The organism is Pseudomonas sp. GW823-FHT02C02 (genome assembly GCF_058797635.1).
In genome coordinates this window covers 229,368-287,038 of the sequence record NZ_JBXAJV010000001.1, presented here as the reverse complement: position 1 = coordinate 287,038, position 57,671 = coordinate 229,368, and the positions used below count along the sequence as shown (strand labels likewise).

At 59.2% G+C, this 57,671-nt stretch carries 45 protein-coding genes (2 of these 45 cut by a window edge); 30 read left to right on the top strand and 15 right to left on the bottom strand.

What is annotated here, in order from left to right; translation table 11 throughout:
- The 4 genes from AC1ROI_RS01230 to AC1ROI_RS01215 form a co-directional block, all read left to right on the top strand.
- A protein-coding gene (locus AC1ROI_RS01230; protein WP_010460449.1) for a CheR family methyltransferase crosses the window boundary here: on the top strand, positions 1–98 show its 3' end. It extends 736 nt beyond the left edge of the window; the window shows 98 of its 834 coding nt (coding positions 737–834); the start codon falls outside the window, past its left edge; its stop codon occupies positions 96–98.
- The gene (locus tag AC1ROI_RS01225; RefSeq protein WP_102593496.1) at positions 95–688 is read left to right on the top strand and encodes a chemotaxis protein CheB; all 594 of its coding nucleotides are present in this window, start codon (positions 95–97) and stop codon (positions 686–688) included. The genes AC1ROI_RS01230 and AC1ROI_RS01225 overlap by 4 nt, the downstream gene beginning before the upstream one ends.
- Entirely contained in the window at positions 682–1,863 is a 1,182-nt protein-coding gene (locus AC1ROI_RS01220; RefSeq protein ID WP_010460446.1) for a hybrid sensor histidine kinase/response regulator, read from the top strand. Before AC1ROI_RS01225 ends, AC1ROI_RS01220 begins: the two co-directional genes overlap by 7 nt.
- Positions 1,864–1,940: 77 nt before the next feature.
- The gene (locus AC1ROI_RS01215) at positions 1,941–2,318 is read left to right on the top strand and encodes a response regulator (protein WP_059405185.1); all 378 of its coding nucleotides are present in this window, start codon (positions 1,941–1,943) and stop codon (positions 2,316–2,318) included.
- Between the two features lie 30 nt (positions 2,319–2,348).
- Here the strand turns inward: AC1ROI_RS01215 and AC1ROI_RS01210 are convergent, their stop codons facing one another.
- From AC1ROI_RS01210 to AC1ROI_RS01200, 3 genes are all read right to left on the bottom strand, one after another.
- Entirely contained in the window at positions 2,349–4,001 is a 1,653-nt protein-coding gene (locus AC1ROI_RS01210; protein WP_186353662.1) for an ATP-binding protein, read from the bottom strand.
- 14 nt (positions 4,002–4,015) lie between these two features.
- Complete coding sequence (locus tag AC1ROI_RS01205; RefSeq protein WP_010460440.1) at positions 4,016–5,518, bottom strand: ATPase domain-containing protein; 1,503 nt, start codon at positions 5,516–5,518, stop codon at positions 4,016–4,018.
- Positions 5,519–5,644: 126 nt separating this feature from the next.
- Entirely contained in the window at positions 5,645–6,700 is a 1,056-nt protein-coding gene (locus AC1ROI_RS01200; RefSeq protein WP_010460438.1) for a tetratricopeptide repeat protein, read from the bottom strand.
- Between the two features lie 181 nt (positions 6,701–6,881).
- Between AC1ROI_RS01200 and AC1ROI_RS01195 the strand changes: the two genes are divergently transcribed.
- A complete protein-coding gene (locus tag AC1ROI_RS01195) occupies positions 6,882–7,010 on the top strand; it encodes a hypothetical protein (protein ID WP_256577972.1) in 129 nt (42 codons plus the stop codon).
- Positions 7,011–7,065: 55 nt separating this feature from the next.
- Here the strand turns inward: AC1ROI_RS01195 and AC1ROI_RS01190 are convergent, their stop codons facing one another.
- From AC1ROI_RS01190 to AC1ROI_RS01175, 4 genes are all read right to left on the bottom strand, one after another.
- Positions 7,066–8,487, bottom strand: a complete 1,422-nt coding sequence (locus AC1ROI_RS01190) for an efflux transporter outer membrane subunit (protein WP_010460436.1) — start codon at positions 8,485–8,487, stop codon at positions 7,066–7,068.
- Positions 8,484–11,666 (bottom strand): efflux RND transporter permease subunit, encoded by a 3,183-nt coding sequence (locus AC1ROI_RS01185; RefSeq protein ID WP_102593495.1) that lies wholly within the window; start codon positions 11,664–11,666, stop codon positions 8,484–8,486. The genes AC1ROI_RS01190 and AC1ROI_RS01185 overlap by 4 nt, the downstream gene beginning before the upstream one ends.
- Positions 11,667–11,681: 15 nt before the next feature.
- Positions 11,682–12,935 (bottom strand): multidrug efflux RND transporter periplasmic adaptor subunit MexE, encoded by a 1,254-nt coding sequence (gene mexE / locus AC1ROI_RS01180; RefSeq protein ID WP_102593494.1) that lies wholly within the window; start codon positions 12,933–12,935, stop codon positions 11,682–11,684.
- 311 nt (positions 12,936–13,246) lie between these two features.
- Positions 13,247–14,164 (bottom strand): LysR family transcriptional regulator, encoded by a 918-nt coding sequence (locus AC1ROI_RS01175; protein ID WP_008156370.1) that lies wholly within the window; start codon positions 14,162–14,164, stop codon positions 13,247–13,249.
- Positions 14,165–14,433: 269 nt separating this feature from the next.
- Between AC1ROI_RS01175 and AC1ROI_RS01170 the strand changes: the two genes are divergently transcribed.
- From AC1ROI_RS01170 to pgm, 4 genes are all read left to right on the top strand, one after another.
- Positions 14,434–15,456, top strand: a complete 1,023-nt coding sequence (locus tag AC1ROI_RS01170; protein ID WP_010460426.1) for a zinc-dependent alcohol dehydrogenase family protein — start codon at positions 14,434–14,436, stop codon at positions 15,454–15,456.
- Between the two features lie 560 nt (positions 15,457–16,016).
- Entirely contained in the window at positions 16,017–17,495 is a 1,479-nt protein-coding gene (locus AC1ROI_RS01165) for a hypothetical protein (protein ID WP_102593493.1), read from the top strand.
- 67 nt (positions 17,496–17,562) lie between these two features.
- Positions 17,563–18,963: an aminotransferase-like domain-containing protein gene (locus AC1ROI_RS01160; protein ID WP_102593492.1), complete on the top strand. Its 1,401-nt coding sequence runs from the start codon at positions 17,563–17,565 to the stop codon at positions 18,961–18,963.
- A gap of 120 nt (positions 18,964–19,083) precedes the next feature.
- Positions 19,084–20,730, top strand: a complete 1,647-nt coding sequence (pgm, locus tag AC1ROI_RS01155) for a phosphoglucomutase (alpha-D-glucose-1,6-bisphosphate-dependent) (RefSeq protein ID WP_102593491.1) — start codon at positions 19,084–19,086, stop codon at positions 20,728–20,730.
- Positions 20,731–20,917: 187 nt separating this feature from the next.
- Here the strand turns inward: pgm and AC1ROI_RS01150 are convergent, their stop codons facing one another.
- Positions 20,918–21,613 carry a pirin family protein gene (locus tag AC1ROI_RS01150; RefSeq protein ID WP_077747847.1) on the bottom strand — a complete coding sequence of 232 codons (696 nt, stop codon included), beginning with the start codon at positions 21,611–21,613 and terminating at the stop codon, positions 20,918–20,920.
- Between the two features lie 281 nt (positions 21,614–21,894).
- On the opposite strand from AC1ROI_RS01150, the gene AC1ROI_RS01145 reads away from it, so the two are divergent.
- On the top strand, positions 21,895–24,369 hold the full coding sequence (locus AC1ROI_RS01145) for a UvrD-helicase domain-containing protein (RefSeq protein ID WP_102593490.1): 2,475 nt from the start codon (positions 21,895–21,897) through the stop codon (positions 24,367–24,369).
- A gap of 57 nt (positions 24,370–24,426) precedes the next feature.
- On the opposite strand, the gene AC1ROI_RS01140 is transcribed toward AC1ROI_RS01145, so the two are convergent.
- Positions 24,427–24,702: a DUF1652 domain-containing protein gene (locus AC1ROI_RS01140; RefSeq protein WP_010460414.1), complete on the bottom strand. Its 276-nt coding sequence runs from the start codon at positions 24,700–24,702 to the stop codon at positions 24,427–24,429.
- 263 nt (positions 24,703–24,965) lie between these two features.
- Between AC1ROI_RS01140 and AC1ROI_RS01135 the strand changes: the two genes are divergently transcribed.
- From AC1ROI_RS01135 to AC1ROI_RS01065, 15 genes are all read left to right on the top strand, one after another.
- The gene (locus tag AC1ROI_RS01135) at positions 24,966–25,781 is read left to right on the top strand and encodes a helix-turn-helix domain-containing protein (protein WP_102593489.1); all 816 of its coding nucleotides are present in this window, start codon (positions 24,966–24,968) and stop codon (positions 25,779–25,781) included.
- A 50-nt stretch (positions 25,782–25,831) separates the two neighbouring features.
- Positions 25,832–27,238, top strand: coding sequence for an NAD(P)/FAD-dependent oxidoreductase (locus tag AC1ROI_RS01130; protein ID WP_102593488.1), 1,407 nt, complete (start codon positions 25,832–25,834; stop codon positions 27,236–27,238).
- Between the two features lie 43 nt (positions 27,239–27,281).
- Entirely contained in the window at positions 27,282–27,623 is a 342-nt protein-coding gene (locus AC1ROI_RS01125) for a cupin domain-containing protein (RefSeq protein ID WP_102593487.1), read from the top strand.
- A 59-nt stretch (positions 27,624–27,682) separates the two neighbouring features.
- On the top strand, positions 27,683–28,768 hold the full coding sequence (locus AC1ROI_RS01120; protein ID WP_102593486.1) for a polyamine ABC transporter substrate-binding protein: 1,086 nt from the start codon (positions 27,683–27,685) through the stop codon (positions 28,766–28,768).
- Between the two features lie 118 nt (positions 28,769–28,886).
- Positions 28,887–29,141 carry a hypothetical protein gene (locus tag AC1ROI_RS01115; RefSeq protein WP_102593485.1) on the top strand — a complete coding sequence of 85 codons (255 nt, stop codon included), beginning with the start codon at positions 28,887–28,889 and terminating at the stop codon, positions 29,139–29,141.
- 448 nt (positions 29,142–29,589) lie between these two features.
- Positions 29,590–31,047, top strand: a complete 1,458-nt coding sequence (locus AC1ROI_RS01110; protein WP_077747856.1) for a serralysin family metalloprotease — start codon at positions 29,590–29,592, stop codon at positions 31,045–31,047.
- Between the two features lie 74 nt (positions 31,048–31,121).
- Positions 31,122–31,547: an AprI/Inh family metalloprotease inhibitor gene (locus tag AC1ROI_RS01105; protein ID WP_077747857.1), complete on the top strand. Its 426-nt coding sequence runs from the start codon at positions 31,122–31,124 to the stop codon at positions 31,545–31,547.
- Between the two features lie 173 nt (positions 31,548–31,720).
- Positions 31,721–33,496 (top strand): type I secretion system permease/ATPase, encoded by a 1,776-nt coding sequence (locus AC1ROI_RS01100; protein ID WP_102593484.1) that lies wholly within the window; start codon positions 31,721–31,723, stop codon positions 33,494–33,496.
- Positions 33,493–34,842, top strand: a complete 1,350-nt coding sequence (locus AC1ROI_RS01095) for an HlyD family type I secretion periplasmic adaptor subunit (RefSeq protein WP_102593483.1) — start codon at positions 33,493–33,495, stop codon at positions 34,840–34,842. Before AC1ROI_RS01100 ends, AC1ROI_RS01095 begins: the two co-directional genes overlap by 4 nt.
- 2 nt (positions 34,843–34,844) lie before the next feature.
- Positions 34,845–36,212 (top strand): TolC family outer membrane protein, encoded by a 1,368-nt coding sequence (locus AC1ROI_RS01090; RefSeq protein WP_102593482.1) that lies wholly within the window; start codon positions 34,845–34,847, stop codon positions 36,210–36,212.
- A gap of 72 nt (positions 36,213–36,284) precedes the next feature.
- Complete coding sequence (eprS, locus tag AC1ROI_RS01085; protein ID WP_102593481.1) at positions 36,285–39,242, top strand: autotransporter serine peptidase EprS; 2,958 nt, start codon at positions 36,285–36,287, stop codon at positions 39,240–39,242.
- A 215-nt stretch (positions 39,243–39,457) separates the two neighbouring features.
- Positions 39,458–42,529: an autotransporter serine protease gene (locus AC1ROI_RS01080; RefSeq protein ID WP_102593480.1), complete on the top strand. Its 3,072-nt coding sequence runs from the start codon at positions 39,458–39,460 to the stop codon at positions 42,527–42,529.
- A 24-nt stretch (positions 42,530–42,553) separates the two neighbouring features.
- Positions 42,554–44,242: a polyurethane esterase gene (locus AC1ROI_RS01075; protein WP_102593479.1), complete on the top strand. Its 1,689-nt coding sequence runs from the start codon at positions 42,554–42,556 to the stop codon at positions 44,240–44,242.
- A gap of 96 nt (positions 44,243–44,338) precedes the next feature.
- Positions 44,339–46,192, top strand: a complete 1,854-nt coding sequence (locus tag AC1ROI_RS01070) for a polyurethane esterase (RefSeq protein ID WP_207255382.1) — start codon at positions 44,339–44,341, stop codon at positions 46,190–46,192.
- Between the two features lie 200 nt (positions 46,193–46,392).
- Positions 46,393–46,755 (top strand): hypothetical protein, encoded by a 363-nt coding sequence (locus tag AC1ROI_RS01065; protein ID WP_010460382.1) that lies wholly within the window; start codon positions 46,393–46,395, stop codon positions 46,753–46,755.
- A gap of 84 nt (positions 46,756–46,839) precedes the next feature.
- On the opposite strand, the gene AC1ROI_RS01060 is transcribed toward AC1ROI_RS01065, so the two are convergent.
- On the bottom strand, positions 46,840–47,064 hold the full coding sequence (locus AC1ROI_RS01060) for a YgdI/YgdR family lipoprotein (protein ID WP_010460381.1): 225 nt from the start codon (positions 47,062–47,064) through the stop codon (positions 46,840–46,842).
- 187 nt (positions 47,065–47,251) lie between these two features.
- Here AC1ROI_RS01060 and AC1ROI_RS01055 point away from each other — a divergent pair, with 187 nt between their 5' ends.
- The 3 genes from AC1ROI_RS01055 (at position 47,252) to AC1ROI_RS01045 (ending at position 52,205) form a co-directional block, all read left to right on the top strand.
- Positions 47,252–48,904, top strand: coding sequence for a VRR-NUC domain-containing protein (locus tag AC1ROI_RS01055; protein WP_102593664.1), 1,653 nt, complete (start codon positions 47,252–47,254; stop codon positions 48,902–48,904).
- Complete coding sequence (locus AC1ROI_RS01050; protein WP_102593713.1) at positions 48,901–51,180, top strand: ATP-dependent DNA helicase; 2,280 nt, start codon at positions 48,901–48,903, stop codon at positions 51,178–51,180. Before AC1ROI_RS01055 ends, AC1ROI_RS01050 begins: the two co-directional genes overlap by 4 nt.
- Positions 51,181–51,308: 128 nt before the next feature.
- Complete coding sequence (locus AC1ROI_RS01045) at positions 51,309–52,205, top strand: zeta toxin family protein (protein WP_102593665.1); 897 nt, start codon at positions 51,309–51,311, stop codon at positions 52,203–52,205.
- Here the strand turns inward: AC1ROI_RS01045 and AC1ROI_RS01040 are convergent.
- Positions 52,186–52,941, bottom strand: a complete 756-nt coding sequence (locus tag AC1ROI_RS01040) for a DJ-1/PfpI family protein (RefSeq protein ID WP_042932060.1) — start codon at positions 52,939–52,941, stop codon at positions 52,186–52,188. The genes AC1ROI_RS01045 and AC1ROI_RS01040 overlap by 20 nt on opposite strands.
- A 146-nt stretch (positions 52,942–53,087) precedes the next feature.
- On the opposite strand from AC1ROI_RS01040, the gene AC1ROI_RS01035 reads away from it, so the two are divergent.
- Positions 53,088–55,010 (top strand): hybrid sensor histidine kinase/response regulator, encoded by a 1,923-nt coding sequence (locus AC1ROI_RS01035; protein ID WP_010460371.1) that lies wholly within the window; start codon positions 53,088–53,090, stop codon positions 55,008–55,010.
- Positions 55,011–55,022: 12 nt separating this feature from the next.
- Here AC1ROI_RS01035 and AC1ROI_RS01030 read toward each other — a convergent pair whose 3' ends face one another.
- Entirely contained in the window at positions 55,023–55,256 is a 234-nt protein-coding gene (locus AC1ROI_RS01030; protein WP_010460369.1) for a hypothetical protein, read from the bottom strand.
- Positions 55,257–55,394: 138 nt separating this feature from the next.
- On the opposite strand from AC1ROI_RS01030, the gene AC1ROI_RS01025 reads away from it, so the two are divergent.
- Positions 55,395–55,931 carry a hypothetical protein gene (locus AC1ROI_RS01025; RefSeq protein ID WP_010460367.1) on the top strand — a complete coding sequence of 179 codons (537 nt, stop codon included), beginning with the start codon at positions 55,395–55,397 and terminating at the stop codon, positions 55,929–55,931.
- A gap of 54 nt (positions 55,932–55,985) precedes the next feature.
- Here the strand turns inward: AC1ROI_RS01025 and AC1ROI_RS01020 are convergent, their stop codons facing one another.
- The 3 genes from AC1ROI_RS01020 to AC1ROI_RS01010 form a co-directional block, all read right to left on the bottom strand.
- Positions 55,986–56,462 carry a PA2171 family ribosome-binding persister protein gene (locus AC1ROI_RS01020; RefSeq protein ID WP_010460365.1) on the bottom strand — a complete coding sequence of 159 codons (477 nt, stop codon included), beginning with the start codon at positions 56,460–56,462 and terminating at the stop codon, positions 55,986–55,988.
- A 382-nt stretch (positions 56,463–56,844) separates the two neighbouring features.
- Positions 56,845–57,141, bottom strand: coding sequence for a hypothetical protein (locus tag AC1ROI_RS01015; RefSeq protein WP_010460363.1), 297 nt, complete (start codon positions 57,139–57,141; stop codon positions 56,845–56,847).
- A 191-nt stretch (positions 57,142–57,332) separates the two neighbouring features.
- Positions 57,333–57,671: the 3' end of a cation:proton antiporter gene (locus AC1ROI_RS01010; protein ID WP_010460361.1), read on the bottom strand. 1,005 nt of this gene lie beyond the right edge of the window; the window shows 339 of its 1,344 coding nt (coding positions 1,006–1,344); the start codon falls outside the window, past its right edge; the stop codon is at positions 57,333–57,335.

Genomic DNA, 57,671 nt, shown 5'->3' with positions numbered 1-57,671 from the left:
TCCTGGTCCTGGGCAGTAAGGAAACCCCGGATTTTTCCGCCTTCGGCAACCAGTTTTCGCCCTTGGTCAAACAAGAACGGATTTACCGTAAATCATGAAAAATGCAGCGGATTTGCCTTCGATAGACGCTATCGTGATCGGCGCTTCGGCCGGTGGGGTGGAGGCATTGCTCAACATTCTCAGTCCGTTGCGTAAAGGTTTCATGCTGCCGATCATCGTAGTCCTGCACCTGCCCGACGAGCGCCGCAGCCAACTGGCCGAAGTCTTTGCCCGCCGGGTCTCCATGCCTGTCGAGGAAGCTGGCGACAAAATTGATGTGGCAGCCGGAACGTTGTATTTCGCCACTCCGGGCTATCACTTGTCAGTGGAGCAGGACCGCAGTTTTTCCCTGAGCCTTGAGGATCGCGTGCATTACTCGCGGCCTTCCATTGATTTTCTGTTCGAGTCGGCGGCCGATGTCTATGGCCCAGGCCTGGCGGCCGTGCTGCTGACTGGCGCGAACCGTGATGGCGCACACGGATTGGCGCGGGTCAAACGTTGTGGTGGCCTGACCATCGTGCAGGACCCGGACGAAGCCCAGGTCGCGACCATGCCTCGGGCGGCGCTGGATTTGCACTGCCCTGACCACATTCTCCCAATACGCGGCATCGGCCGTCTGCTTGTCGAGCTGGAACGAATAGCATGCTAAGTAACATCCAAGCCAAATTGCTGATTGTCGACGATCTGCCGGAGAACCTGCTGGCACTTGAGGCGCTGATCAAGCGTGAAGACCGCATGGTCTACAAAGCCTTGTCCGCCGACGAAGCCTTGTCGTTGCTGCTGCAACACGAATTCGCCATGGCCATTCTCGACGTACAGATGCCGGGCATGAACGGCTTTGAACTGGCCGAGTTGATGCGCGGTACAGAGAAGACCAAGAACATCCCGATTGTGTTTGTCAGTGCCGCGGGCCGCGAGCTGAACTACGCGTTCAAGGGTTACGAAAGCGGGGCCGTGGACTTCCTGCACAAGCCACTGGATATTCACGCCGTCAAAAGCAAGGTCAACGTCTTCGTCGACCTCTACCGCCAAAGCAAGGCGATGAAGCAACAGGTTGAAGAGCTGGAGCAGGCTCGCCGCGAGCAGGAAGCGCTGCTCAAGCAGTTGCAGACCACCCAGAATGAACTGGAGCAAGCGGTGCGCATGCGCGATGACTTCATGTCGATCGTCGCCCACGAAGTCCGCACGCCGCTCAATGGCCTGATCCTCGAAACCCAGCTGCGCAAGATGCACCTGGCCCGGGACAACGCGTCGGCGTTCACCCTCGACAAGATGCACGCCATGGTCGACCGTGACGAGCGGCAGATCAAAAGCCTGATCCGTCTCATTGAAGACATGTTGGATGTGTCACGCATCCGCACCGGCAAGTTGTCGATCCGCTCGACCAGATTTGACCTCGTGCAGTTGGTCAGCAACCTGCTGCAAAACTTCGCGCCGCAAGTTGACGCCGCCGAGTGTTCCGTTGCGTTTACCGCCGAGCAGCCAGTGGTCGGCAACTGGGACGAATTTCGTATCGAACAAGTGATTTCAAATCTGCTGACCAACGCCTTGCGTTATGGTGGCAAGAGCCTGATTGATGTCAGGGTCTACAGTCACGAGGGTCAGGCACGGGTCGAAGTGCAGGACCGCGGGATCGGTATCAGTGAAGAAAACCAGAAGCGCATTTTTCAACAGTTCGAACGGGTGTCAGCCAAAACCGTGGTCGCGGGGCTGGGACTGGGGCTGTTTATTTCCGAGCAGATCGTCGCCGCCCATGGCGGCTCCATCGCCGTCGAGAGCAAGATCAACGAGGGCGCCTTATTTCGCGTTTGTCTGCCGTTGTAGGAAAACAGCCGGATAAACGCAACCTCTGATCGACCCCATGGTCGTATCAGCAGCTATTGACCGAACAAAGGCTTCCCATGAGTGAAGATGCACAAGATGTAGTACTCATTGTCGAGGATGACCCCTCGATTCTGATGGTATTGTCCGCTTACTTGTCGGGTGAGGGTTACCGGGTGCTGCAGGCCGAAAACGGCGAGCAGGCCTTCGAAATATTGGCGAGCAAGCCGCACCTGGACATGATGATCACTGATTTTCGCCTGCCTGGCGGCATCTCCGGCGTGCAGATCGCCGAGCCTGCCGTAAAGCTGCGACCAGAGCTCAAAGTGATATTTATCAGCGGTTATCCGCAGGAGATCCGCGAGACCGACAGCCCGATCACGCGCAAGGCGCCGATCCTCGGCAAGCCGTTCGATCTGGATGTGTTGCAAGAGCTGATGCAGGAAATGCTGTCGTAAATAGCCCCGAAGCCCCCGTCATGGGGGCTTTCAGATTCGGATCATCTCCCGCACCTTGGCCGTCAACAGGTCGAAGGTGAACGGCTTAGTGATCATCTGCATGCCCGGGTCAAGGAATCCACCGCGCACTGCCGCGTGTTCGGCATAACCGGTAATGAACAATACTTTCAGATCAGGCCGGTACTGCCGACCGATTTCCGCCAGTTGCCGGCCATTCATCCCTGGCAATCCCACATCGCTGATCAACAAATCGATACGCTGGCCGGAATCGAGAATCGGCACCGCGCTGTCGGCATCGCCTGCTTCGACGAAGGCGTAGCCCAACTCACTCAGTACCGCGCTGACCAACACCCGTACCGCCGGATCATCCTCAACGATCAGCACGGTTTCTCCGTCCTGAGCATGAGGCGCGTGTGCGATGTCGATCAGCGTGTCCTCGACTAGCGCACCGTTGTAGCGCGGAAGATACAGGCTCACCGTCGTACCGTTGCCCACTTCACTCTCGATGGTGACGTGGCCGTGGGATTGCTTGCTGAAACCGTAAATCATCGACAAGCCCAAACCGGTGCCCTGGCCGATCGGTTTGGTCGTGAAGAACGGATCAAAGGCTCTGGTGATGGTGCCTTCCGGCATGCCGCAGCCAGTGTCGGTCACGCGCAGCACGACGTAATCACCCGGTTGCAGGTTGCTGTGAACCTGCGTGAAACCTTTGTCCAGATGCTGATTCGAGGTGTTGACCACCAGTTTCCCGCCTTCGGGCATGGCGTCGCGGGCGTTCAGCACCAGGTTGAGGAGGGCGCTTTCGAGCTGGTTGGGATCGGCCTCGGCCACCCACAAGTCCTCGCTCAACTGCATGTCCAGCTGAATGCTTTCGTTGATGCTGCGCTGCAGGAGTTCGCCCATGGACACCACCAGGGTATTCATATTCACGGGTTTTGAATCCAGCGACTGGCGTCGGGAAAACGCCAGCAGACGATGGGTCAGACCGGCCGCGCGATTGGCCGAGGTCACCCCCAGATCGATCAGGCCGTCCAGGTCATCGGTGCGACCTCGGGCCAGGCGTCGACGTAGCAACTCGAGGCTGCCGATGATGCCGGTCAACATGTTGTTGAAGTCGTGGGCGATACCACCGGTGAGTTGGCCGACAGCCTCCATTTTCTGCGACTGTCTGAGGGCTTCTTCGTTATGACGCAGTTGGGCGGTACGTTCCTCGACCTGTTGTTCGAGGGTTTCCAGCGTATTTTGCAGACGCAGTTCGCTTTGGCTCAGGTCAATCAACCGGTCCCTGGCTTCATACTGCCGTCGTCGCCCACGCAATGCGGTAGTGACCAGGCTGATCAATGTGACCGGATGAAACGGGCGCTCGAGGAAGGTCACGTTGCCCAATTGCGGTCCGAGACGTGACGCGGGGTTTTGTTCCGGCCCGCCGTGGTGGGTCAACAGTACGATCGGCAGGTCTGACCAGGCCGGTTGTTCCTCGATCAAGCCCAGCAGCGGTTCGAGGTCGCAACCCAGCAAGGCTTCCGAAGAAATCAACAACAGGCCGGCACCTTGTGCCAGCTCGCTGCACAGCGTGACCAGATCCCGTGTCACAAGACCTTCGAATCCCGCCTCGTTAAGCATCATCAGTGCAATCTGGCTGTCACGTCCCAGCGGCGCGAGAATAAGCGCGCGCTCGGACATCGCCTCGACAACGCTCACCGTTCATCATCCTTGAGCAGTGGCTGGCTGGCACCCAGATAGGTTGGAACGCCGCGCAATACACCCTGGAATGCATCCAAAGGCTCGCCGATGGTCATGCCTGCGCTGCCGATGCGGTATTCGCGAATGGTCGATTCGTGGCTGCCGGTGCGTTTCTTGATAATTGAAATGGCCCGGCGAACCTTGCCTACCGCTTCGAAGTAGCGCAACAGAATCACCGTGTCAGCCAGATAAGTAATGTCGACCGGGGCCTGCATGTCCCCGACCAGCCCATGTTGGGCCACGGTCATGAACGTCGCGGCGCCTCGGCGATTGAGGTACAGCAGCAACTCGTGCATGTGCAGCACCAGCGCGTTTTCCTCGGGCATTGCGGCCTGATAGCCGTTGATGCTGTCGATCACCACCGTTTTGATGTTGCGCTCATCGACGCAACGACGAACCCGGTGCGAGAACTCGCCGGGGGACAGTTCGGCGGCGTCGACTTGCTCGATCAGCAGGTTGCCGGTGTCTTGCAGCGCCTGCAGGTCGATGCCCATGTTTTTCATGCGCTCGAACAGCAGTCCCAGCTCTTCATCGAAGATAAACAGCGCGGCTTTCTCACCCCGGGCGACGGCCGCGGCGGCGAAGATCATCGAGATCAGCGACTTGCCGGTACCGGCCGGGCCGAGAATCAGCGTGCTCGAACCGGTCTCGATGCCGCCGCCGAGCAGGGCGTCCATTTCCTTGATGCCGCTGGTCAACTGCTGGCGGATATAACCGCCGCGGTGTTCAGCGGCGACCAGACGAGGGAAGACGTGCACACCGTCGCCCATGATCGTGAAGTCATGGAAGCCGCCACGGTACTTTTGACCGCGATACTTCACGACACGTATGCGCCGGCGTTCGGCGCCGTAGTTGGGCGTCAGTTCTTCCAGGCGAACCACGCCGTGCGCCACGCTGTGCACGGTTTTATCGAGGGATTCGGTGGTCAGGTCATCGAGCAGCAGCACGGTCGCGTCGTAGCGCACGAAGTAGTGCTTGATCGCCAGAATCTGCCGGCGATATCGCAGGGAACTCTGGGCGAGCAAACGGATTTCGGAAAGGCTGTCGAGGACCACTCGGGTCGGCTTGACCCGTTCGACCACTTCGAAAATCTGTTTGGTTGCTTCGCCCAGTTCAAGGTCCGAGGAGTACAGCAGACTCTGCTGATGTTCGGCATTGAGCAGGCTTTCTGGCGGTGTCAGTTCGAAGATGTGGATGTTTTCATCCAGCTCCCAACCGTGGGACAACGCCCCTTGGCGCAGTTCGCGCTCGGTTTCTGAAAGCGTGATGTACAACGAGCGCTCGCCGGCACGGGCGCCGGCCAACAGGAAATGCAAAGCGACGGTGGTTTTGCCGGTTCCGGGTTCACCCTCCAGCAAAAACACATGGCCGCGGGACAATCCACCGGCCAGGATGTCATCCAGACCGTCGATGCCGGTGGCGGCTTTTGCACTGAACAACTCGTTAGATGTAGACAAAAAAAACCCTCTCATGACTAGGGGAAGCGAGGCAGCAGGCCTGAAGTGCCTGAATGGACTGCCTGTTCACTTGACCTTTTGCCGTGGCGACGGTTCAACCTTTTTGCCGGTGTGATATCAGTGGCGTTATAAACCCTGCTGCAATGCAGGATCGTCTGGATTGAGTTGTTCCAGCTGCGCCAGAAGGATCTGCACGTTCTGCAATTGTCCGCTTTCTTTCCAGTAGTTGATGAGCAGCACACGCGCCTTGCGATCCGCCGGATGGCGCTGGACGATTTCCTGCAACTGTTTTTGCGCCGCTTCCAGCTCTTGCTCGCCGTGCAACGTAGTCGCAAGGTCGTAGCGGTAATCCTTGTTGTTCGGCTCGATCTCGACCGCTTTGGACAGCCCAAGCAGGGCAAATTCACTTTGCCCGTGATGCAGCAACCAAAGCCCCAGGGCATGTTGCAGGTAGGCAGAGTCGGGTTGAGCCTTCAACTGTTTCGCCAGCAATTGCCGGGCTGCGTCGCTTTGGCCTTGTTTATCCAGCACTTCAATCTGCATCACCAACGCAGGCAGATTGCCCGGCTCCAGTTGCAGCGTGCGTTCCAGCGCCTGCTGCGCATCTTTCAGTTCGGCATTGTGCAAGTGCAGACGGGCCAGCTGGTATTGGGTTTCGGCGCTTTCCGGGAGACTTTTCAGGTCCCGTTCCCAGGCATCGATGGCTTGCTGCAACGGCCCGAAATACAAGCCCAGGTCATCCGGCGATAAACCCAGCAGCGCGTTGATCGCGGCAGACCGGACGCTTTGTTCGCTGTCGTCGAGTAATGGTCCGATCAGCAAACTGCGCTGCCCACTGGGCACCAGTCCGCCAATGCTTTTGATGGCGGCGATGCGCACGTCGGCCGACGGGTTTTGCAGGTCTGCATCCGCCAGTTTCAAGGCTTGCGGGCTCGGGTAGTTCGGCAGTTCGGCATGCAGCCAGACACGGCGCTTGGGCGACAGGTCAGGGCGACCCAGCTGCTGGTAGAGCACCCGTGCGGCCCCCGGTTGCCCGGCGCGCGCCTGGGTCAACGCTTCGCTGTAGCCGCGCTTGATGGCTTCCGGCACCACGGGCGTCGTGCTGCGCAGGAAAAACCAGGCAAGAGCAATGGCGAACAGGACACAGAGGCTGATGAGCAAGTAGCGGCGGGACTGGGGCATGCAGGAATCCGGGGCTGGCAGCTTTTGCAAAGCTGTCAGCTTCGGTCAGGTAGGCGTGTGAGTCAAACCCTGACTCAGTCCGATGCCGGCGATTTTGCCTACAAGTCACGTCGACGTTGAAACCCGTCGAAGCCCTGAAGCAGTGACTACGCTTGCTGGAGATGGCTCGAAGAGTGTTCCCATGCAACCGCTGCTCCAGTACTTCAAGGCGATGATCAACCCCGGGCTCAAAACCGACCCTGATCCCTGCTATGGCAACGGGCTCACATTGTCTTCTGAAAAAGCAAAAAAAAGCCCCGCGACCGAATGAGGCGCAGGGCTAAAAAGTTGGTTGGTTGCGGCCAACCAAAGGAGCTCTTTAAAAATTACTTGCTGGCGACCGTCTCTGGTTGCCAGCCACCGCCAAGGGCTTTGTAGATCGCGACAATGCCGCGATAAAGATCGGTTTCCGCCGAGGCCTGGGTATCTTCAGCCGCCAGACGCTCACGTTGGGCATCCAGCAGGACGAGGAAGTCCACGGTGCCTTCGCGGTAGCGGATTTGCGCCAGGTCTGCGGCGGCGCGGCTCGCTTCGCTTTGACGGATCAGCGAGATCAGCCGTTGCTGACGTTTACCGTAGTCGCTGAATGCGTTTTCCGATTCTTCCAGCGCCAGCAGCACTTGCTGTTCGTAAGTCGCCAGCGCGCCTTCGGCATCGGCATCGGCGCCGCGCAGACGGGCTCGCACGCTACCCAGGTCAAACGCAGCCCACGTAATGCTCGGGCCGAGCGCCCAGGCATTGGCCGCCGCAGAACCGATCTGCGAACCACGGCCGGCGGTAAAACCAAGGAAGCCGCTGAGGCTGACCCGAGGGAACAGATCAGCCTTGGCCACGCCTATACGGGCGGTGGAGGAGGCCAGTTTGCGCTCGGCGCTGAGGATGTCCGGACGACGTTGCAGCAACTGCCCCGGGTCACCGATCGGCAATGCTTTGGCAATCGCCGGCAAGTCTTTTGGACTCAAGTCGACAGTCAGCTTGTCCGGACGCTCGCCCAGCAGGGTGGCGATACGGTTTTTCTGCCGAACCTGTTCGGCCTGTAACTGCGGCACGCTGGCTTCGACCGAGGCCAGGCGTGCATCGGCACGCTCGACGTCCAGTTGATCGCCGACGCCGGCATCACGCAGGCTTTCGGTGATCTTGCGCGACTCCTGCTGGTTGTTCAGGTTGGCCAGGGCAATCTTTTCGCGCAACTGTGCGCCGCGCAATTGGCCATAAGAATCCACCAGTTCGGCAATCATGGTGACTTGCAGTTGGTACAGATCGGCTTCGAGCGCCTGCTGTTCGGCATCGGCGGACTCGAGGTTGCGCTGGATACGCCCAAACAGGTCGATCTCCCACGCCATGTCCAGGCCGAGGTCGTAACGTTCGCTGTTGACCCGTTTGGTGGTCTGGCCCGGGATCTGACCCTTGCCCAAGTCACTGCTGGCGCGGCTGGTGATGGTGGGCATGGCGTCATTGCTGACGTCATCGCGAATCGCCCGGGCCGCTTTCCAGCGGGCGAAGGCCACGCGCAGATCACGGTTACCTTGCAGCGATTGAGTCACCAACTGGTTGAGGGTCGGGTCTTCGAACTGCTGCCACCAGATGCCTTCGAAACGCGAGCGGTCGAAGTTTTTCTGGCCGGCAGCGCCGTCAGTGGCAGTGGTGATGTTGGCCGGCTCTGTGGCGGGTGTCTTGTAGTCCGGGCCGACGGCACAGGCACTCAAGGCCAGTACCAGAAGGCTCGGCAGGAAGGCTTTCAGGCTCATTGTTGCGCCTCCAGTTTGAGGACCTTGGCCGCTTTGCGCTTTTCACCGCGCTCCACAAAGTTACGAATCAATACGTAGAACACGGGTGTCAGCAACAGACCGAAGAAGGTCACCCCGAGCATCCCGGAGAACACCGCCACACCCATGGCGTGACGCATTTCGGCACCGGCACCGCTGGAGAAGACCAGAGGCACAACACCCATGATGAACGCGAAGGAGGTCATCAGGATCGGACGCAGACGCAGACGGCATGCTTCCAGTACCGCAGCCAGCGGGCTGAGACCTTCGTCCTGCTGTTTATCCTTGGCAAACTCGACGATCAGAATCGCGTTCTTACACGCAAGTCCCACCAATACGATCAAGCCGATCTGGGTGAAGATGTTGTTGTCGCCTCCCGAAGCAATCACACCGATGATGGCCGACAGCAGGGTCATCGGTACGATCAGGATCACCGCCAGTGGCAGGCTCCAGCTTTCGTATTGGGCCGCGAGCACCAGGAACGCCAGCAATACGCAGAGCGGGAACACGAACAGCGCGGTGTTGCCGGACAGAATCTGCTGGTAGGTCAGGTCGGTCCACTCGTAGGTCATGCCGTTTGGAAGTTCTTCCTTGAGCAGTTTCTCGATCGCTGCCTGAGCCTGGCCGGAGCTGTAGCCTGGGGCTGCCGCACCGTTGATTTCAGCGGTGATGAAGCCGTTGTAGTGCATCACGCGGTCCGGGCCCGAGGTGTCGCTGACCTTGATGAAGGTCGCCAGCGGGATCATCTCGCCTCTGTTGTTACGCACTTTCAGCTGACCGATCTGGTCCGGTTCGAGACGGAACTGCTGTTCAGCCTGGACGTTGACCTGATAGGTGCGACCGAAGCGGTTGAAGTCGTTGGCGTACAGCGAACCCAGGTAGATCTGCAGGGTGTCGAAGATGTCGCTGACGGCCACGCCGTGGGTCTTGGCTTTTTCACGGTCGATGGCGGCATCGACCTGCGGCACGTTCACGGTGTAGCTGGTGAATAGCGCCGCCAGTTCCGGCACGTTGTGGCTCTTGGTGATGATGTTCATGGTTTCTTTGTACAGCTCGTCGTAGCCCAGGTTGCCCCGGTCTTCGATCTGCAGGCGGAAACCGCCGATGGTGCCCAGGCCTTGTACCGGCGGCGGCGGGAAGATCGCCATGTAGGCTTCCTGGATTCCGGCGAACTGGCCGTTCAATGCACCGGCAATCGCACCGGCCGACATGCTCGGGTCTTTGCGCTCGTCGAACGGTTTCAGGGTCACGAACACGATGCCGGCATTCGGGCTGTTGGTGAAACCGTTGATCGACAGGCCCGGGAACGCTACCGCACTTTCCACGCCAGGCTGTTTCAGGGCCAGGTCGGACATGCGTTTGATCACGTCTTCGGTGCGGTCAAGGCTCGAAGCGTCCGGCAGTTGCGCGAAGGCCACCAGGTATTGCTTGTCCTGGCCGGGTACGAAGCCGGTCGGGGTGTGGGCGAAACCGAAGAAGGTCAGCACCATCAGGCCTGCGTACAACAGCAGGGCAATACCGCTGCTGCGGATAACCCGGGCTACGGTGCCGACATAACCATGGCTGGCGCGCTCGAAGAACCGGTTGAACGGACGGAAAAGCCAGCCGCCCAACAGTTTATCAAGCACTTTGGTAAAGCCATCTTTCGGCGCATGGTGGCTCTTGAGCAGCACGGCGGCCAGGGCAGGGGACAGTGTCAGCGAGTTGAACGCCGAGATCACGGTCGAGATGGCAATGGTCAGGGCAAACTGTTTGTAGAACTGGCCGGTGAGTCCGGAAATGAACGCCGCCGGGATAAATACCGCACACAGCACCAGCGCCGTCGCGATGATCGGCCCGGTCACCTCTCGCATGGCTTTCTTGGTGGCTTCTACGGGCGTTTCTCCCAGCTCGATGTGCCTTTCCACGTTCTCCACCACCACGATGGCGTCGTCCACCACGATACCGATGGCCAATACCAGGCCAAACAGTGACAGGGCGTTCAGCGAGAAGCCGAACAGGTGCATCACCGCAAACGTACCGATCAGCGAAACCGGCACCGCCACCAACGGAATGATCGAGGCACGCCAGGTTTGCAGGAACAGGATCACCACCAGAACAACGAGAATCAGCGCTTCGAAGAGGGTGTGGACCACCGCCTCGATGGAGCCGCGCACGAAGATCGTCGGGTCATAGACGATGCTGAAATCCATGCCTTCCGGGAAGTTTTTCTTCAGTTCGGCCATCTTGTCGCGAACTTCGTTGGAGATCTCGATCGCGTTGGAGCCAGGGCGCTGGAAGATCGGGATCGCCACCGCAGGCTGGTTGTTCAGCAGCGAGCGCAATGCGTATTGGCTGGAGCCCAGCTCAACGCGAGCGATGTCTTTCAGGCGCGTGATTTCACCGTTGTCGCCGGAGCGAATGATGATGTTCTCGAACTCTTCTTCAGAAACCAGACGGCCCTGAGTGTTGACCGACAGCTGGAACGCAGTGGCATTCGGCGCAGGGGGCGCACCCAGTGCACCGGCAGCGACTTGACGGTTCTGTTCACGAATCGCGGTTACCACATCGGTGGCAGTCAGGTTGCGCGAAGCGGTCTTGTTCGGATCGAGCCAGACCCGCAGCGAGTAGTCGCCCATACCGAACAGTTGCACGTCACCGACACCGCCCAGGCGCGCCAGCTCATCCTTGATGTTGAGCAAGGCGTAGTTGGACAGGTAGAGCATGTCGTAGCGTTTGTCCGGCGAGGTCAAGTGCACAACCATGGTCAGGTCGGGCGACGCCTTGTCGACGGTGATACCGATGCGCGTCACTTCTTCTGGAAGTTTCGGCTCGGTCCGGGTCACGCGGTTTTGAACCTGCACCTGTGCATTGTCCAGGTCAGTGCCCAGTGCGAAGGTGATGGTCAGGGTGATCTTGCCGTCAGCGGTGGACTGCGAGGACATGTACAGCATGTTCTCGACGCCGGTAATGGCTTGCTCCAAGGGAGCGGCCACGGTTTCACCGATGACTTTTGGGTTGGCGCCGGGGAAGTTCGCACGGACCACAACGGTCGGTGGCACGACTTCCGGGTATTCGCTGATCGGCAACTGGAACAGCGAGATGGCACCGGCGATCAGGATCAGCAGCGAAAGCACCGCTGCGAAGATCGGCCGTGAAATGAAGAATTGGGAAAAATTCATCGGAGTTGTCGTCCCTTAACCGCGTGGATTCGCAGCAGCCAGTTTCACAACCGTACCCGGCGCGACCTTGGCAGGTGCGACTTGGGGCAGGTTGCTGGCTTCCAGCGCTTGTCGTTGTTGTGCGAGTGCCGCGAGGGTTTGTTCGCTGGCCATCGGGATCACTTCAGGGGTGACCGGCGAGCCAGGGCGAACCCGTTGCAGACCCTTGACGATGACGGTGTCATCCTTGTTCAGGCCGCTGCGCACGATGCGCAAGCCTTCGATCTTCGGCCCCAGTTCGACGGAGCGATAGGCCGTCTTGTTGTCGGCATCCATCACTAGCACGAATTTCTTGCCCAGATCGGTTCCGACCGCTTCGTCGTTGATCAGCACGGCGGAGTAAGTGCCGCTGCCGACCAGTTTCAAACGGGCATACAAGCCTGGGGTGTACTGTCCGTCAGCATTGTCAAAGACCGCGCGACCGCGGATGGTGCCGGTTTTCGGGTTGACCTGGTTGTCGACGAAGTTCATCACCCCCTGGTGCGGGTTGCCGTCTTCGTTGGACAGGCCGAGGTAAACCGGAGTGGTTGCACCGCGTTTGCCCTGGCGAGCGAGCTGGGTGTATTTGAGGAACACACGTTCGTCGGCGTCGAAGTAGGCGTAGACCTTATCGGTGGAAACAACGCTGGTCAGCGCGGTGGTGTCGGCGGTCACCAGGTTGCCGGCGGTGATTTCCGCACGGCTGACGCGACCGCTGATAGGCGCGGTGACGCGGGTGAAGCTCAGGTTCAGTTTGGCCAGGTCCAGTTGAGCCTGGAGAGCGCCGACGGCGGCGCGGGCTTCCTGGGCTGCACTGGTGCGCGAATCGGCCAGTTCGGCGGAGATCGCGTTGCTGGTGCGCAAGCGTTCGCCACGCTGGGCTTCGTTTTCGCTGCGGGTAGCGTTGGCGCGGCCTTGGGCAACCAGTGCTTCGAGGCGGCGGACCTCGGCCTGGAAGGGACGTGGGTCAATCTGGAACAGCAGGTCACCTTTCTTGACCAGTGCGCCTTCGGTGAAGGCCACTTCATCAATCTGGCCGGAGACCCGTGGACGAATTTCTACGGTTTCTGGCGCTTCAAGGCGCCCGGTGAATTCGTCCCACTCGTTGACCGGTTGTTCCAGGACCTTGGCGACGCTGACTTTCGCCGCAGGCATGGTAGCGGCAGACTCCGGAGCCTTGCCGCAGGCGCTCATCACCAGTACGGCCAACATGGCCAATGGGAAGCGCAAATGTTTGAGTGACTGTTCCATGGATGCATCCGCCAATGTATTGAGATGGGCGGATGATGAGCGGCGGGGTGGTATCGCACGAATCGAATGAAGCAAAGGTAACTATCATTCGGAATGATATAAGTCTGAAGCCAGCCCTCTAGCATGCGCCTTACATTGGACGGCGATCAATTGGATTGATGACAATTCTATGTTGCGCAGAATGCAAGGGATTGGCTTGAGACCGAGTCGCGGGCAAGCCCGCTCCCACAGGGAATTGTGGCGCTGATTAAATCCCTGTAGGAGCGAGGCTTGCCCGCGAAGAGGCCATCAGCCCCAATAAAAGATCAGGATCACGCCAGGCTATCCGGATCCCCGAAGAACATCTGGATCCTGGAGCGCAACCAACGTTCACCCGGGTCATTATCCTGCGACCCACGCCATGCCATGTGCAATTCAAAGCTGCGCACCGGCAAGGGCGGATCTTCAGCTCGCACCCCGCCAGCTGCCGTCAACGCCTCAGCGGTGTAGTCCGGCACCGTCGCGACGATATCGGTCCCGCTGATGAGTGTGCTGAGCCCGTTGAACTGCGGCACCGCGAGCACCACATGACGTTTGCGCCCGAGCTTTTCCAGTTCTTCATCTATAAAGCCGCTCAGGTCACCGGCAAACGACACCAGCGCATGGGGGCGGGCGCAGAAGTCATCCAGGCTCAATGGCCCCGGCACCGTATCGGCGCGCAACAGCTTCGGCATGCTGCGGCGTAGCACTTTGCGCTTGGCGTTGGCCGGCAGGTCGGCGGTGTAGCTGACGCCGATGGAAATCTCCCCCGAGGCCAACAGGCTCGGCATCAGGATGTAGTTGGCCCGACGCACCACCAATACGATCCCCGGCGATTCCGCACGCAAACGCTTGAGCAGCATCGGCAACAGCGCGAACTCGACATCGTCCGACAGGCCAATGCGGAACACCGCCGTACTGGTCGCCGGGTCGAATTCTGCCGCACGGCTGACCGCGGTGGAAATCGAATCCAAGGCAGGAGAGAGCAGGGCGAAGATTTCCACCGCGCGAGCGGAAGGCTCCATGCTGCGCCCGGTGCGCACGAATAACGGATCATCGAACAGCCCGCGCAGGCGTGAGAGCGCCGCACTGATGGCCGGCTGGCCGAGGAACAATTTCTCCGCAGCACGGGTCACACTGCGTTCGTGCATCAATGTTTCAAAAACGATCAACAGGTTCAGGTCGACACGACGCAGGTCATTACGATTCATCTGGAGTCCTGGCAGAGTCATCAAGCTTGACGAGAGCGGCCATATGAGAACAATGGCCGGCATGAATATTACGGGGAAAGGCTGCTACTCTGCACCGAATAATTCAGTTTCCCTGGAACGGATGCTCCGGATTTTTACGATAACCGTTGATCCAATGGATGCTGCGGAATCAATGACAGGCATGTCGACTATTAATAGCCACTGATAGTCTTGGGTAGAAAGCCCAGATAGAGTTCAGGGCATTAGAGGTTTCTTTGACGAGGTTTGCGATGTCCCGCACGATCCGTTTTCACAAGTTTGGTCCAGCCGAGGTGCTCAAATGCGAAGAGCATGCGGCCGCTCTCCCTGCGCCGGGCGAAGTGCAGGTGCGCGTCGAGGCGATTGGCATCAGCTGGTACGACATTCTCTGGCGCCAGAACCTGGCCTCATCCCATGCTCGTCTGCCTTCTGGCCTTGGCCATGAGATGTCCGGCGTCGTGACAGCAGTCGGCGAGGGCGTCGATGACCTGGCAGTCGGTGACAAGGTCGCCAGCTTCCCGGCTGAAAGCCCCAACGACTATCCGGTCTACGGCGAGCAGATCGTTCTGCCTCGCTCGGCACTGACCCGTTATCCGGACGTGCTCAGCCCGATTGAAGCGGCCGTGCATTACACGCCGCTGCTGATTGCCTACTTCGCTTATGTCGATCTGGCGCGTGTCAAACCTGGGCAATTTGCCTTGGTGACTGACGCGAGCCACTGTGCCGGTCCTTCGTTTGTGCAACTGGGAAAGGCATTGGGCGTGCGGGTAATTGCCGCCACCAAGACCGCTGAAGAACGTGAATACCTGCTGTCACTGGGTGCCGAGAAAGTAATCGTCACCGAGGAAGAGGATCTGCTCATGCGGATCAACAAAATCACCGACAACCGCGGAGTGGATGTGGTGTTCGATGGCCTCGGCGGTCCGCAGATGTCACTGCTCGGCGATGTGCTCGCGCCTCGTGGCAGCCTGGTGCTGTACGGCCTGCAAGGTGGTAACCAGACGCCGTTCCCGGCCTGCGCAGCGTTCCAGAAGAACATTCAGTTCTTCGTTCACTGCATCGGCAACTTCACTGGCAAGCCGGAGCTGGGCATCATCCAGGATCAGGTCGCACTGCAACGTGCCTTGCGCGACATCAACCAGCTGACCGCCGACCGCGTGTTGCTGCCACTCAAGACTCGGGTCTTTCCGTTTTCCGAGTTTGTCGAGGCGCACCGCTACATGGATGAATGCCCGTGTCGCGAACGGGTTGCGCTCCAGGTCGATCCGGCGTAACACCACTGAAAAAAGTCCGTGCTTGCACGGACTTTTGCATTTCCCCCTCCGAGATTCCGAGACGTCCCCTCAACCTGCGACGAGTCAGTTCAGCAACTGAACTGGTTTTTGCTCTCAATCTGTATCTTCTAATCACCCTATAAGCCCCGATAATTGAATGATTACTTTCATCTCAAGGAATGAGCTATGGCTGGGTATTGGACAGATACTTTTCTTCGCACTCCGGTAATACAAGCTCAACAAATAGCGTGTTATCGATCAATTGCCGAAAAATTAATTGCGACTTCTTTCTTTATTTCTCGTGCTACATGTCTGTGGGACGCTGTCGGACATTTCCTAGGATCCCTCGTGTGGTCGCAGGGCCCTTGTCCTGCGGGGCTTTCCTGCCAGCGTGTGCGGACAGGGTCACAAGTAAGCTCGATTCATTTCAAATAATTACTCAAAACTAAGTGTTAGGATTTCATATCAATCGAAACACTTTAATCATGTCAGTCAGCCGTTTGCGCAATGCACACAGTTGTTTGCGTGACATCGAACCTATGCGTAACAGGTAAACAATGATGACCCATACCCATGAACAGGCAATGAACTATGTTTATCAGCAAGTATTGCAGCGATTGCTGAGTTTTTTTTCACGCGCCGAGCGCACGGCACTGCAGCTGATGATTCAGCGCCTGGTGGTCTCCGCGGGTGGCATGGAGCGGATCGGCGAATACAAGGTGTTGGCGATCCAGTCCGGAACCCGCGACTGTTGCTACACGCTGGCATTGCTGCGCGCCGCACAATTGAGCATCGCTGGCCGGGCGCCTGCGACGTTCCAGCTGCGAGTCGCGACCTTGCGCACGAATGGCGCAAGCCCGATGGCCCTTGAAAACATCCATCACAGTTGCAGTGCGCTGTTTCTCTACGACGATCCTCGGGTCGAAGTGGTGATGGTCGATAACCGGGAAGTCCTGCCATTCAGCCATCTGGCGCCGGTCTCCGATGCAGGTCGCGAGTCAAATCGTCTCAATCTGTTGATGGTGGGTCATCGGCGAACCTGGAACGGGCCGCTTGACCTGTGGGATGACGGGTACCTGGCGGCGGGCGAGTTTTATGGGCAAATCTGCCGTTGGGACCGAGGCGTCGATGCGTTGGTCAGCAGCGATACACCTCGTCAGCAAAAGCAGTTCATGCATGGGTTGACCCGTGCGGCGCAAAAGGCTGGCCTCAATGCATCGAATGACCCTGAATCCGGTTATGAGGAGCTGTTCGCGCGACTGGATGAACTGGGCAGCGATTGCTACCGCGAGTTTTATTCTGAGCATGGGCAAGCTGAGTGGCGGCCGGCCGAATCATTTGAAGCGTGTCGGCGCACAACCTTCATCGATATTCACGACATGCTGGTCAGCAATCTGGAAGATCGCTGGCCGCTGCTCACCGATTTCCTCGGGTTTCAGCCTGACGAACTGGCGGCCCAGCTTAGTGATAACGAGTTTGTCAGCCTGACGATTTCTGCGCACGTTCGGGGGCTGGAGGCGTGTTTTGTTCATGGCCGCACCTATGAAGCAGGCGTCGCAGATTACGTACAGCGGGCCTTGGTCATGATGCGTCGCAAACAGCTTCCCGAGCGCTATTGCGAGCAGGTAATGGAAACGTTCGTTAACCCGACGACAATGTCCGACCAGCGTGCATTGGCAGCGGCGCAGGCCCAGAAAAGCCTGGGCTTGAGTGAGGCTCAACTGGTGTGCTTGCTGTTCGCGCCCTTCGTCGATAACGGCGCCTCGCTTGAGCGTTTTCTACGCCAATGCCATCCCGGTATGCTCGTGGCGTTGCCTGATCTGCACCGGGCGATGCAGGGCAAGTCGGCTCCCGAGCAGGTGCTGCAATGGATGGTCGACGTCAGCGGGTTGACCGTCAAGTTGATCGGCACGCTTTACCGGATGGGACCGGTTGCGAGGGGCGAAAGGCCGGGCCCGGCAGTCGGTAATGCGGATGAGCCTGCGCTGGACCTCGACGCGGGCAACGCCGCAAATGGCGAACGGTCAACGGGTCGTTGAAAATGCTCGGGGTTACCGCGCTCATCCACCCACCCCACGCGGCGCGTGGCGTGCTTGGTCATCACCCATGAAAGGACCCCGCGAAACCGACTTTGCCTATCAGGCGGTGTACCGTTACCTGACTAACCTCATCAACGAGCCCGTCAGCGACACGCGGGTCCGCCTCCCTTCATTAAGGCAATTGGCGGACCGTTTGAGCGTATCGATTTCGACGATTCAGTACGCCTATTCGCTGCTGGAAAAGGAAGGGCGGGTGTATTCGGTCGCCAAATCCGGCTATTACGCGCTGCCGGTGTCGTCCATTCACCCGCTCAGCAGCGGCAATGACCTGCTCGAGACGGTCTATGTGAACGCCAGGCGACCGGGGATGTTGGTGTTGAGCGCGGATGAACCGGCGTTGTTGCAGCCCTTGGACAGCCCGTTGTTGCTGCTTGAAAGAGAACTGCTGCGTCAATATCCGCGTCAGCCGCAACCGACTTCACAACCTTGTGGCGAACTGGAACTGCGCGCCGCACTGGCCGCACGCTATACCTCGTCTCCGGCACGTTGCTGGCACGCCGATAACGTCTACATTGGCGCCGATTTGCGTGGTGTCCTGGAAATACTGATCGCTGTACTGTGTCTCAAAGATGCCATGGTAGTCGTCGAATCGCCCTGCGACTGGATGATCCTGCGCTTGCTCCAGGACGCTGACGTCCAGGTCATCGAGTTGCCCCTGCAACCCCATGGCGGCCTGGACCTTGAGCAGCTCAAGCAACTGCTGGAGACCAAGCCGGTGCGGCTGGTCATGCTTTCTTCCGGCCTCAACATGCCGCGCGGCAGCGTGGCTTCCCACAGCAACAGGCAGTCAACCGCTGAACTGCTGGAGCGTCATGGCAGTTGGGTGTTGGAGAACGACTGCTATGGCGAGCTCGCATTCGAGCCCGACGGCCTGCGGTTTCGCGATCTGCTGAACCCGGACCGGCTGATCGTTTTCTCCACCTTCGAAAAATCCATCGGGCCGGAAGCGCCTTATGGTTATCTGCTCTCGCGGCAATTGAGCGTCGAACTGCAGCGGCATTTCCTGTTACGTTCATTCCGGTTGTCACCGATTCGCCAGAAAGCCATCGCACGGCTTTACAGCAATGGACGAATCGATCAGCACTTGTTGGTATTGCGCCGGCTGCTCAAGGACCGCAAGGTGCACATGACCCAACTGTTGCAGGAGCGTCTGGGGGATGCCTTGCACTTTGTCGAACCCTTGGGCGGTGCGACGATCTGGGTGCAATCGCTGCGTCAGGTCGATTTGCGTCGGGTGTTCCAGCGCCTGCTCAGGCACCAGGTGGTGATTGCGCCAGGGGAGCTGTTCAGCCTCCAAGGGTTGCACGCGCAACACTTGCGCCTGAGCCATACCTTCGGCGGCGACCACGACCTCGGGGCGGCCATGGGTTTGCTGGGCGATGCCTTGCGCCTGGAATCGATCGATTGAGCAGGGGTGGGGCTTTGGCGATTGATAACATTTCCCTCGGGATCGATAACGTCGCGCCGCGGTCAAACTGCCAGTAAACTGCGCTCCTACTCCTGAACTACTCTATTCCAGAGGTTTTGCATGACACTCAGTCCTTTTGCGGGCAAACCGGCACCGGCAGAATTGTTGGTCGACATCCCGCGACTGGTAACGGCCTATTACACCGGCCAGCCTGATGCCGCCATCTCTACCCAACGCGTAGCCTTCGGCACGTCCGGACACCGAGGCAGCTCGTTCGATCTGAGTTTCAACGAATGGCACGTTCTGGCGATCAGTCAGGCGATCTGCCTGTACCGCGAAGCCCAGGGTATCGATGGTCCGCTGTTTGTCGGCATCGACACCCACGCGCTGTCCACCCCGGCCGGCGCCAGCGCCCTGGAAGTGCTGGCCGCGAACGGCGTGACCGTGATGATCGCCGAGGGTGACGAATACACGCCGACCCCGGCGATTTCCCACGCGATTCTTTGCTACAACCGCGGCCGTACCTCGGGCCTGGCGGACGGTATCGTCATCACGCCATCGCACAATCCGCCGCAAAGCGGTGGCTACAAATACAACCCCACCAACGGTGGACCGGCCGATACCCACATCACCAAGTGGATCGAAGCGAAGGCCAACGAGCTGCTGGGCAACAAGCTGGCCGGCGTCAAACGCATCAGCTACGAGCAGGCCTTGAAGGCCGGCACGACCCATCGTCACGATTACCTCAATACCTACGTCGCCGACCTGATCAACGTGATCGACTTTGATGCCATCCGTGGTGCCAAGCTGCGTCTGGGCGTTGATCCGCTGGGCGGAGCAGGGGTGCGCTACTGGTCGGCGATTGCCGAGCACTACCGTCTGGACCTGGAAGTGGTGAACAAACAGGTCGACCCGACGTTCCGCTTCATGACAGTCGACTGGGACGGGCAAATCCGGATGGACCCCTCGTCGAGCCATGCCATGCAAGGCCTGATCGGTCTGAAAGAGCGCTTTGACGTAGCGTTTGCTTGCGACCCGGATCACGATCGCCATGGCATCGTGACCCCGTCCGGTGGTCTGCTGGCACCGAACAGCTACCTCGCCGTTTCCATCGATTACCTGTTCCAGAACCGTCCACAGTGGCGCGCCGACGCTGCCGTGGGCAAAACCGTGGTCAGCAGCGGCTTGATCGATCGTGTGGCCAAGCGCCTGGGCCGTCGCCTGTACGAAGTGCCGGTCGGATTCAAATGGTTTGCTGACGGTCTGTTCGACGGTTCGCTGGGCTTTGGCGGCGAAGAAAGCGCGGGGGCCTCGTTCCTGCGCAAGGACGGCGGCGTCTGGAGCACCGACAAGGACGGCTTGATTCCGGCATTGCTGGCGGCAGAAATGACCGCTCGTACCGGTCGCGACCCGAGCCAGGCCTACCGTGCGTTGACTGACGAGCTCGGCGAACCGTTCTCGGTGCGCGTCGACGCCAAGGCCAACCCTGAACAGAAGGCCTTGTTGAGCAAGCTGTCACCGGATCAGGTCACCTCGACCCAACTGGCGGGCGAAGCGATCCAGAGCATCCTCAGCCACGCGCCGGGTAACGACCAGGCCATTGGCGGTTTGAAAGTCATGACAGAGAACGGCTGGTTCGCGGCACGGCCTTCGGGGACTGAAGATATTTACAAGATTTACGCTGAGAGCTTCGTCAGTGACGAGCACCTCAAGCAGTTGGTTGCAGAAGCTCAGACCCTGGTGGATGGCGCTATTTCTGCGAAGTGATTGAGCGACCCTTTGCGGTCAAGCCTCGCTCCTGCATGGGCGGAGTCGATCACATGATTGTGGGCGATATCTATCCAGTAGGAGCGAGGCTTGCCCGCGAAGACGCCAGCACGGCCACTCAGGATTCAGATGTAAAAAAGGGGCGACCATCAACGGTCGCCCCTTTTTTTGCCCTGCATTTACCCGATCAAGCCAGATCCACCAACACGATCTCACTGTCCTCAATCGCAGTCACCCGCAACACCTGCTCATCCGCCACGGCAACACCGTCTCGAGCTTGTGCACGCAAGCCATTGACTTCAATGACCCCGGTAGCCGGAACCAGATAAGCGCGACGGCCACTGTCCAGGCGATACTCGGCGGATTCACCGGCCTTCAGATTGGCGGCCACCAGCCGTGCATCGGCACGGATTCGCAGGCTTTGATCGTCACCCGCCTTACCGCTGGCCAACGTCACGAAGCCTTCACGCTGGCCTTTCGGGAATGGCTTGGCGCCCCAAGAGGGGGCCAGGCCGGATTCGTTCGGGATGATCCAGATCTGAAAGATCCTGGTTTCGTTCGCTTCCAGGTTGTATTCACTGTGAGCGATCCCGGTGCCGGCGCTCATGACCTGAACGTCGCCCGCTTCGGTGCGGCCCTTGTTGCCGAGGTTGTCTTCGTGGGTAATTGCACCTTCACGAACATAGGTGATGATTTCCATGTCCCGGTGCGGGTGTTTAGGGAACCCAGTGCCGGAGGCAATCACGTCGTCGTTCCATACCCGCAGGTTGCCCCAGTTCATGCGTTTCGGGTCGTGGTACTCGGCGAACGAAAAGTGGTGGTGAGCATCCAACCAGCCATGGTGGGCGCCGCCCAGGGAGCTGAAAGGTCTGAGTTCAAGCATGATCGTCTCCTGAAAAAGGTTCGTCATGGGGCAGAGCGCCTGAGCCACGAAACGAGAACCGGTGGTTGATGGCGGGCATCATCTATCAGGCACCAATCGATAAAAAGCGTAAAAAATGCCTCATCATGATCGGATAAGTTGATATCAAATAACCTCGAAACGTTCTCATCCAGCCTTCACTTCATCGTATAAGCCAATGACCTGTAAGCATTTCACTAGAACTCAACGGCAAATACGGACACCATAGCCCTCGTCAGCCTCACACCCTGGAGTCAGCCCGCGTGCCGCAACACACCCCCGATCTTCCTCCCGAACTTCGCCCCCTGGCCGAGATGCCACTGCTCAAGCGCCTCGCCGCCCGGTTTTTTGGCCATGGCTTGACCCGTCTGCGCGCGCAACACCGTGCCTCGTGGTTGCACGGGCAAGCCGATGGGTTTCGCAGTGGTCACAGCGCCGGGGTCGATTACGGCTATAAGGAAGGCAAAGCCGAGGGGTTGGAAGAAGGCCGGCAGGTCCTGCTGATCCGCGATTCGCGCTCCACCGAGCACCGGCCACCTAATGTCGATCACAACTTGTTCGACGATTGGCGCCTGCCACTCAGCACTGAGCTTAAGAAGCGCATGAAGGCCGATGTCGCCCGACTGCTGCCACCTCACGCCCAGCCCAGCGCCGCCCAGTGGAAAATGATTTTCAGCGACACGCCTTCGACGTCGGTGATTGCCGGGGCGGGTGCAGGCAAGTCGACGACACTGGTCCTGCGTATCCTGCTGCTGACCCATTACCTGGGCTTCGAGCTGAGCTCGATGACCGTGGTGACCTTCACCCGCGAGTCGCGCAAGGACTTCATTAATAAGCTGATCGAATTGTTTGGTGTGTGGGGCCGGGCACTGAGCCTCAAGGAGGCGCGCGACCTGGTGCGCACCTTCCACTCGCGAATCCTGCCGATGGTTCGCAGCCTGCCGGGCTTCGAGCGCCTGCAAGCATTCGAAAACCTCAGCAATCGCGCGCAAAACGGCGATGAGGAGGTCGACAGCAATCCCTTCGACCTGCGCATCAATGACGCGCAGCGTCAGCAACTCAATGCCTGTTTTCACAGCCTGCACACCCGCGATGAGCGTTTTCGCGAACTGATCAAGCCATTGTCCCGTCATGCCTTGCAGCTCAAGGAGCTTGAGCGCGATCACCCCGATGTGCAGAAGCGCGTGGCGGTGACCGAGTTGGCGGCCAAACGTGACGAGGAGCTCTGCGACACGATTGAGGACCTGTGGTTTCGTGCCGGCGCCTGGCCAATCAAAGGCATCGAGCCCAATCGGCAGGCTTTCGATATCAATGGTGCGACTTTCCATTGTCACGGCTACATCCCCACGCTGGACGCCTGGGTGGTACTCGGTTTTGACCCACGGGAAAATCCGCAGGTCTGCCGCCCGAATGCCAAGTTGACTGTCCGCGCGGAATGGGCGGTGAAGCGCACCCTGTTTCAAGCTTTCTGTCGTAAACCATTGATATGGCTGGATAGTTACGAATCATCAAAGCGCGTGCTGGCGTCCCTGGCAGGGGATGCCAGTGCCGGTCCGGGTTTCGATTACAAGGTCAAGGGTGAGCTGGGATCAGCCCCCTTGCTGGATTGTTTTGTGGCCGCCGCCGGGTTTATCGAAAACCTCGGCCTGGATGTTCCGAGTGCCGTAGGCCAGATGAGTTTCGCCAAGGATGACCCGGACCGGTATTTCTTCGAAGCTCTGAGCCTGTTCTGGCGCGCCCTGGAAGATCATTTGCTTGATCAAAAACCACCGGTGATGACCTACAACCGGATGTTTGCCTTGTTTAGCGAGCATTCCCCGGAAAACCTGAAGCTGCTGAGCGATGAGCTGCTAAGGCCCTTGTCACACCTGATGATCGACGAATTCCAGGACGTATCGCCGCAAATTGTCTCGTGGATCCGTGCCAGTCTGGCCGAGATCCGCAGTCGCGGCCCGGCGATGCATGTGGGGCGAGGCGCGCAACGTTCGTCCTTGCTCTGCGTCGGCGATGACTGGCAGTCCATTTATGGCTGGCGCGGCAGTTCTCCAGCGTATTTCATGGAGTTCAACAAGGAATTCCCGTCACCGAGCACGACCAAAGTGATGCTCAGCGACAATTTCCGCAGTCATCAGCACATCATTGATGCGGCCGAGCATATCGTCCGCGCAGCGCCGTCGATCGCCGGGAAGAAGGCCAAGGCCAGCGGTGAACCCAAGGCGCTGTTGCCGGTGAACGTCATGGATCGGGATGATCAAGGCATGGCTCAACGCCTGATCCAGCATTATCGACAAGGTGATTCAATCTTGATGCTTTATCGAAAAAGCAGCGATAAGTTATTGATTGAACAACACATTAAGTCTGTAGTTAATGTGGATTCTAACTTGCCATATGAAGCACGGCGCATCAAACAGCTGACGTATCACAGCGCCAAGGGCTTGCAGGCTGACGCGGTGTTTTTGCTGGGTGATTGTCAGCATCTGACCAGTTCTCCCTACAAGAATCAGGTCTATCGCATGGCGGGCCTTGGCAAGACGGGCGACAACGAGCCATACGACAACGCACAGAAAGACGAAATCCTGCGACTGGCTTACGTCGGCATCACTCGGGCGGTGAGTCATTGCTACTGGTATGTCGACGGGCAGGATACTCAGGCGGCGAACATGCCCAAGGCGTCTGACCGGATTGGCAAGGACAAGCCATTCTTTGCTGATCATCGCCAGGGTCAGAAACTGGCCTGAACCCGAGCCCCACAAAAAAGCCCACATGATGTGGGCTTTTTGTTGGGCGTTTGGCCTTCAGGCATAACTCTTGAAGGCCTGGGGAGGTATGAAAGACTCTAGCTCGTCTTCCACGGCTTCGATTATTCGTTCTACGTCCGCGGCATTCATCACGGTTGCGCATGGAATGCCTGCAATGGCGATCATGGTCTCGCCACTGGCGCGGTCAAACAGGCGGGCGATCATGCTGCCCGGCGCGTCCATGCTCGCCTCAAATCCCATGGGGTGGAAATGCCAGCGCATCAGCTGACAGGCGTTTGGAAACGTGACTTTGCTGAAAGACCCTTTATTCATGTGTTGCCCGCCTTCTTCATCGAGCGCTTCCTTTAGCTCATGTTAGGAGGGAAGAGCCTTCAATGGCTCAACCGGTGACTGCCTTTAAAAGTAGCACCCGGATGTGAAAACCATGTGATTTTTTTCAGTCCGTTTGGCGATTGCTACCGTTTTTTTGATATGGATCACGTGCCGGGCCTTGCTCGGCGTTACCGGCGATCAGGCGTGGTCATTGAAGCCGCGGCCGAACTTCGGCAAGCTCGGCTTTTTTCGTCGAGTCCCTTATGCACGCCGATGATGATGGCCCCCTGCAAACCCAGGCCACGGGCGAGACGGTCATGCGCTACCACCTGTGCTGGAAACACCGGGATCTGGACGGTGTGATGGCGCTTTATCACCCGGACATTCAGTACAACGACTTTTTCCAGAACCGGATCATGGGCCTGGATGAGTTGCGTGAGTACGTGCGCGGCAGCATGCCGCGTAACCCGGACGAAGCGCTGGAGCATTCCGATCGCATACGGCTGGACGGCAACACTGCGTTCATCCAGTACCAGATGACCTTGCGCGGCGGCGAAGGGCTGGTGTCGTTCCGTTCCAGTGAAGCGATCACGGTGCGCGACGGGTTGATCTGGCGAGTCAACGAATACGCGTCACTGGTGCGCGAACAACCGCAACGCAACACCGCTACGAATTCGCGCCCGGCCGCCAGCCGACTTGGGCTTTCACCGCGCCAGCTGAGTTTCATGGCTGAGGACCTGCAACAGTATTTCCAGCGCCAGCAGCCTTATCTGGATCCCGAGCTCGATCTGCAACGGGTGGCGCAGGAGTGCGGGTACAGCCGCAATCAGATTTCCTATCTGCTGAATCAAGTGTTGGGCCAGAGCTTCTATCGCTATGTCAACCAGGCGCGGCTGCAGCATTTACTCGCGGCGCTGGACGCCGCCATGCCACCGCTGCGCATTGATGAGCTGGCGTTTGCCGCCGGCTTCAACTCCTTGTCGGCGTTCTACAGTTGTTTTCGCCAGCACACAGGGCTGTCGCCCAAGGCTTACGTCAAACAAATTTCTTTGCGTGCACGCGCGCACGACAGCCCCTGAGGTCACGCACTAGGATCGACGCCATCGAAGTTTGAGTGGCGGGGTCTGGCATGTCGGCGTGGCGCACTATCAGTTTGTGGATGGATCAACTCGACGAGCCGTTGCTGGCGCGTCCTGCGCTGGAGCATGACCTGGACGTCGACGTGGCTATCATCGGCGCAGGCTACACCGGGCTCTGGACCGCTTATTACCTCAAGCGCCTGGCGCCAGGCCTGGACATTGCCATCGTCGAAGCGCAAACCGCCGGTTTTGGCGCGTCGGGCCGCAACGGCGGCTGGCTGATGGGCAACTTGCTGGGCGAGGACCGTCTGTTGGCGGGTTTGCCGCCAGACCAACGCCGCGCCTCTTTCGATCTGCTGCACAGCATTCCTGATGAAGTCGAGATTGTCATCGAACGGGAGGGCATCGACTGCGATTATCGCAAAGGCGGGGTGTTGTACTGTGCCGCGCGTTATCCCGAGCAGGAAACCAGCCTGCGCGACTATCTGGACAAGCTTTACCGCCAAGGCCTGACCGAAAGCGATTACCGCTGGCTCAGCCCGGAGCAACTGACGCAACAGATCAGAGTGGCGAAGCCTTATGGCGGTATCTATGCACCGCACGTTGCGACCATTCACCCGGCAAAGTTGGTGCGAGGCCTGGCAGAAACGGTCGAGCGCATGGGTGTCAAAATCTACGAAAACAGCGCGGTCACGCAGTGGCAGTCGGGGAGTTTACGCACGGCAAAGGCTCAGGTCCGCAGCCGCTGGATCGTGCCGGCGGTAGAAGGTTATTCGGTCACGTTGCCACCCCTCGGCCGTTATCAGTTACCGGTACAAAGCCTGATTGTCGCCACCGAACCATTGTCTGCCGCGACCTGGGACGAAATCGGCCTGAGCCGCGGCCAGGCGTTCAGCGAAAGCAGTCGACAGGTCACCTACGGCCAGCGTACCGCCGACAACCGCCTGGTGTTCGGCGCCCGGGGCGGCTACCAGTTTGCCGGAAAATTGCGCCATGACTTTGACCTGACCACCAGCGAAGTGGAGTTGCGGCGCTACCTGTTCAGCGAACTCTTCCCGCAACTCAAGAACGTGCAGATTACCCACGCATGGGGCGGCAACCTGGGCATGTCCCGGCACTTCAAGCCGCACATGCTCTGCGATCAGGCCAGCGGCATTGCCTTATCCGGCGGTTATGGCGGCGAGGGCGTCGGCGCCAGCAACCTGGGCGGCCGAACCCTGGCGGATCTGATTCTTGAGCGCGATACCGAACTGGTTCACCAGCCTTGGGTCGTGCCTCAAGGCGGTCTGGACACGCTCCGGGCCTGGGAACCCGAACCCTGCCGCTGGCTGGGTTACAACGCAATCATCCGCAGCTTCGTCCACGAAGACCAGACCCTGGCCAACCCGGCGACAGCCCCTTGGCGCCGCAAACTGGCGAGCAAGGTGGCGGGGTTCATGGAAGGTTTCATGCAGTAAACGCCGCGTTCTACATCTATAGGCTCAATCGACAGGTACTCCCATGGGCATCACCCAATTCAAGAACACCGCAACACTGGAGCTGGAGGAGTCGAACCCCGTCGCCGTGCCGTTGGGAGCGCCGGTGGCGGTGGCTTCGACCACCAGCGTCGAACGCGACGACGGCGTCGAAACCGGCGTCTGGGAGTGCACGCCCGGCCGCTGGCGTCGGCAGATCGTTGCCCAGGAATTCTGTCACTTCATCCAGGGCCGCTGCACCTTCACCCCGGACGACGGTGAAATCCTCTACATCGAAGCCGGCGACGCACTGATGTTGCCGGCCAACAGCCTCGGCATCTGGGATATCCAGGAAACCGTGCGCAAGACCTACGTTTTGATTTTTTGATTTTTTGATTTTTGATCCTTTGATTGCCTGCCAAAAACAACCCATACAGGAATCGACTCATGATCCGAAAGACACTGACCCTGGCACCCCTTGCGCTTGTCGCGTCCCTCAGCCATGCCGCCGAGACCGTCAAGATCTATAACTGGTCGGACTACATCGCGCCGGATACCACTAAAAACTTCCAGAAAGAAACCGGCATCGCCTTCAGCTACGACGTCTATGACAGCAACGAAACCCTGGACGGCAAGCTGATGACCGGAAAATCCGGGTACGACGTGGTATTCCCGTCCAACCACTTCATGGCAAGGCAGATTCAGGGCGGGGCGCTGAAGAAGCTCGACAAGAACCAGCTGCCGAACTGGAAGAACCTCAACCCGGTATTGCTCACGGCATTGCAGACCAACGACCCGGGTAACGAACACGGCTTCCCATATCTTTGGGGCAGCACCGGTATCGGCTACAACATCGCCAAGGTCAAGGCCGTGCTGGGCGACAACGCGCCAGTGGACTCCTGGGACCTGATCTTCAAGCCCGAGAACATGGCCAAGCTGAAAAAGTGCGGCGTCGCCATCCTCGACAACGGCCCCGAACTGCTGCCGGCCGCGCTGAATTACCTCGGGCTGCCGCACCACAGCAAGAACCCGGAAGACTACAAAAAAGCTGAAGCGCTGCTGATGAAAGTCCGGCCCTACGTCAGCTATTTCCACTCATCCAAATACACCAGCGACCTGGCCAACGGAGACATCTGTGTAGCTGTCGGTTTCTCCGGCGACATCCTGCAAGCCGAGAACCGTGCCAAAGAAGCCAAGAACGGTATCGACATCGGCTACGCCATTCCCAAGGAAGGCGCCGCGATCTGGTTCGACATGGTCGCCATGCCCGCCGACGCCCCGGACGAAAAGGCCGGCTACGCGTTCATGAACTACCTGCTGCGCCCGGACGTCATGGCCAGCATCAGTAACTATGTTCACTACGCCAACGGCAACCAGCAGGCCGACAGCCTGATTGACCCGGCCATCAAGAATGACACCAAGGTTTATCCGAGCCCGGAAATGATGGGCAAGCTGTTCGCCCTGGAGGCGATGCCGCTGAATATCGACCGGATTCGGACGAGGGTGTGGAACAAGATTCGGACGGGGAGTTGAGGCCATAACCCAATCGCGGCATTGACCGTCTGGACCTGTAAATTCTGACAGTAGATGGCTGGCAAAATCCTTTGTAGCGTTTCCGGCACAGACATAACGTCTGCAAAGGAGAATCGCGATGAACAAATCAGCTTTGCAAGCTTACGTTGAAGGAGAGATTAACCTCGCTGCCAAGCGAATCATCGATAAAGGCGCCCAGTCCGATGAAATCGCCTATGGCAGGTTGAAGGTCAACCTGAGCTTGCGTCGTATCTTGGTCGAAGTCCCGACACCTGAGGATCTCGGCCTATGGGGGGGCATCAATGACATCCTCCAGCAACTGGGGATCCTGGACAGTCGAGAAACGGTCTTGTCCGTTGTTGATGAGGTTTAGAAAGCAGTGATGGCGGTGGGTAAATGCAATGGTGAACACGCAACGTGTTCACCATTGGCTCCTGTTCATCTGGAAGTCATCGCGGCTGGCTACCCCTCATCGGGCGTTTGATTTGGCTGATGGCATTGCACTGGCACTCATATTAAAAGTCACGGAAAAGTGAGACGCTCTCGACAAAAAACAACTTACCTCTATTTAATATTTAAATACGCAATTGTCAGACAATTAGTCCGAAACCCTCAACTAAAAACTATATTTCGACAGCGCAGGCATTGTTTCCGGGTACTTGCCGGGGCAGAACAATTTGACGTCAAAAAAAATGTAGACGTTCGATTTCGAATTGTGTCAGTTTTCTTTCGCCTTCATTGGGCGAGTGATAGGACGATCTCGCCAGAGATTGTCGCTATCTGACAAAAACTGTTCCATTGCTAAACAAGGAAGTGTGTTTATGTCGAAAGTTAAAAACAACGCTATTGATCTTGCCGAACAGGCCTTTTCGCCATTGCAAGCATTGGCTGCGCCCAGTTCTGCGTACAACCAGATCGACAGCTTCAGCCATCAGTATGACCGGGGTGGCAATCTCACGGTCAATGGCAAACCGTCCTACTCCGTCGACGAGGCAGCGACGCAATTGCTGCGCGATGGCGCTGCCTACCAGGACAAGGACGGCAGCGGAAAAATCGAACTGACCTACACGTTCCTGACCTCGGCGTCGTCGAGCACCATGAACAAGCACGGGATTTCCGGTTTCAGTCAGTTCAGCGCCCAGCAGAAAGCCCAGGCCGTGCTCGCCATGCAATCCTGGGCCGATGTGGCCAAAGTCACTTTCACCGAGAAAGCCACAGGCGGCGACGGTCACATGACCTTCGGCAATTACAGCAGCGGCCAGGACGGCGCAGCGGCATTCGCCTACCTGCCTGGCACCGGCGCCGGTTATGACGGTACTTCCTGGTACCTGACCAACAGCAGCTACACGCCCAACAAGACACCGGACCTGAACAACTACGGTCGTCAAACCCTGACCCACGAAATCGGTCACTCCCTGGGCCTGGCCCACCCCGGCGACTACAACGCCGGTGAAGGCGCGCCGACTTACAACGACGCGACCTACGCGGAAGACACCCGCGGCTACAGCCTCATGAGCTATTGGAGTGAAAGCAACACCGACCAGAACTTCAGCAAGGCCGGCGTCGAAGCCTATGCGTCCGGTCCGTTGCTGGACGATATTGCCGCCATCCAGAAACTCTACGGTGCCAACACCACCACCCGCACCGGTGACACCACCTACGGTTTCAACTCCAATGCCGGTCGCGATTTCCTGAGCGCGTCTTCGTCGTCGGACAAGGTCGTGTTCTCGGTGTGGGATGCGGGCGGCAAAGACACGCTGGACTTCTCCGGTTTTACCCAGAACCAGAAGATCAACCTCAATGAGGCCTCATTCTCCGATGTTGGCGGCATGGTTGGCAACGTTTCCATTGCCAAGGGTGCAACCATCGAGAACGCGATTGGCGGTTCGGGTAACGACCTGCTGATTGGTAATGGCGTGTCCAACGAGCTGAAGGGCGGTGCCGGCAACGACATCCTCTTCGGCGCGGGCGGTGCGGACAAGCTGTGGGGCGGTACCGGCTCGGACACTTTTGTGTTCGCAGCGAGCAGCGATTCCAAGCCGGGTGCGACTGATCAGATCCTCGACTTTGTCAGTGGCCTGGACAAGATCGACCTGACCGCCATCACCAAAGGCGCGGGCCTGCACTTCGTGAATTCGTTCACCGGTGCGGCAGGCGATGCCGTGTTGACCTCTTCGGGCGGTAACAGCCAGTTGGCGGTGGACTTCTCCGGGCATGGCGTGGCTGACTTCCTGGTCAGCACCGTTGGCCAGGCGGCGTTCTCGGACATCGCCGCGTGATGTAGCGCGATAAGGAGGGTGGCGCCGATGCGCCGCCCTCTGTGCCAAAGACCGCAGCCGGAGTACAACAACCTATGGCTCATAAAGCCTTTACCAACCTTACAACCGCGTGGCTCCTGGCGACGTTGATGATTTTTTTTGGAGAGACAGCCATGTCAAGCAGCCTGAAATTAGCGGATCCGTCGGAACTGGCCGGCAAATGGCAGGCGACTCTCAGCGCCAAAGATGACTCGCCAGAGTCCCGGGCGTTGCAAGACAAACCGTCCAACGTGTGCGTCATCGACTTTCAGCAAACCCAGACATTGGGTGAGGGCGCCAGCTGCCTTAGCGCCTGGCTGGATGGCAAAACCGCTACCGGTTGGTTCCCGGAACCGGACGGCATTGCGATCACCGGCAACGAAGGTTCGAAGATTCTATTTCTCAGCCGTCAACGTGATGGCGCTTATAAAGCCACATTGAAATCCGCGCTGGTCATAACACTTGTGCGCCAGACGCAGTAATTAAAAGGCAACGGTGAAAGAGCGACGGTCATTATCGTTATAAGCACCAAACCAGAATAAAAGTTGTTATTGGTTTGTAAGCGCTGATGCGCCAAACCTATATCTGCCTCTGCGCGGACAGTTAATGGAAACTTCGTCAGGCATGACGAGGAATAACACCTCAGGAAGAAACCATGAAGATGGCAATGAGCCCGGCCACCGCACCGTTATTCAAGGCACTGGGCGACTATAAGAGCATCCTGATCAGCGTCGGTTGTTTTACCGCGTTAATTAATGTGCTGATGCTGGTCCCGTCGATTTACATGCTCCAGGTCTACGACCGCGTGTTGTCTTCGCAAAACGAAACCACCCTGGCCATGTTGTCGCTGATGGTGGTCGGATTTTTCGCCTTCATCGGGTTGCTTGAGATCGTGCGCAGCTTCATCGTCATCCGCATCGGCAGCCAACTGGAGCGCCGTTTCAACCTGCGGGTGTATCAGGCCGCGTTCGAGCGCAACCTGCTCAAGGGCGAGGGCAACGCCGGTCAGTCCCTTGGCGATCTGACCCACATTCGCCAATTCGTCACCGGTCCTGCGCTGTTTGCCTTCTTCGACGCGCCGTGGTTTCCGGTCTACCTCTTCGTGATCTACCTGTTCAACGTCTGGCTCGGTGTGTTCGCGACCGTGGGCGCGCTGGTGCTCATCGGCCTCGCGTGTCTGAACGAGGCAATGACCAAAAAGCCCTTGGGCGAAGCCGCCGGGTTTTCCCAGAAGTCCAGCCAACTGGCCACCAGTCATCTGCACAATGCCGAAACCATCCAGGCAATGGGCATGCTCGGCGTGTTGCGCAAGCGTTGGTTCCAGGTGCATTCGCGTTTTCTCGGCCTGCAAAATCAGGCCAGCGACACCGGCGCCATCATCAGCTCCCTGAGCAAAACCTTGCGGCTGTGCCTGCAATCCCTGGTCCTGGGCCTCGGCGCGTTACTGGTGATCAAGGGCGATATGACCGCCGGAATGATGATCGCCGGCTCCATTCTGATGGGCCGTGTCCTGAGCCCCATCGATCAGCTGATCGCGGTGTGGAAACAGTGGAGCGGCGCCAAGCTCGCTTATCGTCGTCTTGATTCGCTGCTGCAAGCCTTTCCACCGAGTGACGAAGCCATGGCGCTGCCGGCGCCGAAGGGGCAGATCACCTTCGAACAAGTCAGCGCCGGCCCTCCGGGGCAACGCGCGGCGACCCTGCACATGGTCAATTTCAGCCTGAGTGCCGGCGAAGTGTTGGGCGTACTCGGCGCCTCCGGCTCCGGCAAGTCGACCCTGGCCCGGGTGCTGGTTGGCGTCTGGCCAACCCTTGGCGGCACGGTGCGGCTTGATGGCGCGGACATCCATCGCTGGAACCGCGACGATCTGGGTCCCTACATCGGTTACTTGCCCCAGGACATCGAATTGTTCAGCGGCAGCATCGCGGAAAACATCGCCCGGTTTCGCGAAGCGGATTCGCAAAAAGTCGTCGAAGCGGCGCAACAGGCGGGCGTCCATGAACTGATCCTGCGCATGCCGCAGGGCTACGACACGGTGCTGGGCGAGGACGGCAGTGGCTTGTCTGGCGGCCAGAAGCAACGGGTGGCGTTGGCCCGCGCGCTGTACGGCAAGCCAAGCCTGGTGGTGCTCGATGAACCCAATTCCAACCTCGACACCGTGGGCGAAGCGGCGCTGGCCGGCGCCATCGCGCAAATGAAGGCTCAGGGCACGAGCGTGATTCTGGTGACCCATCGTTCCTCGGCGCTGGCTCAGGCTGACAAGTTGCTGGTGCTCAACGACGGTCGTTTACAGGCCTTTGGCCCCAGCCAGGAAGTGCTCAAGGCACTCTCCGGCGCCCAGGAACAGCAACGTGAAAAACCGGCGCAAGCACCAGGCGGGCTCAGCATGAGTCGCCAGTATCAGCCTACGACAAGGAATTCGGGTGTATGACCAGCGCTCGCATGAACACTGAAAACGAAGCGACGATGGAACACGATTACATCGCCGAACGCCCTGAGCGTGATGCACGTTTCTTCTCCCGGATGGGCTGGATTCTGGCGATCGTCGGTGCTGGCAGTTTCTTCACCTGGGCCAGCCTCGCGCCGCTCGACCAAGGAATCCCGGTGCAAGGCACAGTCGTGGTCTCGGGCAAGCGCAAGGCCGTGCAATCGATGAGCAACGGCGTGGTCAGCCGTATCCTGGTGAGCGAAGGCCAGGTGGTAAAGCAGGGCCAACCGCTGTTCCAGCTCGACCAGACCCAGGTCGCGGCCGATGTGCAATCGCTGCAAGCGCAATACCGCATGGCCTGGGCCAGCCTGGCGCGTTGGCAGAGCGAGCGGGACAACCTCAAGCAGGTGAATTTCCCCGCGGAACTGAGCAACGATCCCGACACACGCCTGGCGCTGGTCCTCGAAGGCCAGCGGCAATTGTTCAGCAGCCGCCGCGAAGCGTTTTCCCGCGAGCAGGCGGGTCTGCGCGCCAGCATCGAAGGCGCCAGCGCGCAATTGGCCGGCATGCGCCGAGCGCGTACCGACCTTTCGGCTCAGGCCAGCTCCTTGCAGCAACAACTGAGTAACCTTCAGCCCCTGGCAGACAACGGCTACATCCCGCGCAATCGCTTGATGGAGTTCCAGCGGCAGCTGTCGCAGGTGCAGCAGCAATTGGCGGAAAACAGCGGCGAAAGCGGCCGGGTCGAGCAGGGCATCCTCGAGTCGCGCCTGAAGCTGCAACAGCACATCGAGGAATACCAGAAAGAAGTCCGCACGCAACTGGCCGACGCGCAACTCAAAAGCGTGACCCTGGAAGAGCAGCTGACTTCCGCCGGGTTTGATCTGCAGCACAGCGAAATCATCGCCACCGCCGACGGCATCGCGGTCAACCTCGGGGTTCACACCGAAGGTGCGGTGGTCCGCCAGGGCGACACCTTGCTGGAGATCGTGCCGCAAGGCACCCGCCTGGAAGTGGAAGGGCACTTGCCGATCAACCTGATCGACAAGGTCGGCACCCACTTGCCGGTGGACATTCTGTTCACCGCGTTCAACCAGAGCCGTACACCGCGCGTACCCGGCGAAGTCAGCCTGATTTCCGCCGACCAGATGGTCGACGAGAAAACCGGCGCGCCGTATTACGTGCTGCGCAGCAGCGTCAGCGACCAGGCCATGGAAAAACTCAACGGGCTGGTGATCAAGCCCGGCATGCCGGCGGAAATGTTCGTGCGCACCGGTGAACGTTCACTCCTCAACTATTTGTTCAAACCGCTGCTCGACCGGGCAGGCTCCGCGTTGACCGAGGAATAAGGATGTTCGGCTGTATGAATAAGCTTTCAATGCTCACAGCCACCCTGGCGTTGCTGACGTGCAACGGTGCGATGGCCGCCATGGGGCCGTTCGATATCTACGAGCAAGCGTTGCGCAATGACCCGGTATTCCTTGGCGCCATGAAGGAACGCGATGCCGGCCTTGAAAACCGCATCATAGGCCGGGCCGGGTTGTTGCCCAGGATCGGTTACACCTACAACAAGGGACGCAACACCTCCAAGGTCACCCAAATCAATGAAGGTCGGCCGGACTTCACCGAGGACCGCAACTACGGCAGCTACGGCTCGAACCTGACCCTGCAACAGCCGTTGCTCGATTACGAAGCCTACGCGGGGTATCGCAAAGGCGTGGCGCAGTCGCTGTTTGCCGACGAAGCCTTCCGCGGCAAGAGCCAGGAATTGCTGGTTCGTGTGCTGGAAAACTACACCAATGCGCTGTTCGCCCAGGATCAGATCGACATCGCGCTGGCGAAGAAGAAGGCCTTCGAACAGCAGTTCCAGCAGAACGAGCAGATGTTCCGCCAGGGCGAGGGCACGCGCACCGATATTCTTGAGGCCGAGTCTCGCTACGAACTGGCGACCGCCGAGGAAATCGAGGCACGCAACGAGCAGGACGCGTCCTTGCGCGAACTGGGCGCGCTGATTGGTGTGCCGGCCGTCGACATCACCGATCTGGCGCCACTGGACCAGAACTTCCAGACCTTCAGCCTGCTGCCGGCCAACTACGACACCTGGCACGAGATGGCCGTGGCCAACAACCCGAACCTGGCCTCCCAGCGTCAGGCGGTGGAAGTCGCGCGGTATGAAGTCGAACGCAACCGCGCCGGACACCTGCCGAAAGTCAGTGCCTACGCTTCGGTGCGCCAGAACGAATCGGAAAGCGGCAATACCTACAACCAGCGTTACGACACCAACACCATCGGCATTGAAGTCAGCGTGCCGTTGTACGCCGGCGGCGGGGTGTCGGCGTCGACCCGTCAGGCCAGCCGCACCATGGAACAGGCCGAGTACGAACTGGACGGCAAGACCCGTGAAACCCTGATCGAGCTGCGTCGGCAATTCAGTGCCTGCCTGTCGGGGGTGAACAAGTTGCGTGCTTATCAGAAAGCCCTGAAATCGGCGGAAGCGCTGGTGGTTTCGACCAAGCAAAGCATCCTGGGCGGTGAGCGGGTGAACCTGGATGCGTTGAATGCCGAACAACAACTATTTACCACCCGCCGGGATTTGGCTCAGGCAAGGTACGACTACCTGATGGCCTGGACCAAGTTGCATTACTACGCGGGGACCTTGAATGAGCAGGATCTGGCCAAGGTGGACGAGGCATTCGGTCAAGGCCCGAGATCTCAATGATTTGAGCTTTTGCGTTGCAGCCCCTAGTGGGCAACCAGAATTCTAAAAACGCCAAAAAAGCGAGAAGTTGACATGGACGTACAGATCAAGCCGATGTCGGTCGGCACGTTATTGCTCTGGATTTCAGTAGCGCCAGGCTCGGCCCAGGCGCTTTATCAGGAAAACGGCACCCTGGGCGATGCGGCCAGTTGGCGCTCGGTGGAATTTCAGCGGGACTGGGGACTGGCCCGCATGCAGGCCGACCAGGCCTACGCCGCTGGCATCACCGGCAAGGGTGTGAAAATCGGCGAACTCGATTCAGGCTTCGATGCAGCCCATCCCGAATTCGCCACAGACCGTTACCACGCGGTGCTGGCCAGCGGCAGCTACGTCGACGGTTCACTGTTCAATGTCGACGGCACCCTCAACGCCAACAACGACTCCCACGGCACCCATGTCGCCGGCACCATTGGCGCCTCCCGCGATGGCACCGGCATGCACGGTGTGGCGTACAACGCGCAGGTCTACGTCGGCAATACCAACAAGAACGACAGTTTTCTGTTCGGCCCCAATCCGGATCCGCGCTACTTCAAAGCGGTCTATAACGCCTTGGCCGACGCCGGTGTGCGGGCGATCAATAACAGTTGGGGCAGCCAGCCAGCGGACGTCAGCTATCGTACCCTCGACGATCTGCACGCCGCCTACGCCCAGCACTGGAACAAAGGCACCTGGCTCGATGCGGCGGCTGACGTTTCCCGTCGCGGTGTGATTAATGTGTTCAGCGCCGGTAACAGCGGTTACCCCAATGCCAGCGTGCGTTCAGCCTTGCCTTACTTCCAGCCGGACCTGGAAGGCCACTGGCTGGCGGTGTCGGGGTTGGATCAAAGTAACCAGCAAAAGTACAACCAGTGCGGAATCGCCAAGTATTGGTGCATCACCACCCCCGGTGCGAAGATCGACAGCACCATTCCCGACGCCGGTTATGCGATCAAGTCCGGCACGTCCATGTCCGCGCCGCATGCCACCGGCGCGCTGGCGCTGGTGATGGAACGCTATCCGTACATGACCAACCAGCAGGCGCTGGAAACCCTGTTGACCACCGCCACCCAACTCGACGGTTCCGTCACCCAGGCGCCCAATACCCGGGTCGGCTGGGGCGTGGCTAACCTCGAACGGGCGATGCGCGGGCCGGGGCAATTGCTCGGGCGCTTCGACGCCAATCTGGGGGCAGGGCAGAGCGATGTCTGGAGCAACGACATCTCGGACAACGCGCTGATCCAGCGGCAGAGTGAAGACGCGGCCGAACGCAGTGCCTGGCAACAGACGTTGAGGACCAAGGGCTGGGAGAATGGCGTACCGGCCGGTGCCAGTCAGCAGGATCAGACGGATTACGCCGTCGGCATGGCCCGCGATCTTGCCGCCACCACTCGGGTCTACGAAGGCAGCCTGATCAAGTCAGGAGCCGGACGCTTGATGCTGACTGGTGACAATAGCTATCGCGGGCCAACCACGGTCAATGGCGGCCTGCTGTCGGTCAACGGTTCGTTGGCATCCAGTGTGACCGTCAATGACGGGGGCACGCTGGGCGGTTCAGGACGAGTCGGGGATCTGACGGCCAATCGCGGCGCTACCGTCGCGCCGGGCAATTCCATTGGCACCTTGCAGGTCGCCGGCGACGTCACGTTTGCACCCGGCTCGACTTACGCGGTGGAGCTGTCTCCGACCGACAGCGACCGGATCGTTGCGAGCGGCACGGCCACGGTCAGCGGTGCGACGGTCAGTCTGTCACTGGAAAACAGCCCGACCTTGCTCAGCACTCAACAAGTGCAAAGCCTGCTCGGTCAGCAATACAACATCCTGCAAGCGGCCGGCGGCATTCAAGGTCAGTTCGGTGCGGTGTTGCCCAACTATCTGTTCATCGGCGGCAGCCTCGATTACGCCGCCACCGGTATTCAACTGAGCGTGGAGCGGAACGACACGACGTTCGCCAGCGTCGGCCAGACGCCGAACCAGCGCGCCGTCGCTTCCGCCGTGGAAGGGCTTGGGGCGGGGAATGCGGTGTACGAAAGCCTGTTGCTGTCGCCCACCGCGACGTCCGCACAGCAGGCGTTCCAGCAGTTGTCGGGGGAAATCTACCCGGCGTTGGGTTCGGTGCTGATCAACGACAGTCGATACCTGCGCGATGCAATCGGTGAGCGACTGGTTGACGCCAAAGGCGCGCAAAGCAATGGCTGGATCAAGGCGCTTGGGGCCTGGGGCAAGACCGATGACCGCCATGACACCGCCGGTTACACCACCTTGATCGGCGGCTTGCTTGCCGGTGTCGATGGCGCGATCGACGAGCAAACCCGGATCGGCCTGGTCACGGGTTACAGCGACAGTTCGGTGAGCATGGGCTCGGGCACGCATTCATCGGCCAAGGTCGACAGCTATCACTTGGGTGCATACGCCGGCCGCGAACTGGGCGCCTGGCGCCTGAGTGCCGGCGGTGCCTACAGCTGGCATCGTGCCGACGTGAAACGTGACCTGCAATACGGCGACGTCAGCGCGAAGCAGAAAGCCAAGGTCGATGCCGGCACCACTCAAGTGTTCGGTGAAGCGGCGTATCGCCTGAATCTGCAACCGCTCGCGCTCGAACCCTTCGCCAACCTGGCCTACGTGCACCTCGACACCGAGGGTTTCACCGAGAAAGGTGATGGCGCCGCACTGAAAAGCACCGGCGACACGCGGGATGCGGTGCTCAGCACCCTGGGCGTGCGCGCATTGAAAACGGTGAATCTGTCCGGCCAGCAGCAACTAGACCTGAGCGGCAGTCTCGGCTGGCAGCACAACCTGAGTAATACCGATGCTGAAGAACATCTGGCATTTGCCAGCGGCAGCACGGCGTTCTCGGTGGAAGGGACGCCAATGGTACGTGACGCGGCACTGGTAGGCGCGCATGCCAGCCTGGCCCTGAGCCGGGACATTCGCGTGAACCTCGATTACACCGGCCAACTGGCCAGCCGCGAGAAGAGCCATGGCGTAGGGCTAAGCCTCAATTGGCAGTTTTAAAAACACGAACAAAAAACGTGGCAAACATTAAATGTGGCGAGGGAGCTTGCTCCCGCTGGGTGGCGAAGCCGCCCCAAAACAGGCAGCGGTGATTTGGCAGACAAAACGCATCAGCCGGGTTCGCGACTGCTGCGCAGCCGAACGGGACGATGTGGCGTTCCGACAAGCCCCCTCGCCACAGAGATTTTGGCAAGACAACTAAGGATGGTCGCTGTATGAAAGTTAAGAACAACAACTTATTCGCCTTGAAAGCACTCAACCGAGCCCTGCTTTGTGCGCTGGCTTCAGTAGGCACCGCACAAGCGGTGCCCTACGTGGAAAGCGGCAAAGCAGGCGATCCCAACAGTTGGCGTAGCGCTGAGTTCAACGCTGACTGGGGCCTGGGCGGCATCAATGCCCAGGATGCCTACGCCGCCGGTTACAGCGGCAAAGGTGTGAAACTGGGGATCTTCGATCAACCGGTTTACGCCCAGCATCCGGAGTTTTCCGGTGCCAACAAGGTCGTCACGCTGGTCACCCGCGGTATCCGCGAATACACCGACCCGTACATCCCGGTCAAAGCCGGCGATGCGTTTGTGTATGACGGTTCGCCCTCGGTCGGCTACGACGGCAAGCTCGGCTCCCACGGCACTCACGTCGGCGGGATCGCGGCGGGCAGCCGTGACGGCAATCCAATGCACGGGGTGGCGTACAACGCGCAAATCATCAGTGCCGACAACGGCGACCCGGGCCCCGAAGACGGGATCATCCTCGGCAACGACGGCGCGGTGTACAAGGCCGGTTGGGATGCATTGATCGCCAGCGGGGCGCGGATCATCAACAACAGTTGGGGCATCGGCATCACCGATCGCTTCGACCTGGGCGGCCGCGACCCGGCGTATCCGCACTTCACCGTGCAGGACGCGCAACTGCAATTCAATCAGATCCAACCCATCCTCGGCACGCGCCAGGGCGGTGCCTATGACGGTGCGATCGCGGCCGCTCGCAGCGGCATCGTGACGATCTTCGCCGCCGGCAACGACTACAACCTCAACAACCCGGATGCCATTGCCGGCCTCGGTTATTTCGTCCCCGAAATCGCACCGAACTGGATGACCGTCGCGGCCTTGCAGAAGAACCCGGACCTCAACAGCCCGGACCTCTACAACATCAGCATCTTCTCGTCGCGTTGCGGCTACACCGCGAGTTTCTGCGTGTCGGCACCGGGCAGCAAGATCTTCAGTGCAGTCATCGGCGGCACCAATGCCGATAACATGACCATCGGCTACGCCAACAAAAACGGCACCTCCATGGCGGCGCCGCACGTCGCGGGCGCGGTGGCGGTGCTGATGGAACGCTTCCCGTACATGACTGGCGCCCAGGTTGCCAGCGTGCTGCGCACCACGGCCACCGACATGGGCGCACCGGGTGTCGACGCGCTGTATGGCTGGGGCATGATCAACCTGCGCAAAGGCATCGATGGCCCGGCGATGTTGGTCACCGAGCAAGACATACCCGAGGAGTTCCGCATCCAGGGCGCCTACGGCTCCAGCCAGTTTGTCGCGGACTTGCCCGGCATCGGCGCGATTATCGATGCGGGCAAACCGACCGAGCGCGTGTGCAATGACGTGCAGTGTGGCCGGGACGTCTGGCGCAACGACATTTCCGGCCACGGCGGCCTGACCAAGCAGGGCATCGGCACGCTGGTGCTGACCGGCGCCAACACTTACGCCGGCCCGACGCTGGTCAATCAGGGTCGATTGGCGATCAACGGCTCGCTGCTCTCGGCGGTCACCGTCAACGACAGCGGGATCCTCGGCGGTAACGGCCGCATCGGCGCATTGACCGCGAAAAGCGGCGGCACCGTGGCCCCCGGCAATTCCATCGGCACCTTGCAGGTCGCGGGTGACGTGACGTTCGAGCCGGGCTCGACCTACGCCGTGGAATTGTCGCCGACCAGCAGCGACCAGATCATCGCGGGCGGTAAAGCAGTGATCGAAGGCGCGACTGTCAGCCTGTCCCTGGAAAACAGCCCGACCTTGCTGACCACCAGCGACGTGCAATCGCTGCTTGGCAATCAATACAACATCCTGCAAGCAGCTGGCGGCATCGAAGGGCGGTTTGGCGCAGTCCTGCCGAACTACCTGTTCATCGGCGGCGCGCTCGACTACTCGGCTACTGGCATCCAACTGGCGGTAGAGCGCAACGCCGCGTCCTTCGCCAGCATCGGCCAGACCCCGAACCAACATGCCGTGGCTGCCGCTGCCGAGCAACTGGGCGCGGGCAATCCGCTCTATGAAACCCTGTTGCTGTCGCCAACCGCTGCCGTCGCGCAACAAGCCTTCCAGCAACTGTCCGGTGAGATTCATCCGGCGATCGGCACGTTGCTGATCAACGACAGCCGTTACCTGCGCGATGCCGTCGGCGAACGCCTGCGTGAGCGTGATCTGTTCGATGCCGCGGCACCCACCGATGACCGCAGCAATACCTGGGTCAAAGTCCTCGGCGCCTGGGGCAAGAGCGACGGCGGGCATGACAACGCCAGTTCCACCAGCTCCATCGGCGGCTTGCTGGCCGGTGTCGACGGTCTCATCACTGAAGATACGCGGCTCGGTTTCGTCACCGGGTATAGCGACAGCTCGTTGAGCATGGGCGATGGCACGCATTCGTCGGCCTCGGTCGACAGCTACCACTTGGGCGCCTACCTGGGCCATGAAATCGATGCACTGCGCTTGAGTGTCGGCGGCGCTTATAGCTGGCATCGCATCGATGTGAAACGTGACCTGCAATTCGGTGACGTCAGCGGCAAACAGAAATCCAAACGCGATGCGACCACCGCCCAGCTGTTTACCGAAGCCGCGTATCGCCTGGACCTGCAACCGCTGGCCCTGGAACCGTTTGCCAACCTGGCTTACGTGCACCTCAACCGCGACAGCTTCACCGAGAAAGGCGATGCCGCCGCGCTCAAGGGGGGCGAAGACAACCGCGACGCCGTGCTCTCGACCCTCGGTGTGCGGGCGAGCAAAGCCATTGCCCTGTCGGACAAACAGCAACTGGAACTGTCCGGCACCCTGGGCTGGCAGCACAACCTGAGCAGCACCCGTTCCGAAGACCACCTGGCCTTCGCCAACGGCAACACCGGGTTCAGCGTGCAGAGCGTGTCTCTGGATCGTAACGCCGCCGTCATTGGTGCGCGCGCCGGTCTGGCGGTGGCCAAAGATGTGCGTGTGAGCCTGGATTACAACGGACTGCTGGGCTCCAACGAAAAAGACCACGGTGTAGGTCTGACACTCGACTGGCAGTTCTGATTTAACGCAAAGGAAGCAAACAACATGGGACTGTTTGATTACAAAAATGCTGACGGCAAGGCGCTGTACAGCGACGCCATCGCCCTGACGCTGTATGCGTACACGCCAACCGGTCAGCCACTGCCGGCCACCGCGTGGGCGCCGATTGGCGCCAAGCAACTGGGTTATCAAGGCAAGGTCGGCGCTCAGGGCACTTTCTATGGTGAGAAGGACGGCTTCACCAGCGCCGAAGCCGAAGTGCTCGGCAAGTACGACACGGCGGGCAAGCTGATCGGTATCGGCATTGCCTTCCGGGGCACCGGAGGCCTGGGGTACAGCGACACCTTCGGCGACATGAAGAACAACCTGCTGGCCGCCGTCGGCCCGGTGGATTACGCGACGAATTACGCGAAAAACGCCTTTGACAACTTGCTCAAGGACGTTGCCGCGTTTTCCATCGCCCATGGCCTGAGCGCCAGGGATGTCATGGTCAGCGGCCATAGCCTCGGCGGGTTGGGGGTCAACAGCCTCGCCGAGTTGAGCGGCAACAACTGGGGCGGCTTCTACAAGGACGCCAATTACATCGCGTTCGCCTCACCGACCCAGAGCGCCACCGGCAACAACGTGTTGAACATCGGCTACGAGAACGACCCGGTGTTCCGGGTGCTCGACGGCACCACGTTCAGCAGTGGGTCCTTGGGCAAGCACGACGGTCATCAGAATTCGGCGACCAACAACATCGTCAACTTCAACGACCAGTACGCGTCCACCGCGCAGAACCTGGTGCCATTCAGCATCCTTAATCCGCTGAACTGGTCAGCCCATGGCTCGTTGGGCTATGCCGACGGTTTGAACCGGGTGATCGACTCGCGGTTCTACGACCTCACCGACAAGGACTCAACGCTGATCGTCTCCAACCTGGCGGAGTCGTCCCGGGGTACCACCTGGGTCGAGGACCTCGGACGCAGCGGCGAACCCCACACCGGCAGCACCTTCATCATCGGCACCGACAGCGACGATTTGCTCAAGGGCGGTGCCGGCAATGACTTCATCGAAGGTCGCGACGGTAACGACCGCTTGCGCGACGACGGCGGCTACAACCTTCTGCTGGGCGGCAAGGGCAGCAACACCTTCGAATTGCAGAAGCCGTTGCAGAACTTCAGTTTTGCCAACGACGGCGACGGCACCCTGTACGTGCGCGACGCCTATGGTGGCATCAGCATGACCCGCGACATCGGTTCGCTGGTGAGCAAGGAGTCGGGTTCATGGTGGGGCAGCAAGGAGGTGACTTACAGCGTCACCGCCAATGGCTTGCTCAACGGCAGTGAATTGACCCACTACAACCACTCGCTCAACGGTGACGCCTACGGCAACACACTGGCGGCCAGCGTCGACGGCGATTGGTTGTTCGGTCATGCCGGCGACGACCTGCTGCGCAGCGACAAAAGCCAGGTGACCTTCGTCGGTGGCGCGGGCAACGACCTGATGCAGGCCTCGGGAGGCCACAACACTTTCCTGTTCAGCGGCGCCTTCGGTTTCGACGCGATCAATGGCTACCAGGGCAACGACAAGCTGGTGTTCCTCGGCGTTCAGGGCGCGGGGCAGGGTTATGACTACAAGCAACACGCTTCGCAGTCGGGCCATGACACGGTGCTGAAAGTGGGCGATTTTGCCGTCACCCTGGTGGGAGTAGGACTGGACAGCCTGTCGGCGTCAGGCATCACGTTTGCGTAAAGGCTGCATGCACTAAATGCTCTGGGGCGCCTCGTGAATGAGGCGTCCTGGTTGTGAGCTATCTCTGACAATTCCAACAAAAGAGAGGCAATACCAATGGGTGTGTATGACTACAAAAACTTCGGCACAGCCGATTCCAAAGCGTTATTCACCGACGCGATGGCGATCACGCTGTATTCCTATCACAACCTCGACAATGGCTTTGCCACCGGCTACCAGCACAACGGCTTCGGCCTGGGCTTGCCGGCGACTTTGGTTACCGCGCTGCTGGGCGGCACCGATTCTCAAGGCGTGATCCCCGGCATTCCCTGGAACCCCGATTCGGAAAAAGCCGCCCTGGAGGCCGTGCAAAAAGCCGGCTGGACGCCCATCACGGCCTCGCAACTAGGTTATGACGGCAAGGTCGACGCCCGCGGAACGTTCTTCGGCGAGAAGGCCGGGTACACCAGCGCGCAGGTCGAAATCCTCGGCAAGTACGATGCTCAAGGCCATCTCAGCGAAATCGGCATCGCCTTTCGCGGCACCAGCGGCCCGCGGGAAATCTTGATCGGCGATTCCATCGGCGATGTGATCAACGATCTGCTGGCGGCGCTAGGTCCCAAGGATTATGCGAAAAACTATGTGGGCGAAGCCTTCGGCAATCTGCTCGGCGACGTCATGGCATTTGCCCAGGCCAATGGCCTGTCGGGCAAAAACGTGCTGGTCAGCGGCCACAGCCTCGGCGGGCTGGCGGTCAACAGCCTGGCGGACTTGAGCGCGGAGAAGTGGTCCGGGTTCTACCAGGATTCCAACTACATCGCCTACGCGTCCCCGACCCAGAGCAGCACCGACAAAGTGCTCAATGTCGGCTATGAAAACGACCCGGTGTTTCGGGCCCTCGACGGTTCATCCTTCAACCTGTCGTCGGTGGGTGTGCACGATGCCGCCAAGGCCTCGGCGACCGATAACATCGTCAGCTTCAACGATCACTACGCCTCGACCGCATGGAATGTGCTGCCGTTCTCCATCCTCAACATCCCGACCTGGATCTCGCACTTGCCGACCGCCTATGGCGACGGCATGAACCGGGTGATCGAATCGAAGTTCTACGACCTCACCAGCAAGGACTCGACGATCGTCGTCGCCAATCTCTCGGACCCGGCACGCGCCAATACCTGGGTTCAGGACCTCAATCGCAATGCCGAGACCCACAAGGGCAGTACCTTCATCATCGGCAGCGACGGTTACGACCTTATTCAGGGTGGCAAGGGTAACGACTACCTGGAGGGGCGTGACGGTAACGACACCTTCCGTGACGGCGGCGGCTACAACATCCTGCTGGGAGGCAATGGCAACAACGTGCTGGACTTGCAGCAGTCGGTGAAGAATGTCGACTTTGCCAATGACGGCGCCGGCACCCTCTATGTTCGTGACGCCAATGGCGGTATCAGCATCACCCGAGACATCGGCAGTATTGTCACCAAGGAACCGGGGTTCTTGTGGGGGCTGTTCAAGGATGATGTGACGCACAGCGTGACGGCCAATGGACTTGCCGTCGGCAACAACCTGACGTCATACGCGTCATCGGTGAAGGGCGGCACGGGGGCCGATACGCTCAAGGCGCATGCGACGGGCGATTGGTTGTTCGGTCTGGACGGCAACGATCATTTGATCGGCGGCCAGGGCAACGATGTGTTTGTGGGCGGGGCGGGGAATGACCTGATGGAATCGGGGGGCGGGATTGATACGTTCCTGTTCAGCGGTGCGTTTGGTCAGGACCGGGTGGTGGGGTATCAGGCAAACGACAAGCTGGTATTCCTCGGGGTTCAGGGGGTCGCGCCGAATGATGACTATCGGGCTCATGCCACGACGGTGGGACAGGATACGGTGCTGACGTTTGGCGGGGATTCGGTGACGTTGGTGGGAGTTGGGCTGGACAGTTTGTCTGGCGCCGGGATCGTCATCGCCTGAGGGTGATGTGGCGCCGGTAAGGGCCTCTTCGCGGTCAAGCCTCGCTCCTGCAGGGTTGTGCGATTCCTTGTAGGAGCGAGGCTTGCCCGCGAAGAACGATAACGCGGTAAACCTGCCTGAGAACGTGACCCGACAGTCACCTGCGGACTCCAATACCTTGCAACAACAGGATTGAGTACTGGATCAGGAGATTACGCAACGTGAGTAACAGCAAGAAGCACCTCATCGGTCTGGCGCTGGCCCTGTTATCAGGAAGTGCCGCCGCGGAGTTGCCTCATAGCTCGATTTTGAGCCGCTATGGCATGACGCCAGATCAACTGCCCACACCGGCACCGTCGGAACCCGCCGACCCGCTGGTAGAAAAAAGCCGTTTCCAGCTCCAGCCGGAAGAGCCTTTTGTGACATTTCGCTCGGGGGAAAAGCAGCCGGAGATGACAGGCAACATCAGCATCGACCACGCGATGCAGCAGGATTACGAGCGCTGCCAGAAGATTCATGAAGAACTGAGGAGGCGGGGAGGGAAGTTCATCTCCTGCGATAACAGTACGCCGTGGATGCCGTAGTTTTTCGGCCTCTTCGCGGGCCAGCCTCACATCGCACAACCCTGTAGGAGCGAGGCTTGCCCGCGAAGAACGATAATGCGGTTCTCAGTCTTCCTCGCGGACCGTGGCCACATCTTTGGCATTGACCTTCACCTTCGCGCCGGAAATATCCTCAAACTCGTAAAACCCGTCCTTGGTCTTGGTTTTCGGCATGTCCTCGGTCAAATACTGGGTGCCGTTCTGCAGCGTCACCACCGTTGGCGTGGAGCAACCGGCCAGTGCCAGGAAGGCTGCCGCTGCCAAAGGCAAACCCAGAGTCTTGATATTCATACCCACCTCTCAAATGCGTGAAAAAAGCCGCTATGCCGGTTGGTGCCGTGGAACGGCAGAAAGTTCGATGGCCACCTGAAAATAGCCAAATAGCGCCGCCGCTTATCCTTTTCCGTTTGCACCGAACGCGCTGTAACTGGTATCTGTACGCATAACCAGTACTCGCTCGCCATGGCCCTTTTTTCCTGTGACTGAAAATCCTCTCGACGACCCGTTCTATTACTTGAACAACTTCATGCAAGTGCTTGATTGGCTTGAGCATCGTTATACCGACGTGCTGAGCGACGAGGAGCAAGCCTTCATCCGCGATTTTCGTCGGCAACCCCGCGAGTCCCGGGCGCTGCTGGTCAGGATGGTGATGCGCAAGGGCCTGCATTTCAGGGCCGGCAAATTGAGTTACGTCGAGATTGGCGACATTGCCAGTGCTGCCGAGCCATTGCTGGCGGCAGGCTGGATCTCTGCGCAATCGCCGCTACAGATCGAGGAACTGTTCGACGTTCTGCTCAAGGCCGAGATTCTTCACTGCTTCGGTGCCGCCATCGATCAACCCAAAGGCAAGAAGACCGAATGGCTGGCGACCCTGAGCGAGCAGTTCTGCGAGTCGCAGAGCTTCGCGCAATGGTGCCCGCAACTGAACGACCGGCTGTTCACGCTGACCATCATGGACCTGTGCGACCGCTTGCGGCTGATGTTCTTCGGCAACCTTTATCAGGACTGGTCAGAGTTCGTGCTGGCCGATCTCGGCATCTTTACCTACGAGAAAGTCGAATTCTGCGCTGAATCCCGGGGCTTGCGCAGCCGTGAAGACGTGGACGCCTGCCTGTTTCTGCACCACTGCCAGCAACGTTTCGAGGCCGGTGAAGAGGTGGCGGACATTATCGAGCAGATCAACGAGGTGCTACTCGACAACCCTTGGCTGCAACGACGCCGGGGCAAGTTGCTGTTCCAGATTGGTCAGCATTGTGAACGCATGACGGATTTCTCCACGGCGCTGTCGATTTATCGCGATTGCGCCTACCCCGGCGCTCGGGTGCGTCTTATCCGTGTGCTCGAACGCTGTGGTGAATATCAGTTGGCCCTGCATCTGGCCACGCACGCGGTGCAATCGCCGGAAAGCGCCACCGAGCATCAGCATGTGCTGCGTGTGGTGCCCAGGTTGCGGCGCAAACTGGGCGGCCCGGCAATGAAGCGGCCATCTCCCCGGGAGATGCTGCGCCTGGACCTGCACTTGCCCAGGACCGATCCGGCGCTGTCGGTCGAATTTCATGTTCAGGCGCACCTGGCGGAGGATTCGGCGCCGGTGCATTACGTCGAGAACAGTCTGATCAACTCGCTGTTCGGCCTGTTGTGCTGGCCGGCGATCTTTGCGCCGTTGCCGGGGGCGTTTTTCCACCCGTTCCAGCGCGGGCCGGTGGACCTGCTCAACGAAGACTTCCATGCACGTCGGGCGGATGTGTTTCAGGCCTGTCTCGCCGAACTCGATGACGGGCGTTATAGCCAGACCATCCGTGAGCGTTACGTCGCCAAGTGGGGCGTGCAGTCACCCTTTGTATTCTGGGGCGCGCTGAGCGAAGAACTGCTGGATCAGGCGCTTGACTGCCTGCCCGCCGAACACCTCAAGCACTGGTTCAATCGCCTGTTGCTGGACATCAAGGCCAACCGGGCCGGGATGCCCGACCTGATCCAGTTCTGGCCGCAGCACAAGACCTACCGCATGATCGAAGTCAAAGGCCCCGGCGATCGCCTGCAAGACAACCAATTGCGCTGGCTGGAGTTCTGTCACGAACACCAGATGCCAATCGCCGTCTGCTACGTGCAATGGGCGGAGCAGAGCGCTTGAGTTACAGCATTGCGGTGCGGGCGCTGTGTGAATTCACCGCCAAGGTCGGCGACCTCGACCTGCGTTTCACGCCGTCGCCAACCGCGCTGGAAGGCATCGTCGGGCACCGCACTGTCGCCTCGCGCCGAAGCGAGGGCTATCAAAGCGAAGTCGCCCTCGAAGGCCTGTATAGAACCCTGAAGGTCAAGGGCAGGGCGGACGGCTACGACCCGGCGCAAAACTGCCTGGAAGAAGTCAAAACCTATCGCGGCGACCTGAGCAAGCAACCGGCCAACCACCGGCAGTTGCACTGGGCGCAAGCGAAGGTCTACGGATGGCTGATGTGCCAGAAGCTGGAACTGGCGCAGATCAATCTGGCGCTGGTGTACTTCGACATTGTCAGCGAAAAGGAAACCTGCCTGGTCGAAGCCTTCAGCGCCGGAGAGCTGCAGTCGTTCTTCGAGCATCATTGCGGGCTGTTCCTGCTGTGGGCCGAGCAGGAGATGGCCCATCGCGAAGCACGCAATCACGCGGCGCAGAAATTGGCGTTTCCCCATGCCGACTTTCGTCCGGGGCAACGGCACCTGGCGGAATCGGTGTTCAAGGCGGTCAGCACCGGTCGTTGCCTGATGGCTCAGGCGCCAACCGGCATCGGCAAGACCGTGGGCACGCTGTTTCCGATGCTCAAGGCCCTGGCGCCGCAGCAGTTGGACAAAGTGTTCTTTCTGACGGCGAAAACGCCGGGGCGCAAACTGGCGCTGGATGCCGCGCAAGTCATCCTGGAGAGTGCCGATGCGCCGCCGCTGCGGGTGCTGGAGATGATCGCCCGGGACAAGGCCTGCGAGCACCCGGACAAAGCCTGTCACGGTGAATCCTGCCCGTTGGCCCAGGGCTTTTACGACCGTTTGCCGGCCGCTCGCCAGGCCGCCAGCGAACTCAGCCTGCTGAATCAGGACGCCTTGCGCCGAGTGGCATCGGCGCATGAGGTCTGTCCGTATTACCTGAGCCAGGAAATGGCCCGCTGGGCCGATGTGGTGGTCGCCGACTACAACTACTATTTCGATTTCAGTGCGTTGCTGTCCGGCTTGTCTCAGGCCAATAACTGGAAAGTCGCGGTGTTGGTGGATGAGGCGCACAACCTGGTGGAACGCGGCCGGCAGATGTACAGCGCCACGCTCGATCAGTCGACCCTCAGCGGGGTACGAAAAACCGCACCGGACGCCCTGAAAAAACCGTTGCAGCGGGTCAATCGTGAGTGGAATGCCCTGCATAATCTGCAATTGGCGCCGTATCAGGCCTACGACAAAGCACCGGAAAAACTTCTCCAGGCGCTGTCGTCATGCAGCGCGAGCATCGGCGATTACCTCAACGATCATCCCCAAGGCCTGGACAGCGCCCTACAGAGTTTTTACTTCGACATGCTGCAGTTTTGCCGGGTGGCCGAACTCTTCGATGAACAGTTCCTGTTCGACATCAGCAAGCGCGACCTCGAACGCAAACAAAACCTGTCGCAACTGTGCCTGCGCAACGTGGTGCCGGCCGGTTTCATCCGCCCACGCCTGACGGCTGCCCGCAGCACCGTGCTGTTTTCGGCGACGCTGAGCCCTCGGCATTATTACGCGGACCTGCTGGGTACGCCGCCGGATACAGTGTGGATTGATGTCGAATCGCCGTTCCATGCCGACCAGTTGAGAGTGCACATCGTCAGCCAGATATCGACCCGATTCGTCCATCGCCAGGCGTCCCTCGAACCGATTGTCGAACTCATCGCCCGCCAATTCAGCCAACGCCCCGGCAACTACCTGGCATTTTTCAGCAGCTTCGATTATTTGCAGCAAGTGGCGCAGTTACTGGCCGAGCGACATCCGCAGATCACTTTGTGGTCGCAGTCCAGGGGCATGGCGGAAGGGCAACGCCAAGCCTTTCTCGACCAGTTCACCGTGCACAGCCAGGGCGTCGGATTTGCAGTGCTCGGCGGAGCGTTCGGTGAAGGCATCGACCTGCCGGGCGCGCGCCTGATCGGTGCATTCATTGCCACCTTGGGGCTGGCGCAACTCAATCCGGTCAACGAACAGATGAAGCATCGAATGGCGGCGATTTTCGGCGCCGGTTATGACTACACCTACTTGTATCCCGGCGTACAGAAAGTCGTGCAGGCGGCAGGAAGGGTGATCCGCACTCAGCAGGATCAAGGGGTGGTGATGTTGATCGATGACCGGTTCGGCGACAGCAAGGTCAAGCACTTGCTGCCGCGTTGGTGGTCGGTCGAACAGGCGCATTTGGCTTCTGGTGCGTAGGATTATTTACCTTTTAAAACAGGTACATATCTTGAAAGACACACGTATTTGAACAAGCGGTGAAACAGCGCTTTATTCAAAGGGCAGCCAATCAATTTCAGCCGGCTCTTTGATAAGGAAATCAAGGCATGTCCTCCGCACCGAACTACACCTACACCACTGAACAAGTCAGCGCCGCGTTCAATGCCATCAAAACCACGCTGTTCCGCGGTATCACGGCCGAGGAAAAGCCGAAAATCCTGGTGGTTGCCGGGCTTCAAGGCTCGGGGAAAACCTTCCTGCTGGAAAACACACTCCTGCCGACCAGGCGCTACGACAAGTATGTCCGTCTCTACCTGCCCGAATACCGGCAGAAACATCCTCAATACGCAGAGATGATCAAGCTTGGCGTGCTGCATGCCTATGAACATACCGAAGCTTTCGTACGAGAGCTTTGCGCCAAAATCTTCACCGAAGCCTTCACACTCAAATACAACATCATCATGGAGTGTGCGTTCGACAGCATCGATTTCGCGGCATTTCCACCACTCGCGACGGCGGCCGGCTATCAGTTCGAAACGCATATCGTTGGCTGCACGCTGGAGTTCGCTCACGTTTCGTGCATCAAAAGAGCCTTTAAAAGCCTGGAAAACCGCGAACTGGAAAGGTTTGTCACGCGATCGACACTGGTGAGCTCCATGAGGAATGAGCAAGCGGTGATCCTGGCCTTCGAAACCGCCTCGAAGGCGGTCGATCGTTCACAAATCACGGTGTATGAACGCGGGTTCGGGGCGCTGAAGGAACGCGTCTCGCGTGCTCATATCACCTACACCACAACCGCTTGCGTGACGCCCTCTGCGACGCCAACGGCATACAGCGCCTATGAAAGCATCATCAATAATCATGTCCACACCCTGAGTGAGCGTGACGAGATAGTTAAAGAATGCCACCTGGCGTTACTCAACACCCAGACTTACGCCCAGGTTGTTCCTGACTTCGTTTACAACGACCTGTACGCCTACATCGTCAAATACGTGAACCGGTAAGCAGGCGAACCCACTCGGCGGCAAAGCGATGACAGTCTCCCGGCCAGCGCGCGGTCAACAACAGGCCATCACGGACGACGAACCCGCGTTGTGGCTGGTCCGCCGAATCACGCACCGCGAGGACGGGCCCGCGCAGGAAATCCGTCGGGCTGGAGAGGGCGGCCGTGACTTCCGCTTCGACGGTTTGGGTATAGGTCCGGTAGTAGCGTCCGAGCCAGGCGGCGGTGATTGCCCAGGCAGGCAGCTCCATGGTGTTGGCGACCAGGGCGGTGACCTTGCGCCCCTGCAACACCGAACGTCCGGTATCGGGGTCGAGGGTTCGGGCAAGCAACAGTACGCCGTGGCAGACCGCTGCCACGGGTTTGTCTGTCTTGAAAAAGTGCAGGGCGATCCGTCGCGCCTGCTCGGACTCCAACAGGCTGCGCATGCCCTTGGCATGCCCGCCGGGAATCAGCAGTCCTTGGAACTCGCCGGGGTCCACATCGTCATAGTTCAGCGGTCGGCGGAAGGAGGGGTCTTCGATCATCCGGGCGTAGCTGGCAAGGTCGGCCTTGCGCGTCATCAGCAGCGGGTTCAACAGGCCGAAGCCGATGTCCACCAGGCGTGAATCGGCGTAGGCGGGCAATCCCTGGGGGGATGCAAAGCGCACCTCGATGCCGGCCTGACGCATGGCCTGCCATGGAACGCTGCTCTCTGTGGGATCGTAGTCAGACGTGGGTAACAGAATCAGGATCATCGGGGCGCCTTGGAACCGCCAGGAATGGCGTTTGGCATCGAGAATAGGCGGAGTGAACGCTATGCTCCAGTGCACAACCGTTTTCTGGCTTACCAAACCCACGGTTTGACGCATACTTCGCAAAACAACAGTCACGGGTGTGATCGATGAGTGATAACCAGTCCAAAACCAACGCCATCGAGGAAATGCGCTTTCGCCTGTTGATTGATGCCGTGGTGGACTATGCGATCTACATGATTGACCCCGATGGCATCATCACCAGCTGGAACGCTGGCGCCAAACGTTTCAAGGGGTATGAGGAGAAGGAGATCCTCGGACAGCATTTTTCGCGCTTTTATACCGAAGAAGACCGCAGTGCCGGTCTACCCCAGCGCGCGCTGGATACGGCGATCCGCGAAGGGCGGTTCGAGGGTGAAGGCTGGCGGGTTCGCAAGGACGGAACACACTTCTGGTGCCATGTGGTGATCGATCCGATTCGCGACCCGGCAGGCAATCTATTGGGGTTTGCCAAGATCACCCGGGACCTCACCGACCGCAAAATGGCCGAAGAGACGCTCAAGCAAAGCGAGCAGCAGTTTCGTTTGCTGGTTCAAAGCGTGACTGACTACGCCATCTATATGCTCGCCCCGGATGGACGATTGACCAACTGGAATCAAGGGGCCCAGCGCATCAAGGGCTACCGACCCGAAGAAGTCATCGGTCAGCATTTTTCACTCTTCTATACGCCCGAAGACCGTGAAGCCGGGGAACCCCAACGTGCGTTGGAGACGGCTATGCGGGAAGGGCGCTTTGAAAACAGGGCCTGGCGCGTGCGCAAGGACGGCACGCGGTTCTTTGCCCATGTGGTGGTCGATCCGATCTGGGGCGATACGGGCACGTTGCTGGGCTTTGCCAAAATTACCCGGGACATCACCGAGGCCACACAAGCACAGAAGGTTCTGGAACAAACCCGTGAAGCGCTGTTCCAGGCGCAGAAGATGCAGGCCATCGGCCAACTCAGTGGCGGGATCGCCCACGATTTCAATAATCTGCTGACCGTTATCCTTGGCAACCTGGAAATCGTCCGTAAACGCGTGGGAGACAATCCGAAAGTCACTCGATTGGTCGACAACGCCACCCAAGGTGCCCTGCGTGGGGTGTCCCTGACTCAACGCATGCTGGCGTTCGCCAGACGTCAGGAACTCAAGTCCGAATCCGTCGAAATACCCGCGCTGGTGGAAGGAATCAGCGGATTGTTGCGCAGCTCCCTCGGGCCATCCGTACAGCTCGAAACCCGTTTTTCCCCCGACCTCGTTCCGGTCATGGCCGATGTCAATCAGCTCGAACTGGCCGTGCTGAACCTCGCCACCAATGCCCGGGACGCGATGCCCAACGGCGGAAAAATCGTCATCAGTACCCGGACGGAAGACGTCTGCGACCAATCGACACTATTGCCGGAGCCCGGACGCTATGTTTGCCTGAGTGTTGCCGATAACGGGGAGGGCATGGATGAGGTCACCCTGGCGTCGGCCATGGACCCGTTTTTCACCACCAAAGGGGTGGGCAAAGGCACGGGGCTGGGGTTGTCGATGATCCATGGCTTCATAGAACAACTGGGCGGACGATTCATTCTCAAGAGTCAGAAGGACATCGGCACTGTCGCCGAACTGTGGATACCCGCCGCGACCACAGCTGCGCTCAATCATCCCGCCGTATCGGAAGTGGCCGCTCCGCCAGTGGCTCAGTTGTGCGTCATGGTCGTGGACGATGACAGCCTGGTGCTGACCAGCACCGGCCTGTTGCTTGAGGATCTCGGCCATCGGGTGATCAGTGCGGTGTCCGGTGCCCAAGCGCTTGAGCTGTTCGAACGCGAGCAGCATGTTGACCTGGTCATTACCGACATGGCCATGCCACAAATGAACGGTGAGCAGTTGGCCAATGCCATCCGGGCGTTGAAGCCGGACGTACCGATCATTCTTGCCACGGGTTATGCCGAACGCCTTGAAGGCTTCGCGACCACACTCCCTCGCTTGTCCAAACCGTATACCCAACTCAATCTGGTCGAGGTGATTGCGCTGGCCATGAAGTAACGGGCGTCGTGCTCAGCCTTTCACGTTCTTCTTGAAACCGCGCAAGTTCATGGCACACAGGCAAAACTGCAACACGATCAATGCGTAGGCGTGGGTGTGGTAACCCCAGATCACCCACAAGAGGTTGCTGACGATAAAGCAGCTGAAGCCCCACACCCTGCGCGAGGGTGATTGCGAGCCGATCAACCACGCCGCCAGTACCGTGACCAGCATCGCTGGCCATTGCACCCAATCGAGAGTGTCCATCCGCAATCCTTGAAGTCAGCCTGTGTACTTGAAGGACCACGGCAGCGAAATAGCGTTCGAGCGAGGCGCATTAAATTCGGCTGAACTTTGCCGGGACAGTTTTCGTCATAACGCTTTCCCAGTCCTTGTGTAATTTCCGTGCCCAGAATACTGACCGAACCTACCGCCGAAGAAGCCTTGTCCGAACACAACGCCAAAATGTTCGGCTCGCCCAAGGAGCGTCTGGATTTCTACCGTCGGGAAATCCAGTACGAAACCAGCATCCTCGCCAATCGAACCGACGCTTACCTGGCCGCGCAGTCGTTCCTGGTGATTGCCTTTGCTTCCTGCATGGCCAACCTCAATCCCGAATGGGGAAAACTCTTCACCCTGGTGGTGCCGCCGTTCCTCGCGCTGCTGGGTTTACTGAGCTCGCTGAACGCCTGGCCGGGCATTCGTGCGGCCTACGACATCATCGACCACTGGCACTTCAAGCAAAGTGAGCTGTTGCGCAGCGAGCCATTGATGGGGCTGGCGTACGATGAATCCCCGCTGTTCAGTGAGATGGAATCGTCCCACAAGGGCTACCGCAAATCGCTGCTGTTTTCCGTGCGGACGCCGTGGATTTTCGCGACGTTCTGGGTGTTGCTGGGCACTTATGCGGTTTACATCCAGGTCACCAATCCCGGTGGCTGAATCGCAGACTAAAAAGCCCGGCATTTGCCGGGCTCTCTGACATCGACTACCAAATCAAGCCGCCAGATTGGACGCGCTCATTTCTTTCTTGTACTGAGCCTTGAGCGTTTCCATTTGCGCGCCCAATTCTTCCAGGGTGGCCTTGCCCAGCAGTTTTTTCGCCTGAGGGAACATTTCGGTTTCCTCTTCTTCGATGTGGTGTTCCAGCAGCTCCTTGACCACTTTCACCCGACCCGCGAATTCTGGGGTGGAAGGGTCGGTGACTTTCAGGTCCGGCAACACCAGGGAATCCACGGTGCGGTGTTCTTCCTTGGCTTCGTAGTACATAACGTCCTGTTCCTTGCCACCGGCTTTTTTGTACGCCGGGTACAAGACTTCTTCTTCGAGCCGGGTATGGATGGTGATCTCCATTTCGAGCTTGGCCAGCAACTCGGTGCGTTTTTTGACACCCCGTTCGGTGGACTCGCTTAACTGAGTCAGGATGCCTTTTACGCGTTCATGGTCGGCTTTCAACAGGTCGATGGCGTTCATGGTCGAATCTCTCAATTAGTCACGGAATAGGCGCAAACGGTCTCATGGCCGTAGGTCGCTTTTACACTGGGAGCATTTGTCGTGCCGATTTCACCGCCATGAGTAAAGCTATATAAAACAATTGGTTAAAAGATCTGATGGCGAATTGAGGTCGTGCAGGCTGCATGAGTCTGGAAATTGACTCATGCAGTTCGCGGCGCGAAGTTTTCCGTCGAGAAATGTGAATTGTCGGTGTTACCGTCGATCAGATTCGCCGCATCCTGACACCGGGTTCAAGGGATGTTCCGCTGACGGAGCGTGGAAACTGATGCGATAGCCGAAGGCGAATTCGCCAGCGGCTATATGGAGTGCGTCAGGGCTGATGCCCCGGGGGTTTTCAGGATCAAACCCGGTCTTCAAGCTGCTGGCGCAACCGGTGGGCGTTATTCACGGACATCGGGATCGGTGGGAAGTCCGCGTTGAGCAAACGCAGGTGCTCAATCGCTTCCTGAAACTTCAAATCAGCCTTCCTGCGCATCGCCCTGTAATGCTCGAACCGTTCCAGGTCCATGTCGCCGTCCTCAAGCATCTCGAAAGCGCTTCGGCTCAACGCCTGGGCGTCTTCGAACATCTGGCGATTGCATTCCAGGGCAAACGCCCGGCAGGCTTTGATTTGATCGGGAGTTGAATAGTGAACCATGACCGGCACCTTACTTTTTTCGAGGTCCCTTTTAATAGGCATCGTTGCCACAGTGGAACCGAACCTGTCGGGTTCCGCCGTATAAAAGAAAACAGGCGGAATTAAGGTTGTGACTGTCGAGTTGCACAGGGATTTCAAATTCTTTGAGGCGAAAATTCGTTTGATTCAACCTGTAAACACGCAGGTAAAAATCAAATAATTTGTTTCTTGCGCCGTTCATAGCGGGCGAGGGTGGGTTGCGTGCTGATGCCGTGGATCAAAATGCTCAACGCGACCACGGACAACGTCAGGTCCATGCACAGCGTCGACACCGACTGACCCAGCCCGTGATTCAAGGCGTAGAACAAGTAATACAGGCTGCCGATGCCACGGATGCCAAACCAGCCGATCAACATTCGCTGGCGCCAATCGAGCAATCGGCCCCACGGCATCACGGCGACACTCAAAGGGCGAACCAGAAAAAACAACACCCCGCCGACCAGCAGGGCGCGCCAGTCCCAGTGAGCGATCAGCACGACGCCGAGCAGTGT

Coding starts and splice junctions, on each gene's coding strand:
- AC1ROI_RS01190 (WP_010460436.1), bottom strand. CDS start 8,487: ATGAGCCTGAAAGCCTTCCTGCCGAGCCTTCTGGTACTGGCCTTGAGT.
- AC1ROI_RS01080 (WP_102593480.1), top strand. CDS start 39,458: ATGAAAGTTAAGAACAACAACTTATTCGCCTTGAAAGCACTCAACCGA.
- AC1ROI_RS01225 (WP_102593496.1), top strand. CDS start 95: ATGAAAAATGCAGCGGATTTGCCTTCGATAGACGCTATCGTGATCGGC.
- AC1ROI_RS01030 (WP_010460369.1), bottom strand. CDS start 55,256: ATGGACACTCTCGATTGGGTGCAATGGCCAGCGATGCTGGTCACGGTA.
- AC1ROI_RS01150 (WP_077747847.1), bottom strand. CDS start 21,613: ATGCTTGAACTCAGACCTTTCAGCTCCCTGGGCGGCGCCCACCATGGC.
- AC1ROI_RS01105 (WP_077747857.1), top strand. CDS start 31,122: ATGGCTCATAAAGCCTTTACCAACCTTACAACCGCGTGGCTCCTGGCG.
- AC1ROI_RS01170 (WP_010460426.1), top strand. CDS start 14,434: ATGTCCCGCACGATCCGTTTTCACAAGTTTGGTCCAGCCGAGGTGCTC.
- AC1ROI_RS01075 (WP_102593479.1), top strand. CDS start 42,554: ATGGGACTGTTTGATTACAAAAATGCTGACGGCAAGGCGCTGTACAGC.
- AC1ROI_RS01060 (WP_010460381.1), bottom strand. CDS start 47,064: ATGAATATCAAGACTCTGGGTTTGCCTTTGGCAGCGGCAGCCTTCCTG.
- AC1ROI_RS01220 (WP_010460446.1), top strand. CDS start 682: ATGCTAAGTAACATCCAAGCCAAATTGCTGATTGTCGACGATCTGCCG.
- AC1ROI_RS01035 (WP_010460371.1), top strand. CDS start 53,088: ATGAGTGATAACCAGTCCAAAACCAACGCCATCGAGGAAATGCGCTTT.
- pgm (WP_102593491.1), top strand. CDS start 19,084: ATGACACTCAGTCCTTTTGCGGGCAAACCGGCACCGGCAGAATTGTTG.
- AC1ROI_RS01100 (WP_102593484.1), top strand. CDS start 31,721: ATGAAGATGGCAATGAGCCCGGCCACCGCACCGTTATTCAAGGCACTG.
- AC1ROI_RS01020 (WP_010460365.1), bottom strand. CDS start 56,462: ATGAACGCCATCGACCTGTTGAAAGCCGACCATGAACGCGTAAAAGGC.
- AC1ROI_RS01110 (WP_077747856.1), top strand. CDS start 29,590: ATGTCGAAAGTTAAAAACAACGCTATTGATCTTGCCGAACAGGCCTTT.
- eprS (WP_102593481.1), top strand. CDS start 36,285: ATGGACGTACAGATCAAGCCGATGTCGGTCGGCACGTTATTGCTCTGG.
- AC1ROI_RS01115 (WP_102593485.1), top strand. CDS start 28,887: ATGAACAAATCAGCTTTGCAAGCTTACGTTGAAGGAGAGATTAACCTC.
- AC1ROI_RS01195 (WP_256577972.1), top strand. CDS start 6,882: ATGCAACCGCTGCTCCAGTACTTCAAGGCGATGATCAACCCCGGGCTC.
- AC1ROI_RS01135 (WP_102593489.1), top strand. CDS start 24,966: ATGCACGCCGATGATGATGGCCCCCTGCAAACCCAGGCCACGGGCGAG.
- AC1ROI_RS01185 (WP_102593495.1), bottom strand. CDS start 11,666: ATGAATTTTTCCCAATTCTTCATTTCACGGCCGATCTTCGCAGCGGTG.
- mexE (WP_102593494.1), bottom strand. CDS start 12,935: ATGGAACAGTCACTCAAACATTTGCGCTTCCCATTGGCCATGTTGGCC.
- AC1ROI_RS01070 (WP_207255382.1), top strand. CDS start 44,339: ATGGGTGTGTATGACTACAAAAACTTCGGCACAGCCGATTCCAAAGCG.
- AC1ROI_RS01210 (WP_186353662.1), bottom strand. CDS start 4,001: ATGTCCGAGCGCGCGCTTATTCTCGCGCCGCTGGGACGTGACAGCCAG.
- AC1ROI_RS01015 (WP_010460363.1), bottom strand. CDS start 57,141: ATGGTTCACTATTCAACTCCCGATCAAATCAAAGCCTGCCGGGCGTTT.
- AC1ROI_RS01160 (WP_102593492.1), top strand. CDS start 17,563: ATGAAAGGACCCCGCGAAACCGACTTTGCCTATCAGGCGGTGTACCGT.
- AC1ROI_RS01045 (WP_102593665.1), top strand. CDS start 51,309: ATGTCCTCCGCACCGAACTACACCTACACCACTGAACAAGTCAGCGCC.
- AC1ROI_RS01040 (WP_042932060.1), bottom strand. CDS start 52,941: ATGATCCTGATTCTGTTACCCACGTCTGACTACGATCCCACAGAGAGC.
- AC1ROI_RS01200 (WP_010460438.1), bottom strand. CDS start 6,700: ATGCCCCAGTCCCGCCGCTACTTGCTCATCAGCCTCTGTGTCCTGTTC.
- AC1ROI_RS01165 (WP_102593493.1), top strand. CDS start 16,017: ATGACCCATACCCATGAACAGGCAATGAACTATGTTTATCAGCAAGTA.
- AC1ROI_RS01095 (WP_102593483.1), top strand. CDS start 33,493: ATGACCAGCGCTCGCATGAACACTGAAAACGAAGCGACGATGGAACAC.
- AC1ROI_RS01125 (WP_102593487.1), top strand. CDS start 27,282: ATGGGCATCACCCAATTCAAGAACACCGCAACACTGGAGCTGGAGGAG.
- AC1ROI_RS01120 (WP_102593486.1), top strand. CDS start 27,683: ATGATCCGAAAGACACTGACCCTGGCACCCCTTGCGCTTGTCGCGTCC.
- AC1ROI_RS01130 (WP_102593488.1), top strand. CDS start 25,832: ATGTCGGCGTGGCGCACTATCAGTTTGTGGATGGATCAACTCGACGAG.
- AC1ROI_RS01090 (WP_102593482.1), top strand. CDS start 34,845: ATGTTCGGCTGTATGAATAAGCTTTCAATGCTCACAGCCACCCTGGCG.
- AC1ROI_RS01140 (WP_010460414.1), bottom strand. CDS start 24,702: ATGAATAAAGGGTCTTTCAGCAAAGTCACGTTTCCAAACGCCTGTCAG.
- AC1ROI_RS01175 (WP_008156370.1), bottom strand. CDS start 14,164: ATGAATCGTAATGACCTGCGTCGTGTCGACCTGAACCTGTTGATCGTT.
- AC1ROI_RS01215 (WP_059405185.1), top strand. CDS start 1,941: ATGAGTGAAGATGCACAAGATGTAGTACTCATTGTCGAGGATGACCCC.